The organism is uncultured Capnocytophaga sp., from assembly GCF_937936315.1.
Taxonomy (GTDB): Bacteria; Bacteroidota; Bacteroidia; order Flavobacteriales; family Flavobacteriaceae; genus Capnocytophaga.
In genome coordinates, this window is the sequence record NZ_CALGWU010000057.1 from 57672 (window position 1) to 115342 (window position 57671).

Here is a 57671-nt window from a genome sequence, read left to right on the forward strand (position 1 = left end):
GTGCATCACCATTTGCGGGATCTACTCCTGCATAACGTTTCATATAATACACAAAAGGTAGTTCACCCACTTTTAGCATACTTGAATTACCCACAGTTAAGTCATTTCTACCTTCACCTAAACTTTCTATATTATAGTTCATAAAGGTAATGTTAGCTCCTAAATTCCATTTAAAATTAGGAGTTTTTATCACATCTCCACTCACTGAAAGCTCAATACCTGAATTTTTCATATTACCTGTATTCACATATTGAGTATAGCCTCCTCCTTCCCAAGAGTGAGGTATTTCAAACAAGAAGTCTTCACGAGTGTTAGTAAAATAACTACCTGTTACTGTCAATCTATTGCTAAAAGCTGCCAATTCTGCTCCTACATTGAAAGATTTTTGTGTTTCCCAAGTAAGGTTAGGGTTAGCGATACTACTTTTCAATATAGCAGCTGGCAAATCTCCATAAGAAGTTGATTTATAATAACCTTTAGCTGCATAGTTAGGAATATCCCAGTTACCTGTAGTACCATAAGAAGCAGTTAATTTAGCGCGATTGAGCCATTTTACATTTTCCATAAAATCTTCTTTGGCAATATCCCAACCAGCTCCTACACTCCAGAAGGTTCCATAACGATTGTTTTTCCCAAAGCGTGAAGCTCCATCTCTACGCACTGATCCTGAAAAGCTATATTTTTCATTGTAATCATAGTTTAGGGCAGCTGCAACTGAGAACATTGCACTTTCGGATTTCTTAGTTTCTACATCTTCTGGTTTAGCACCATTATCTTGAGTAGTTAAGAACTTAGACATATATCCTTTACTATTTAGATAATAGTAGTGATAGTAATTATCAGTATATTCACTAAATAAGGTAGCATTAACATTGTGCTTGCCAAATGACTTTAAGTAAGTCAATTGGTTGAGCCAAGTATAATTATATGTATCTCTTCCTGAATCGGCTTTAGAACCAGGGGCTGACTTGCTTCCTACTATTTGGTCTAATATAGAACCTGGCTGAACGTAGTATTCTTTTTTGTAACGTTTATAGTTAGCCGAATAACGTGTAGTGAAAGTAAGTGCAGGAGTTATCTCATAACTTGCAAAAGCACTCGCTAAAAGCTGAGTTGTTCTTATTTCTTCTGGTAGCGTTTTGAGGGCTTCTATAATAGAAAGTACTTGTGAACCTGTTTCATATTCATATTCTCCCGTTTGCTGATTTTTTACAAAATGACCATTGTCATCGCGTTTGTAAACATTTTCGTATGGATTATACCAATACATTGCTGCAAAAGGGTTCTGTTGGTTATATCTATCACGAGGTTCATCGGTTTTAGTTTGTGCTAAGCTTGAAGTAAAACCAAATTTCACTTTATCTGCTAGCTTTGTATTGAGATTCAAACGAGCAGTATAGCGATTAAAACCATCTAAGTATTTCAATATACCTGTATTTTTATCCCAACCCCCTGATATAAAATAGTTAGTTTCTCCTGATGCTCCTGAAGCTGAAAGCATGTGTGAGGTAATAAAGGTTGTTTTCAAAACATTCTTTTTCCAATCATTATCATAACTGATGAGTTTTGCTTTCTTACCAGCTGTTCTTCTATAAGTATTTGAATCTACAGCTTCTTCATAACGTATTTTTTCTTCAGCATTCATCATTTCAAAAGGATCAGGAGCTTTGTCTCCAAAACCTGTGCGAGCTGTATAAGTGAACTTTGTACGTCCTTTTTTACCTTGTTTGGTAGTAATCACCACTACCCCATTAGCTCCACGTGAACCATAAATAGCAGTTGCTGAAGCATCTTTTAGTACCGACATTGATTCTATATCATTCGGGTTTAGAATATTCATATCATCTTTGTCTACAAACACTCCATCTACTACGTATAATGGTTGTGATTTATCTCCTCCTTTCACATTCAATGAAACAGCACCACGTACTTTCATATAAGCCGTTTGTCCTGGTTTACCATTCAAAGCTGTAACGTCTACCCCCACAGCCTTACCTTGTAGCATATTATCTACAGAGGTAGATGGGTTTAACTTACTTAAATTTTCAGAACCAATAGTAGTAACACCAGCCGATACAGCATCCTTTTTAGTTTGCATATACCCTGTGAGTACCACTTCATCAATTACTACAGCTTCTTCTTGTAGTACCACATCAATACGATTTGAAGTACCAACTTTGTGACTTTGGGTCTTCATTCCTAAAAATGAGAACTCTAAAGTCTTACCTGGTGCCGCCTTGATACTATAACGACCTTCCATATCAGTTTGTGTACCGTGGTTTTCTCCTTTTACTACTACGGCTACACCCAACATTTCTAAGCCGTTGGCATCACGCACCGTTCCTGTAATCGTCCTTTCTTGTGCAGTAGCGACTGCGGAAAAGAAAAGAACGAATAAAAACACGTAAAATAGTTTTTTCTTCATCGCTATTAATTTTATAGTTTAACACCGCAAAGTTATAGAATAATTTTACACGAAAACAAGTTTTTACAGATTTTTTTTTGCATACATAAAAATATCTTAGAAAAAAGATGCTTTTTGACTTATTTTCAATTTAAACTAATATTTCACCTAAAATATTGAAATATTCTCATCAAAATAGATTTTTTATTGAAAATATCTCATTTTTTTAGCTAATTATTTGCCATATCATTATATTTATATAAAGATAAGCTAAATCATTCATTTTCAATAATATAAATAATATATATACTGTTATAAATGTTTTTTATAACAAGCTAAAATCGCTACCATTCTCTAAAACTTTAACATTGTTTAACATTTATGTAAAATGTAAAATCTCTCGTTGTAAGTGATATTTTACAACGAGAGACTTATGTTTTATTGAAAATAATTCGTTAAAAAACGAAATCTATTACGAAAAACCTAACCACAATCCCCAAGGAATTCTAGAAAGTAATAGCACTAAAGCTATACCATAGAACAAGGCTATTTTGCCAAACATCTGGCGAGCTTCGGTCTGTTTTTTGAGTTTTACCCAACCAACAGTGATGAGCACAATGGCAATGATATTCATCAAAGGGTGTTCTAACAACAGAAGGCGCAATAAGGAGTCTTTCATTACTACCTTAGCCCCTTCACCCCACATCTGCAAACGAGGCGTTGTAACATATACTAACAAACCTAACAGCATTTGTATATGTGAAAATACTAAGGCAAACAAACTTAAACGGAGGTCTTTTACCTCAAAGTATTTTTTATGTTTAAAATAACCGATAAGTGCATTAACCACCGCTGCAATAAGCACAGCTAATACTATATAAGCAGTGAATGAGTGTAATTGTTTAATTAGTTGATACATAAAGCTTTCTTTTAAAATTAGGGTGCAAAAATACAAATCTTTTTCAAACATAGTGGTATATTAGTCTATTTTTTGTACTTTTGCGCTGAAATACAGTGATTAGTAACTTTCACTTTTCACTCTTAACTTTTTCATTATAATGACAGACCAAGTATTTGCCCTACACGTGGCAACCCGCAACAATCTTTTAACTTATTTGGAGAATGTAACTCCTGAACAATTGGCACAAATCCCCTCAGGATTTCACAATAGCATCTGGTGGAATATCGCCCATTGTGTAGCTACACAACAAATTCTATGTTACAGACTATCAGGGGTTAAACCTGTAGTTTCAGATGATTTTATAGATACTTACAAAAAAGGTACTCACCCCGATGGACATATCCCTACCGCTGATGAAATTCAAGAATTGCGCAGCCTGCTCATCAGCACTCAAAAACAACTACAAGCTGACTATGAGTGTGGGGTATTCTCTAACTTCACCCCTTATACTACCAGCTATGGCTATACACTCACTTGTATAGAAGACGCTATACACTTCAACAACACTCACGAGGGTATGCACCTTGGAGTGGTAATCGCTTTAAACTACTTTGCTAAATGATAGAAGATAAAACGCCACACCGCACCTCATTAGCCGATTTGGGTGAGTTTGGACTCATCGACCGCCTAACAGAAGGGTTTGAAAACCACAATCCGTCTACTCTCAAAGGCGTAGGCGATGATGCGGCGGTAATGGATTTTAAAGATAAAAAAACAGTTGTCTCTACCGACCTACTCATTGAAGGCGTTCATTTTGACCTCAGCTATGTACCACTAAAACACTTGGGGTACAAAGCGGTATCGGTGAATGTATCGGATATTTATGCAATGAATGCTACCGCTACCCAAATAACGGTATCAATAGCGGTATCTAATCGCTTTCCGTTGGAAGCCTTAGAAGAACTCTACGCAGGTATCCGCTTAGCGTGTGATCGTTACAAAGTAGACTTGGTAGGGGGCGACACGACCTCCTCCACACGCGGGCTTATCATCTCGGTAACAGCTATAGGTGAAGCTAATGAAGAGGACTTGGTATACCGCAATGGGGCGCTACCTAATGACCTTGTAGTACTCACAGGTGATATAGGAGGTGCTTATATGGGCTTACAGATATTGGAGCGCGAAAAAGCTGTCTTTCAGGTAAATCCAAACTCTCAACCCGATATAGAGATGTATTCCTACATTCTGGAACGCCAGCTCAAACCCGAAGCCCGCAAGGATATTCCGCCACTGCTCAAAGAATTAGCTATAAAACCTACTGCGATGATGGATGTGAGTGATGGCTTATCGTCAGAGCTCTTGCACATTTGCAAGCAATCGGGAGTAGGTTGTAGGTTATATGAAGACAAAATACCTCTTGACCCACAAGTGATTAGTACTTGTGAGGAGTTCAATTTGGATAGCACCACCATAGCCCTAAGTGGCGGTGAAGACTACGAATTGCTCTTTACTATTGCCCAAGCCGATTACGACAAAATTAAAGGCAATCCTAATTTTAGTGTAATAGGTTACATCACTGATAAGGAGGAGGGTGTAAACCTCGTTACTCGTGCAGGACAGTTCATCCCTATCATAGCGAGAGGGTGGAATGCATTGAGCAATGAATAATTGACAATTAATAATTTAACAATATATGAAAAGAAGATCATTTTTTAAAAATGGGGCTTTAGCGGCTTTAGGAGGATTGGTATTACCTTCCTTTGATTTACAAGCCCAAACCCTTGGAGAAGCCCATAAAAACAAACGCACTAAAAACATCATCTTTATGGTGAGTGATGGTATGAGTTTCGGCACTTTGGTAATGGCTGATCTCTATCTCAAACGCAAATTCGGTCGCCCTTCTAACTGGATGGGACTATACGAACAGAACCTCGCTCAACGCGCCGTAATGGATATGGCATCGGCGAGTTCGGTAGTAACCGATTCATCAGCAGCAAGTTCATCTTGGGGCGGTGGCGTACGTGTAAAGAACGGTAGCCTTAATATCAGTCCAGATGGCAAAGAGAATATGCCTATCTTGCAAAAGTTCAAAAAAGCAGGCAAGAAAGTAGGTTGCGTTACTACTGTAATGGTAAACCACGCTACTCCAGCAGGATTCTGTACGTGGAGCAAAAGTCGTAATGCTATGGATGAGATTGCCCTCAACTACACCGAATTAGGTTTTGATGTGATGTTAGGTGGCGGTAGTAAATACTTCGACCCTGCCCATCGCAAGGACAAAAAAGACCTCTTTGCTGTTCTCAAAAAGAAAGGTTATACAGTAGCTCGCACACGCAGTGAAATGCAGAAAGCCCCTACTAATAAACCCCTCTATGGACTTTTTGCTGAGGAGGCTCTCCCCTACTCTATCGATCGCGCGCAAAACAGTGAAGAACAAGCTAAATCGCCTACCCTTGCCGAGATGACCGCCAAGGCTATCGATCAGCTAAAAAATCACCCTAACGGCTTTGTAATGCAAGTGGAAGGAGGTAAAGTAGACTGGGCAGCACACGCCAACGATATAGGAGCTTTGCTCTACGACCAAGTAGCTTTTGACGAGGCTGTGGGGGTAGCGCTTGATTTTGCAAAAGCCGATGGCAATACCCTTGTGGTAATTACTTCCGACCACGGTAATGCTAACCCTGGACTCATCTATGGCAAAGAGTGTAATGACAATTTTGACAGATTGCAAAACTTCACCCATTCTAACGATTGGATATTGCAACAAATTAATCCTAATGACTCTATAGCTAAAGTACGTGAACACGTAGCTCAATACTGCGGTGGAATGAACATCAACGAAGAGCAAGCTAAAGAATTATTAGCTTATTACGCTAAAACCGAAAGAAAAGAAGATGGTTTGTACAACTACAAACACCTCCCTTACCGATTGTTTGCTGAAATACAAAAAGCTCATACCTCAGTAGGTTGGATTAGTATGGATCACTCATCCGATTATACTGAATTGGGAATGTATGGACCTGGTAGCGAGCGTCTAAAACCTTTTATGCGCAATACCGATATGCACAATTTCTTATTGGATGTAGCAGAGGTTAGAGTTTAGGAGTTAGTAAGTAGAAATTAGAGAGTGAAAAGTTTTCAGTTTCAGAAACTCGTTACTTTTATAGGCATATTGCTCTTCATCGTAAAGTTGATAGCGTGGTACATTACCAATTCTAATGCTATCTTTTCCGATACGATGGAGAGCATTGTGAATATCATTGCCGCTTTTATGGGGCTCTATTCACTATACCTTTGCAACAAACCTCGTGATACCGACCACCCTTACGGACACGGCAAAGTAGAATTTGTCACCGCTGGTATTGAGGGAATACTCATCGCTATCGCTGGGATACTTATCCTCATCGAAGCCTTTTCATCACTTATAAAAGGAATACAACTTGATAAATTAGGTTGGGGAATAGCCCTTTTTGGGTCTACCGCCATAGTGAATTACGCTATGGGGTATATCTCTTACCAAAAAGGGAAAAGAGAGAACTCTTTAGTGCTAATGAGTGCAGGCAAACACTTGCAATCGGATACTTTTGCTACTTCGGCTATTGTGTTGAGTTTGGTGTTGGTTCACTTTACCGGTTGGCTATGGCTCGACCCTCTAATTGCTATTGGCTTTGGTACTTATATCATAGTGATAGGTTGGAAGATTGTGCGCAAAGCCCTCAGTGGTATTATGGACGAGCGAGATGAAGCCCTTTTTACTGAGATTGTAAATATATTGCAGGCTAATCGCAAAAACGAGTGGATAGACATTCACAATATGCGTATTCAGCAGTTTGGGGCTCACTTGCACATCGATGCCCATATCACACTGCCTTACTACTATTCGCTAAAAGAAGCTCACCAAGAGATGGAAAATGTGATTCATCTGTTAGTAAAAAAAGTAAATAGAACTATAGAATTCAACTTTCACTTAGACTATTGCAAACCTTTTTCGTGTGAAATTTGCGCTATTGATTGCCCTTTTAGGCAAAATCCTTTTGTGCAAACTATACAATGGGATGTGAAAAACATAGCGAGCATAGCAAAACACAGACACAAGTAAAAGTGAAAAATATATTATATAAGATGAAGAAAATACTATTTTTAACAGGATTAGCATTGAGTACGCTACTCAGCGCTCAAGAGTCTCCTAAGGAAGTTAAAACAACTGTAGATGCTGTAACAGTATTTACTAATGGAGCACAAATCACCCGCAAGAAAACAATTATGCTACCCAAAGGAGTTACTGAACTAAAATTCACTGACCTTTCTCCTTTCATTGCTCCAGAAAGTGTGAATGTAAAAGCAGTGCAAGGGGTTACTATCCTATCGGTAAGTCACAAAATCAATTTTTTAGACAAACTAAAACCTACTCCAGAAGTAGAAACTCTTACCAAGGAAATAGAACGCATAGAAAAACTGATTGAATCCGAACAAACTTATTTAGAAATTGTAAAAGACAATCTTGATCTCTTACAAAAGAACAAAGAACTCAGCGGTAAAAATGCTCCTATCCAACTCACTAACCTACAACAAGTAGCCGATTATTACAACAAGCGCCTCACCGAATTGAAATTTGAGGAGAACACACGAATAGCAAAATTAGAACAACTCACTGAACAACTCCGAAAACTACAAAATCAAAAGCAAATTGTATTAGGAAAAACCAACACTGAAAAGGGAGAAATCTACGTGAAAGTAAGTGCCGAAAGCGCTAAAAACTACCCTTTTGAAGTGCAATACATCGTAGATAATGCCCACTGGACTCCCTCCTACGACCTCCGTGCAACCGATATTACTCAGCCTATCAATCTCATCTACAAAGCCAATGTACAACAAGACACCAAAGAGGATTGGGACAATGTAAAACTCACCTTTTCATCTGCCGATCCTAACCTTTCAGGCGAAGCTCCCACCCTGCAAACCTATTTTTTAAGCTATGGCAGTAGCGACCCCAACCTTGTGAGAAAACCTAAAGCATTTGGCAGTAATTTGAGAGCTATCAACGGATTGATACAAGGCGTAGTAGTAGATGAAAAAGGAGAGCCTATCCCAGGTGTTGTAGTGATTGTAAAAGGAACGACTATGGGCACCAGCACCGATTTTGACGGTAAGTTTACCCTCAATAGCCCAAACGATTTACAAGGTAAAAACTTAGAAATATCTTTTATCGGCTATAAAACTGTAACTATACCTGCACAAAAAGTGATGACTGTAAGACTGCAAGAAGAAACTCAACAATTAGAAGAGGTTGTTGTAGTAGGATATGGTAGACACAGAAAAGCCTATACAGGAAGTAATCGAAAAGATAAATTAGAAGGCAAATTAGCTGGAGCACAAGAAAAAAAGAACGAAATACCACAGGCTGACCTTATTCCTGTAAACTCTTCTGATATTCAAACCAACGTACAATTTGAGATTGCAACTCCTTACACAGTAAAATCTGACAACCAAACATATACAGTAGATATGCAATCTTTTAAAGTTGCTGCTGACTATAAGTACTACATCGTTCCTAAAGTAGAGCAAACCGCTTACTTGATAGGTTATGTAACCAATTGGCAACAGTATAACCTATTGGAAGGAGAAGCTAATATCTTTTTTGAAGATACTTTTGTAGGTAAAACCAATATACAACCCCTGCAAACTGCCGATACTCTTAAACTCTCCTTAGGACAAGACAAGAAAGTATCAGTTACCCGTGAAAAAATAAAACAATTTGCCTCTCGACAGTTTATGGGTAGTAAGAAAGAAGATACTCGCTTGTACAAAACTATTATCCGCAACAACAAACAGCAATCTATCTATCTGATGGTATTAGACCAGTTACCTATTCCTACCCTTAAAGAAATTGAAGTAAATGCACTAAAAACCTCAGATGGCAAATACAATAAAGAAACAGGAGAACTCAAATGGGAGTTTGCTCTCAAACCCTCTGAAAAGAAAGAAATAGAGGTAGAATTTTCCGTAAAATATCCTAAAAACAGAACAATTTGGTTAGAATGATATACCTCTAACCAAAGAAATAACCATAGTATTTTTGGCTATTTGTGATATATTTAATACTTTTGCCGTGAAATACTGCTTACAATAAACGATATGATAGTTACTTTCTTTTCAGAAAACCTATGGTTTACGGCTTTTTGTGTGTGCTTCCTTTCATTAGGTGCTGCCTACTTATCTTTGCCAAGTGTCATTTATGTCGTGAAGCAAAAAAACTTGATGGACAACCCTAATGCGCGTAGCTCTCACAAAGAAAAAACTCCAACTTTAGGAGGACTTTCCTTTTTTGTAAGTTTGATTTTTACCTTGTTTTTACTTCGTCCGTTTGATAGTGACAGCGTAGGAATTAATATTCTATCAGGGGTTGGGGTATTGTTTTTCGTAGGTTTAAAAGATGACCTAACAGGCGTAAACCCCAGTACTAAAATCATTGGTCAAATTATTGCTACTCTTATTCTGTTCTTTGGTTCAGGACTTAAAATCACCACATTAAACAATTTCTTAGGTATTACCGATATTCCTTATTGGTTTTCTATACTCATCAGCTGTGCTATAGTGATGGCTATTGTCAATTCTTACAATCTTATTGATGGTATCAATGGTTCGGCAGCAATGGTAGGTATTGTGATTTTTTCGGCTTTTGCCTATGTGTTCTATGATGCCGAAATGAACTTCTATTTCTTGCTATCATTGTTGAGTATCAGTTTTCTATTGGCTTTTTTGCGCTATAATCTATCGGCTAAAAAGCGGGTATTTATGGGCGATACAGGCTCTATGATTGTAGGTTTCCTTATTGCTGTGTTGGCTATCAAATTCTTTTCACTCAATACAGAACTATTAGAAAGCGCTGTTATCACGCCTTCTAACAAGGTATGGGTATTGCTTTCTATCATCTTTATTCCATTTTTTGATACTACTCGTGTGTTCACTACCCGCTTGTTACGCCACGGACAACCTTTTAAAGCCGACCGCAGTCATATTCACCACGTGATGATAGACTATATGAAACTATCGCACTCACAAGCAAGCTTGCTATTAGCCGCTATCAACCTAAGTGTATTTATCACTATTTTATCACTAAACACCTCTCTTTCTCCTCTCTATTTAGGAATTGTTTTAGGAGTTATTTTTATAGGATTGGCAGGACTTCTCTTTTATGTAAACAGAAGCTATCACATCCGTAAGAAGAAACAAAAAATAAGACATATTGTGAATGAAATTATAAAAAAGAAATAATTTTTTTCGTATCTTTGCGCCCTATCTCATAAGAAATGCTCAAACAGAATTTACAACTTAAACTCTCACAGAAACTTTCACCTCAGCAAATACAGCTGATGAAACTCGTGCAACTCCCCACTCTTGCCTTTGAACAGCGCGTAAAACAAGAGTTGGAAGAAAACCCCGCCTTAGAATCGGGGCGCGAAGAAGATGCCCTCGATGAGTTTCACGATGAGTTCGACAACTCTGCCGATGAATATAACGACAACGATGTAATTGATATGGACGATATCAACATCGATGAATACCTCAGTGATGACGAAATTCCCGACTATCGTTTGCACGCTAATAACTACAGTGACGACGATGAGGATCGCGATATTCCTTTCAGTGCAGAGGTATCGTTCCACCAATCCCTTATCAACCAATTAAACACCTTTACCCTCTCGGATGAAGATTACCTCATTGCTGAGTTCCTCGTGGGTAGCATAGACGATACAGGCTATATACGCCGCTCTATTCAAGACCTTACCGACGACCTCGCTTTCACCCAAAATATCTATACCGAAGAGGAGCACGTAGAGCAAATACGCCAACAGATTATCTTCCAATTAGACCCTGCAGGAGTAGGCGCTGCCGACCTGCAAGAGTGCTTGCTCATACAACTACGCCGCAAAAAACAAACTCCTGCTATAGAATTGGCAATCAAAATGCTTACCGAAGCCTTTGAGGCATTCACTAAAAAGCATTATACCAAACTGCAACAGCGCTTTTTGGTAACTGAAGAACAGCTAAAAGAAGCGGTACAAGAGGTGGAACGCCTAAATCCTAAACCTGGAAGTTCCTATGTAGGCAATAATGTACATATAGAGCAAATCATCCCCGATTTTACCGTAAAAGTGGTAGATAACGAGTTGGAACTCTCCCTCAACGGGCGCAATGCTCCCGAACTACACGTTTCTAAGGAATACAGCACTATGCTCGATACTTATAAGAAGAGCAAGGAAAAGAGCAATTCACAAAAAGAAGCAGTATTCTTTATCAAACAGAAGTTGGATTCGGCTAAGTGGTTTATAGATGCTATTCGTCAGCGACAACAAACGCTCCTCATCACTATGGATGCTATTATGGAACACCAACGCGAATACTTCCTTACAGGTGATGAACTGAAAATTAAACCGCTTATTCTCAAAGATATTGCCGACAAGGTAGGTATGGACATTTCTACTGTATCGCGGGTAGCAAGCAGTAAATACGTAACTACCCCTTACGGTACCAAGCTCATTAAAGATTTCTTTTCGGAATCTATGAAGAACGACCAAGGAGAAGATGTTTCTACTCGTGAAATTAAGCAGATATTACAACATATCATCGCTAAGGAAGACAAGAGTAAACCCCTCCCCGATGATGAATTGGCACAGCTCCTCAAAGAGAAAGGTTACCCCATTGCACGCCGCACTATCGCCAAATACCGCGAACAAATGGATATACCTGTAGCACGCCTCAGAAAAGAACTATAGTCTAATGACGAGTGACAGTGCGAGCCGCACAGGCAAAAGTGCGAGCCGCACGGGAAAGTATTAAAAGCTCGAAGCCTCACGGCTTCGAGCTTTTTAGGTATATGAAAAGTAAAAAATCTACTCTAAGGTGAAATCTACTGTGCTTTTAATGTCGCCTGAAGAGGTGCCTACTAAGGCTTTAAATGTACCTTTTTCGGCTATCCAAGCGTGTTGCTCAGGGTTGAAGAAGGATAGGTCTTGCTTGGTGATGTGGAAGGTTACGGTTTTGGTTTCTCCTGCCTTCAAGAATACTTTCTCAAAACCTTTGAGCTCTTTGTACGGACGTAATACTGAGGCTTCTTCGTCGTGCAAATAGAGTTGTACTACTTCAGCACCGTCGCGCTTGCCGGTGTTCTGTACTGTTACTGAGAAGCTGATATCGCCGTTGGTGGTTTTCTTGTCGGCAGTGAGTTTTCCGTATTTGAAAGTGGTGTAAGAAAGTCCGTGACCGAAAGGGAATAGCGGTTTTACCCCTTTCGTATCGGCGTAGCGGTAGCCTACCAAAATGCCTTCATTGTAGGCAACATCTTTATCCCCTGGGTATTCACCTAAGGCTACGGCACCATTGTCCTCCAAACGCACTGGGAAAGTGAAAGGCAATTTCCCTGAAGGGTTTACATCACCGAAGAGTACATCGGCGAGGGAGTTACCTGCTTCAGAGCCTAAATACCAATCTTGTACGATAGCGGGTACACTTTTCACCCAAGGCATCGCCATTGCATTGCCCGAAATAAGCACTACTGCTAAGTTTTTATTGACTTTTGCCAAAGCCTCAATCACGGCATCTTGTCCGTAAGGTAAGCCGTATTGTTTGCGGTCGTTACCCTCACAATCCTGACCATCGTGTTTGTTAAGTCCGCCTATAAAAATAACTACATCGGCTTGTTGAGCAGTTTTTACAGCTTCGGCAAGGAGTTCTTGCGCCGGACGTTTATCGGTGATGTCGTTAGCAGCAAGCCCGTCTTGGTCTTTGTAATCGTCGCTGGCATAGCCACGTGCATAGAGCACTTTAGCTGTATTGCCTACACGGTTTTTAATTCCGTCTAAGGGGAGTATCTCGTGAACGGCTTTCAGTGAGGAACTTCCTCCTCCTACGGTCATCATTTTGATAGCATTCTCGCCTATTACGGCTATGGTTTTTACCTTTTTAACGTCGATAGGCAATACATTTTTGTCGTTTTTGAGCAGCACGATACCTTCTTGCCCTATCTTGCGGGCTACGGCAAAGTGTTCTGGTGAGGCGAATGACCCAAAGGGGCGATTGGCTGCCATATTGGTGCGGAATACAAGTCGGAGGATATTGCGCACCTTTTCATTTACTACTTCTTCTTTTATTTCTCCTGATTTCAGTTTTTCGAGAAAAGGTTGGGCAAGGAAATAATGGTCGTAAGCATTTGAGCGGTTTTCGGTCATTCCGTCAGTCCACGTACCAAATTCCATATCCAATCCGTGAAGGGCAGCACCATCGGTGTTGTTCACACCACCCCAATCGGATACTACGGCACCGTCAAAGCCCCATTCTTTGCGCAAGATGTCTTGCAATAGGTATTGGTTTTGACAAGCCCATTGGTCTTTGTATTTGTTATAAGCCCCCATTATGCTCCACGCTTTTCCCTCTTGCACAGCAGCTTTGAAGGCAGGGAGGTAAATCTCATACAAAGCGCGGTCGTCTACCTTTACATTCACGGTATGGCGGTTGATTTCTTGATTGTTAAGGGCATAGTGTTTCACACAAGCAGCTACGCCATTAGCTTGTACGCCTTGCACATAAGGCACAACCATTTTGGATGCCAAATAAGGGTCTTCACCCATATACTCGAAATTGCGCCCATTGAGAGGGGTACGATAGATGTTCACCCCAGGACCTAAGAGTACGTTTTTGTTGCGATAGCGGGCTTCTTCGCCTATGGCTTTTCCGTAGGCTTTGCTGAGAGCGGGATTCCACGTAGCAGCAAGGCAAGTGAGGGCAGGAAAAGCGGTACATTTATCGTTTGTCCATCCCGCTTGATTCCACTCGTCCCAAAGTACTTCGGGGCGTATGCCGTGAGGACCATCGGTCATCCAGTTTTCGGGGATACCCAAGCGGGGCACACCAGGTGAACTGAACTTAGATTGAGCGTGGCACATAGCTACTTTTTCCTCTAAAGTCATTCGCGATAGGGCATCGTCGATACGCTTCTCAATGGGTTGCGAAGCGTCTAAATAAACAGGCGTTTGCTGGGCTGAAAGCGTACCTACGGCACAGCAAAGCAGTAAAGTTTTTATATTTTTCATATTGTATTCGTTTAATCCGTTCCCCTCCCGAAAGGAGGGGACAAGCCGCAAAAGCGACGCGGTACTTGTGGATAATCAGAGCAATCAACTTTGACAAAGGTGCGAGCCGCACAGGCAGAGCTTTGGCAAAGTGTAGAGATGCTTGTTAATTATTAATTATCAATTGTTAATTGTTATTTCTTAACTGCTGTAAGATAGGGTTTGATAATAGCTGTCCATAGTTTGTAGCCTTCGGCATTCATATGGAGGTTGTCTTCTTTAAAGATATCGGTGCGGAGGTTGCCCGCTTCATCGTACATTACTTTGGTGATATCAATGTAAGTATAACCTTGTGCGGTGGCATTTTCCTCTAAAAGAGCGTTTACCAATAGCTGGTCTTTCAGCTGATCGGCTTTGTGCTGTGAGGGTTTTAGCGACACTACAAACAAGGGAGTTGTTGGGTAATCTTTTTTGAGTTTAGCGATGAATATACGGAAAAGGTCGAAGCACTTTACGGCATTCACGCCTTCTTTGTGGCTTCCGAGGTCGTTTTCTACATAAAGAACGATGCTTTTAGGTTTGTATCCTTGTGCGATGGTGTTGTAGTTATAAATCATATCGCGCAAGGTTGCCCCTCCATAAGAACGGCGGATGAGTTTTAGCGGTGCAAAATCTTCATAGATAGTATCCCATAGGTTGATAGACGAACTACCGAGGAATAGCGCATCGCAGGAGAGGTCTTTGAGGCGTTTGTTTTCCTTTTGGTAGTAGTTGATATCGCCTTGATAGCGGGTAATCCAAGGAGTTTCATCGGTTTGTTCAAAGGGGATTACCGTTTTGATTACGGTAGTAGGGGTTGCGGTTTGCGCTTTGGCGAATGCTATAGAAGCCATTGCTAATAGTGACAATAATATTCTTTTCATTTGCGTAATTTATTATTTTTAAGCCCCCGTCCCCCCGAAGGGGGACAATCCGTAGAAGAGGAGCTATTCTACTCTATTTGATTTGACTTTGAGAAAGTTTGTAATTTCTACTTATATTTTGGGTATCAAAAAGGATACCACGCTATTGGCAGGTACTTCATAAGAGAAATACTGTTTGCCGGTACTTAGGGTTAGGTGTGTGGCTTCTTTCTTTTTATTCAGTAGCACACAAGCCAAAGAGCCGTCGGGGTTCTGGAAAGCGGTACATTGCAGATTGTCATCAGTGGTTTTCTCAACACCTATGCGGGTTGCGCCTTGCTTGATAACAGATGAAAGGTGACTTATGACATAATAGTGTGAATTGCGTTGCATCGTTTTATAATCGGATGTTTGGATATCAACTGCACCAAAACAAGTCTTGCAACCGCCTTCACGATTGGGCGCTCCGTGCTCGTCGAGCATTAAATTCCAGACCATTACCGCCTTGCAATGATTATTTAGGGTTTTGATACCGAGCTCTTGCATATCTTCAGTAAGACGGCGTTCAAGATTGCGACCATCGTTCCAAGTACCTATGGAGCTTTCTGTAAAGATGAGTTCTTTATTAGGGTATTGATTATGAATATTGTTCAACTCATCGGGATTTCCACCATAGTTATGGTAGGCAGCCCCTGTAATGTATTGAGAAGCTTCAGTATCTTTATAGATATGCAGAGGGTACTGCTGTTGTGAAGGCATATTGTCGTAGTTGTAGTTATGGTCGAAAAGGTAGATTTTAACCTCAGCAAAGCCTTTATCGCGCAGGGTTTTTCCTAAGACATTTTTGATAAAGGCAAGTTGCTCGTCCCATCCCATATACATAGAAGCCGAGTTGCCTCTATTGAGAGGTTCGTTCTGTATAGTGATAGCATTGACGTTCAATCCATTGTCTTTCATCGCTTGCAACCATTTGGCGAAGTACAACGCGTAATCTTGATAGAGTGCAGGGTTTAGCTGACCACTTGTCCAATGGTTGTAAGGTTGGAGGTCGGTGAGGTTATTGACCTTCATCCAGCGCGGAGGAGTCCAAGGAGAGCCAATGATTTGCACTTTGGGGTTGATAGCGAGAATCTCTTTAAGTATAGGAATCACGTATTTTGTTTCCTCTTGGGTGAGGGCAAAGTTATCAATTCCTTTGGTATCGCAAAGCGTGTATTCACTTAGAGAGAAGTCGGAACAGCCAATAGAGACTCTCACATAGTTTTGCCCAAACCCTTCAGTTTCAGAGAAGGTTTGAATGAGGAAATTCTTTCTATCGGCGGGAGACATCTGCATTAAGTTATAGCAAGTAGAGCCTGTAATAGCAGAGCCAAATCCGTAGACACTTTGGAATTTTTCAGTAGGTTTTAAGGTAATACTATAAGATGCCTTGGGGTTTTTGATGAGCTTTAGGTCGGTTTGCTCTTTGTAGAATTCTTTTTGGCGATTGGCTGTAGTTAGCAATATGCTCACTTTACCTACTGATGGCTCAACAACAGGGGGAGGAGTAGGTTCCTCCCCTGTGTTGGATTTTTTCTGGCAGCTACAAGAAGCGATGCTCCAGAGTATTACAAGTAAAAAAGACGGGAATAATTTCATTAGTAACCAGGGTTTTGAGTGAGTTTTTTATTGTTTTCTAATTCAGTTTGTGGAACAGGGTAAATGGAACTATTCTCTGTTAGCGGGTATACTCGTGGTAAACGACCTTCATCACGTGCATTAAGTGTATTCATTGTTTCAATGGCTTTATCGTTACGCACCAAATCGAACCAACGGAAGCCTTCAAAAGCCAATTCAAGGCGACGTTCTTTGAGTACGGCTGCTTTCATTTGTTCTTGTGAAAGAGAAGAGGAAATAGCAGCGAGTCCTACCCTTGCACGGACTTGGTTTACTAAGGCAGCCGCCTGAGCGGTTTGACCTAAAGCGGCATAAGCTTCAGCTTTTAGCAAGAGGATATCGGCTAAACGCAACTTGATGATACTACTGCCTCCTGAACGTATTTTGTACATAAAAGGATAGTGGTTAGAGGGGTAATAAATATTCCAAGAGGGTTGCCCGTAAACGATAGCTTGGTTTTTGCGCACAGTATCGCCCTCAGCATCAAAAGCAGCGATGAGGTCGCGTGAAGGGGTTACCCATTTCGCCCAATTGTAAGTGCTATTGGGGTTGGTGTAGTTTAAGCCGAAGAGCCCTGGTAACCACGTTTGTCCGCCTTGAGAGTAGGTAATCTCAAAAATAGACTCAGCAGAGTTACGCACTTTTACATCGGTTTTAGCATCGTTGATTTGAAATAAATCGGCGTAATTAGGCAAGAGGGAAAATCCATCGGCTTCTACGGCTGCGCAATACTGAATGGTTTTGTTGTAGTCGCGTATAGGTTTTTCGGCATATACGTGAGCTAAAAGCGCATTGGCAACTGCGCGACTAAAGAAGAACTTATCGTTAGCCTTCACTGCAGGAGCATCGACGAGAGCCTCCTCAAGGTTGGTGCGAATGATGTTGTACACCTCGGCAACAGATGTGCGCTCAGGAAAGAGCAATTTATAGGTTTGTTCTACGTTTTCAGATGATATTTCAGGGATTTCCATCGCAGGAATAGGTATAGCACCCCAAAGTCGTGTCATATCAAAAAGCATCCACGCTTTAAATATTTTAGCCTCAGCTTTCCACTGTTTGCGTTCAGTAGATGTAAGGGAAGCATCGGGCACTTTGTCTACATTGGCAATTACTACATTGGCTAAGTTGATAGCTTCAAGATATTTTTGCCAATCACGTTTGATATAGGCATTAGCAGCATCTTGGCTATTTTGTTCAATAGAAGCTATATTTACAGAAGTTTTAACGCCTGCATAGGAATTATCAGCACGGGTTTCGGCGTGTTGTAGAAAATCCAATGTCCAGAACTCTTGTGCTGATCCACGCACAAAGGCATAGAGAGCTTCATAGCGTGTTTTCATTTGTGCTTTGTTCTCTATAGCTGAGGAACTTTTGCCCTCGGTAGTTGTATTTTTTTCGTTAAACTCCGAAATAGGGTCTTTATCTAAACTGCAAGCCGTTAGCGTTGCTAACGAAAATGCAAGGTATATGTATCTTTTCATTTTTGTATAGGTATTAAAAATCAATGTTTAAGCCAAAGATAAAGGTTTTGGTTTGAGGATAAGTACCCCAATCAATACCCATCGTAGGACCTGAAAGTCCTTGGTTTACTTCGGGGTCAAAGCCTTTGTAGTTGGTAAGAGTCCAAAGGTTTTGAGCGGTGAAATAAGGTTGTATCTTGCGGATACCATATCTCAACAATTCCTCATTGGAGAGGTTGTAGGCCAAAGTAAGTGTTTTAAGGCGCAAGTACGAACCATCTTCTACCCAACGAGACGATGCTTTGATATTATCGGTACCTTGTTTTGCACGAGGTATATCGGTAATATCACCTGGTTTTCTCCAGCGGTTTAGCACGGCAGTCGATTGGTTTTGGTCTTTGTACATCCCCTCAGTTTCTATACGAGAGGCGTTGTAGATATCATTGCCATAAGAGCCTTGGAAGAAGACACTTAAAGTGAAGTTTTTATAAGAGAAGTCATTGGTAAGCCCAAAAGTAAAATCGGGGTTAGGGTCGCCTATATAAGTTTTATCGGATACACTAATTCTACCATCACCATTGAGGTCTTTGTATTTGATATCACCTGTTTGAGGGTCTACGCCTTCACTTATCAATCCCCAGAACTTGCCTAAAGGTTGTCCTTCGGTAATGCGCACCACTTGTTCATTAGTAGCTTCGGAAGTGTTGGCGTAGTAATACACTTTCTGAAGGGTGAGTTTAGTTAGCTCATTGCGGTTGAACGAGATATTGAAATTGGTATTCCAAGTAAAATCACCTGTGAGGTTGCGTGTATCGAGCGCAAATTCAATTCCTTTGTTGGTCATTTCACCTTCGTTGCGATAAATAGAAGGTATGGGTGAAGTAGAAGGAAGAGGTACATCCATTAGCAAATCGGTAGTTTTTTTGAGGTAAGCATCAACTGCTAACGAAATACGATTTTTAAACAATGAAAGGTCGAGCCCTATATTGCTTTGAGTGGTAGTTTCCCAAGTGAGGTTAGGATTAGAGAATGAATTAGGACGCAAGGTTACCATTGCATCACCTTTGCCTGCCTCCCACCAATTTTGACGGGTGATAGAATAGCGTTGCAAGTAGCCGTAATCGGAAATACCTGCTTGGTTACCTGTTTGTCCCCAGCCACCGCGCAATTTGAGTTCGCTAAGCCAATCGACGTTCTTCAAGAAGTTTTCTTGTGAAAGTCTCCACCCTACAGATACTGAAGGGAAGTACCCCCAGCGTTTGCCAGGTGCTAACTTGGAAGAACCATCGGCGCGGAAGTTAGCCGTGAGAAGATATTTGCTATCGTAGTTATACGAAATACGACCTAAATACGACATAATTGCCCATTCGGCAGCTCTCGAACCACTACCTTGTTCTATTTTATTAGCAGCGTTGAGGGTTTTGATGTCGGGAGTAAGGAAGTGAGAGGCATACAAATAGCTTTCATTCCATTTAGATACCGTTCCTGAAGTACCCGCCAAAGCAGAAAAGTTATGCTTTCCGAAACTCTTGTCGAAAGTAAGCAAGTTGTCGTAAGTCATCACGGTGTTGTTAGTGCGAATATCGTCGGCAGTACCGAAGATGCTACGCCCGTAAGAAGTGAGTTTAGGGTCTGTCCAATGGGTTTGAGTACGTCCTAAACGGTCGATACCTACTGTAGATTTGAACTTTAAGCTCGGGAAAAAAGTTACGATAGCCGATACGCTTCCTACCAAGCGATTGCTCTTAGAGGTATTATCGGCATTACGAGAGATATTCTCTACAGGGTGAGTGAGGTTTGCTCCATAGAAATTGTAGTAATACCAACCTTCTTCACCGGGTTTATCACTCCATATAGGGGCGTATTTAGGGGTATTGATTACCGAAAGCACTACCCCAGCGCGGTTAGAGCCTGTACCAGTGATAATTCCATTAGACGAGTAATCGGAATAGGATAGATTGGTTTCAAAAGTGAGCCATTTGCGCATTTTGGTTTCTAAGTTCAAACGCACATTATAGCGTTCAAAGAAAGAAGAGCGAATAACCCCTTCATCTTTAGAGTTACCTGCTGAAATATAATATTTAGTATTTTCAGTTGCATTTGAGAAAGAAAGCTGTGTATTGCGGATAATACTCTTGCGGAAGGTTTCATCAAACCAATCAGTTTTATCGGTAAGCCCTGAAGGAAGAGTAACAGCACCTGTTTCGTCCATCAGCTCCTTATACTGAGCTGTGTTGAGCGACTCAATGCGTTTGGCTACCTGAGAAATACCTACATAGGTATTGACAGCGATTTTAGGCTCATTGCGTTTACCTTGTTTGGTAGTGATAAGTACTACCCCATTGGCAGCACGTGAACCATAGATAGCTGCTGAAGAAGCATCTTTGAGCACTTGCATATTCTCGATATCGGTAGGGGCAATCCCGCTGATGTCTTGCACTGGGATACCATCAACCACATATAGAGGGTCGTTGGAAGCGCTGATAGAGGTATTCCCACGGATGCGCACAGCTAAGCCAGCACCTGGAGCACCACTAGGTTGTACTACTTGAATACCTGCTGCACGCCCTTGAATAGCTTGTGCTGCTGAAGTTACAGGACGTTGGTCTAAATCTTTAGTTTTTACTGAAGTGATAGCTGTGGTTACATCACCTTTCTTTTGAGTACCATAGCCCACTACTACTACCTCATCGAGGTCTTGAGTAGCTTCGGGAAGTTTTACTTTTAGAGAGGCACCTGTCGCTTTTATATCAAGGGTTTTATACCCCACTGACGAAAACTCTAACACAGTACCTTTGGGCACGTTGTTAAGCGAAAAGTTACCATCAAAATCGGTAGCTACCCCCTTGGTAGTACCTTTTATTACTACAGAAACACCAGGAAGAGGCATTCCTTTGTCATCGGTTACAGTACCTGTTAGCTGACTAATGTTTTGCGCTTGCGCAAAAGCAGTAAAGCCTAATAACAGTACTATCATTAGCATTAAATGTTTTTTGAGTACTTTCATAAAATAAAAACGTTACATTTGTTAGTTTCTTTTTTGTTGCTTTTCGGAAAGTTATTTTTGTATTTCCAACGCCCCAAAATTATGGCAAAAAAACATTGAAATGTCATCAGGTATTATAAAAGTACTATTTGAAAAAGTTATTTAACTGAATATTAACAATTTGAAATCTAAAGAAGCCTTAAAAAAGTACCGAATTTTCACTTGTAAATCACAAAATAGTACCCGAACCTGCAAAAGAGAAGCCTCTGAAAAAGCAAGATTTTACATAGGAAAAATCAGTTTTTACACTTTTTTTGATTAATCGCGTATTCGTTTAACTTTTTCCTCAAAAGCATCACGTTCTCCTTTCGCTTTATTCCGTACTTTAGTACGATAGTTATACACTGTACGAAGAGAATAACGCAAGAATTCGGCTATCTTATTGCTATCGGTAATACCTAAACGGATGAGGGCAAAGATACGCAATTCGGTATTGAGTAGTTCACCTTTTTTAGGTAGGATTTGCTCTCCTTCTTCTAAAAGAGCATTGAAGTGAGTTACAAAATGTGGGTATATATTTAGGAAGATAGTATCGAAATTCTTATAAAGTTCCTCTAATTCTTGTTCTACCACAGTGGTAGATTTTAGCACCTTGGTAAGGTCGTCAAACTGATGTTTAGAAGCCTTTTTGTAGAGCAATTTTCGGTAGTTTTCAATCTTATCAATATACGCTGAACAGAGGTTGAAGAAATGTGCAATATACTCTTCTTTGATAAGGTTTGCCTCCTCAAGGTTGAGATTTGCCTCCTCAAGGTTTTGGTTCATTTGTTGCAAATCAGCATTGAGTTTTTCGAGTTGCTGATTGCTATGGCAGAGCTCTTTACGCGTTTTTACCAACCGTTTTACTTGTTTGTACACATATATCAAAGCAATAATAAGGGCTACCGACAATACGCTGATGAGCACTAAATAAAGCTGTAATTCTTTCTTTTGTTTAGCTTCTTTCTCTTGATAGGCGGTGTTAATAATAGAATAGAAAGAGGCACCTTCTTCGGCGCGGTGTCGCACATTGCAGAAGGCAGCATCGTCTATTGCCATTTTGATAAACTGATAGGCTTTACTTATATTTCCGCGTTTGTAGTAAGTAAGCGCCAAACTCTGCAAGGAAGCGTTATCTTTGATAGTATTTTTGATATCGGCAATAGCTGAGAGGGCAAAATAATACTCTTGCAGTTCGTCATTGCCTTGTTGTTGATAAATAAGTCCTAAGTAATAAGCTATCACCGCACGTTGGGGATCATCGGCTGGAGTTTGAGAGAGCAAACTGAGAAAAAGCTGGGTTGCGTTATTTTTATCAGCAGAATAGAATTGCTTGATAGCATCATTGAGTTTAAAGAGTGTTGATTGAGGGGCTAAGCACGACAGCAATGAATCGCGGTAGTTATCGGACATTCTAAAATAGTGGAGGTTATTGGTACTTTGCCCGTAATGACTGTAATAGGTGTGAAATGTTTCGTAGTAATCACACAACAACGTTTTATTTAAACGCTGTTTATCAATAGAAGAAAGCAATTGTAACGACTCTACATACATTCCTTTTACTGAGTAGAGTTTAGAGAGCAGAATACGTGTTTCGTCCTGCTTTTCGGTATCGTTTAAAGCGATTGCTATTTGTTCGTTTTTCAGCAAATAGGCTACTGCCGAATCGACCTTAAACTTTCGGTATTCGTCATACAATTGCTTGTGTAAATCGTATTTTTCTGCTGGTTGAGAGGCTTTTTTAAGAGCCTTTTCCAAAGAAGCGATACGTTGTTCTTTGGCTTGTATATAAGTAGCACTCTGCTCAATAGTTTGATTGAGTTGGTGGAGTACAGCTTCTTTGTTCTCTTGTGCCACCGCTGCATTCCTTCCCAACAACAATATGATAAAGAGTGTGATATAGTTTTTCATAAGGTTTGTTTTTAAATTTTGCTCAATCAACTTTGCCAAAGGTCGTAGCACGGCGAGCTATTAAAAACTTTAGCAAAGTGCAGCGACGCAAAAGCGACTTGATTATTTTCTTACCTCTTATCTCTTACCTCTTATCTCTTACCTAATTAAAATTCTAATTCTGTTTGGGTGCCGTTGTTATCGTTTTCAGGAGTAGGGACAATTTCTTCATCGCCTAAATCTTCTTCTACGAGTTCCTCTTCTTGAGGTTCTTCGTAGGGAAGAGACTCAAGAGTGTTGATAGTTTTCACCTTGTCGGTGGTGAGCTGGTTGCCCAAGGCTTTGATACCTTTTACACTGATGAACTCTTCTAAATTCACCGTGAGGTTCTCTTTCTCCTTGCCTTTTTCTTTGGTGAAGACCACCTCAGCCATAGGTCGCCAATCGGCAGAGACGAAGAGTAATTGCGATTTAGGGTGTTCGGTAATGACTAACTCTTCACGGTTTTCGTTCTCTACCACAAAGCGTTTTACAAACACGCGTTCTTTCTCGCCATCGTAGTAAATCACCGAAATAGGTTTCTCGGGCAGCCATTTTTCCATTACGGCAATATTGTTCTCGAAATGCAGACTCAATTCGGGGATAATGGTCTTCACGACGCCCTCTTTGGTGATGAGAAGCATACGGTCATCGCCTTTGAAAGCCCCGAGTAGCGTACCGCGCTCTTCGGTGTTGAGGCGTTTTACAATGTCGTCAAACCATATTTTGCGCGGTTTGAGGGTTGATACACCTTTTTCTTTTAGCTCGATGCGCTTGATAGCGTATTTGCTCACGAGGTTTCCTTTCACGCCACGCCCTTTGATGAGGGTATCGGCAAAATCGATATCCCATCGTAGTTTGCGCAAAGTGCCTAACTGACGCAAGTTCACGGTTACCACTTCGGCTTCACCATTAGGGTTGGCTGTAAAATAGAGCACACGCGACTCTTTGTGTTGCGGAATGAGCTCGTATTTCTTATCGCGGGTAATACCCGTAACATTGAAGCGTTTGATATAGGAGAAACCCGTTTGTCCGTCCTTATAAATCATATTATACACGGTGCGTTTATCGTCTTTCTTAAAGACCGCTACGTGTATGATGTTTTTCTCTATATATTGTTTATCAGCTACTTTGGTAACGTACATCGCACCGCTTTCGGTAAATACAATCACATCATCAATATCACTGCAATCGCCTACATACTCATCTTTGCGCAAGCCTGTACCCACAAAGCCTTCAGCTCTGTTCACATAGAGTTTGGTATTGCGCACTACTACTTTGGTCGCCTCAATGGTGTCGAATACACGAATTTCGGTTTTTCGTTCGCGCCCTTTACCATAAGTCTTTTTAAGGCGTTCGAAATGGGCAATCGCATAGTCGATGAGGTTTGCGAGGTGGTTTTTCACTTCCTCGATATCAGCTTCAATTTTGAGGATATTTTCATCAGCTTTATAAGAATCGAAGCGGGTGATGCGAATCATTGGTATTTGGGTGAGTTTCGCCAAATCGTCATCGGTAATCTCACGCAATAAATCTTTTTTGAAAGGCTCGAAACGCTTGTATAGATACTCGTACAAACTCTCTCTATCGGTGTAGTTCTTGAAGTCGATATACATCTCTTCTCTGATGAAAATCTTTTCAAGCGAGGCGTTGTGCCATTGCATTTCGAGTTCAGAAAGTTCAATTTCGAGTTCTTGTTTGAGTAGATTGACTGTGCGGTCGGTACTGCGGCGCAACACTTCTGAAACTGTAAGGAAATGCGGTTTGTTGTCCTCAATCACACAGGTAATGGGCGAAATAGCTGTTTCGCAGGCAGTGAAAGCGTAGAGCGCATCGATAGTTTTATCGGGCGATGTGCCGTTAGGCAAGTGTACCAATATTTCTACATTAGCAGCTGTGTTATCGTCTACCTTTTTGATTTTTATCTTGCCTTTTTCGTTGGCTTTCAGTATAGAATCTATAAGTGAAGTAGTGTTGGTAGTAAACGGAATTTCGGTGATGCAAAGCGTACTCTTGTCGAGTTGCGAAATCTTGGCACGCACTCGCACACGTCCGCCTCTTGCGCCATCGTTATAGCCACTTACGTCCATAATACCCGCAGTAGGGAAATCAGGGTATAACTCAAACGATTTGCCTTTGAGGTAAGCAATGGAAGCCTCAATGAGTTCAATAAAGTTGTGAGGTAATATTTTAGTGGAAAGCCCCACGGCTATCCCCTCGGTGCCTTGTGCCAAGAGGAGCGGGAACTTCACCGGCAAGCTGATAGGCTCTTTCTTACGACCGTCATAGCTGGATTGCCATTCGGTTACCTTAGGGCTAAAGACCACATCGAGGGCAAACTTAGAAAGGCGTGCCTCGATATAACGAGGCGCTGCCGCATCGTCGCCAGTGAGGATATTCCCCCAGTTACCTTGCGTATCGATGAGCAAGTCCTTCTGACCGATTTGCACAATAGCATCGCCTATACTCGCATCGCCGTGAGGGTGATACTGCATTGTATTCCCCACCACGTTAGCCACCTTGTTGTAGCGACCATCGTCTAATTCTTTAAGCGAGTGCATAATACGGCGTTGTACGGGCTTGAAACCATCTTCGATTGCTGGTACAGCGCGTTCGAGGATTACGTACGAAGCGTAATCCAAGAACCAATCTTGGTACATACCCGTGATTTTAATGATGCTATCTCCTTGTGAAGCAGTGTTTTGAGGCGTATTGTCTTCCATCGGTACAGATTCTTTTTGAAAGGGCAAAGGTAAAAATAATTTGTCAATTAGGCAATTGGCATATTAGCTAATTAGAAAATTAGCCAATTTCTTATGGTTTTTAGGCAATTCATCTTCTTTTACTATGCTGAGATACTGCTTTACCACTGCTATACCAAAATCTTTGACAGCAGGTGGATTGGGACGATCGAGAAACTCTATAAAGCGAGTGATAGGCAAAAAGTTCCAAGCGAGCGCCTGAGCGAGATAAGTTTTGAGGTAAGTGAGGTCTTCCCCGCGAGTAATTGCCTGACAGATATATTCATACGCCAAATCCCGCGATGGACGTTTTTCAAAGAGCAAAGCCGTACCTATATAGAGCCAACCGCTATGGCGTACCCTAATGTCGTAGCGCAAAAGCACTTCCAAAGGCACTGACATATTGCGAATTTCACGCACTTCGTTGCCCGTAACCCAAGTGCTGATATAGTCACACAACATCGCATCGGGGTAGTGAGGGTTGAGGCTTAGCTTATATTCAAAAATAGTACTGATGGGTGAGCATCCACCATTGGCATTGTAATAGCGATACGGGAAAGCATTCTTTAGGTCGGTATAACTTACCCCTACCCACTCGGTGTGGTATCCAAAAGTAAATTCTTTGTAGCCGTCATTTTCCTTCCAACCATAGTCAATTAGGAAAGGTTTTACTACCCCCAGAATATCCTTAGCTGAAGTGGCAGCAAACTCTGGAAACTCTCTATCGGGTTGTTTTAAGCGGGTGATTTGCGCCCAAAGCGGCAGAAGTTCTTCAGTTAGTTGTATTTCATCTGTAAGACCTAAATAATACTGAATAGCTTTAGCATAATCTCCTTTGAGTTGTCTCGCTTTTTCTTTGGCTGCTACCGAAACTTCTGTGAAAAGCAAACGATTGCAAGCAACAATGAGATCGTCGAGGTCGGGGGATTTGCCTTGCGCTTCGTATTGCAGGAGCTTATCCACCAATACCTCTGCTTCTATATAGAAAGGCAGGTGCGTAGGGGTAGAGAGCAATGGCAGGTAGCAGTGCTGGAGGATGAAGTCAATGACCATTTGCCCCTTGCGGAAAAGGAATGGCAGGACTTCGCGAGCATTGCCTAAATAATAATCCTGCGTGTAGGCTTCAAACTCTTTTTCGGAGAGTTTTTTGCGCTTTTTACAGAGTTCTTCCCACGTATAGCTACACTTAGGGTCAAGAGCCAAAGGGCGCTTGTCTATCAGCGCACGCAAAACTCCTAAGAGAATCATATCCGTAGGGATTTCCTTGCCTATTCGCTTGGTGAGCTGTTTGATATAAGGTGAAAGGGACTTTGCCCAATCGGCAGGGAAGTCGTCTTGCAAGGTGATAAGCCCCTCCAAGAAGACATCTATTGTATGAGCTGCAGGTTCGCGAAGGCAGTCGCCGAGGAGGAAGAGGAGATTTTCAGGTGTCAGGGGAAAGGGAACAGGTGTCAGGGTGTGAGAGCTGTGGGAACTATGGGAGGTGCGAGCCGCACAGGCAGTTTGGGAGTTTTCGGAGTTCTCTGATGAGTTGGGCGAGGGTAAGGATTGGAGGAGGTCTTGGGCTTTGCCTTTTAGGTAATCACGGTAAGGAGCAATGACCTCGGGGAGACCTTCGTGGTTAAAATAGGTAGTAAGGAGGGTGGCTACTTTCTCTTGGAGTTGGGTATCGGGGACGGTGAAGAGTACCGCTAATTGTTCGCGGTAGTCGGGATTGGTAGGGGATTGTTTTTGGTAGTATTTTTCTAAGATTTCTATCCCTATGAGTTGGGATTTAGCGATTTTGGACACGGTAAAGCAAAATGCAAAATTATCGGCAAAGGCTTGGAAATCAAAATCGGGATGGGTGCTTATTTGAGCAATGCACTTCATCGCAAAGTTGATAAGTGATGATTTGTCCAAGGTTAGCAAGGCAAAGAGCGTGTGTTGGCTTGGGAGCAACTCCTCTTCGTTAGGTACTAATCCCTCAATCCAACGGCAGTACATATCTAATACATTCTTTTTCCAAGGGTTGAGCAACACTTCTATAAAGCTGGTTACGAAGCTCTTATCAGGGAAATAATTTTTCTTACAAAGCAGGGTAAAGACTTTTTGCCATTCCAAACCACTACTAATAACATAATCTATATACTTAGCTGTATGAGGAATCACGCGCGTTGCCAACTCAGGATACTGGAGGAGTACCTCAGCTGCTTTGGCTTCTTGCATACGGCTGTACTCGATATCATATAAGTTTTTGACAAAAATCTCCTCATTGAAAGGGATTATCCCCTCTGTGTAGAGGGCTAAGAGTATTTCGATAGAAAAACTACGTGGGGATTGCTCAAAAACCTGTTGGGCACCCTTTATCATATATGCCCCTTCGGGGGTATGGATAAGCTCCATAAAGGCTTGGGAGTGCTGAGAATTTAAAAAGAAAAGAGGATACTTAATACGTGTATGAAAACTCTTTACAGAAGTGAAATTCAACTGCTTTTCTACACTTAGCAGTTCTTCTACACTATGGCATACACACATCATCAGATAGGTGATGATATACTCGATTTCGTAGCTAAGATGCTTTTTCTCGAATATATTCTCCCAATCTTTGTGCTGGGTTTGTTTTTTGATTTGTGTTTTTTCCTGTTCGGAAAGGGCAAAGGCAATACAGCGGATTTCTACCCAATTTTCATTTTTAAGGGCTGAGATAAGTTCTTTGTTCATAAGGTACTTTTTACTATTATAATTATTAGTTAATCAAAAAACTAGCTAACTTCTTATGGTTGGTAGGTTTCTTTTCTTGTTTTTCAGCCAAAGGTAAATAGGCTTCTACTACCGCTTTTTGGAAAGCCTTTACTTTGGGGTCGCGGGTAGGGAGGTCGAGGAACTCCACAAAGCGGGCGATAGGGGCGTACTTATGAGCTAAGAGCGTCCCGATGGCTTCGGTAAGGTAGGTGAGTGTTTCTCCTCTTTGGAGTACTAAAAGGATATACTCAGTAGCCAGATCGCGCAGGGGTTTTCTTTCGGCTAAAAGACAAGTGGCGACCATCAGCCAACCACCGTGATAAATAGGCAAGTTGTGTTGCAAAAGCAGACTCATCACACGGGTAGCTTCAGTGAGGGATTCCCCGTCCACTCCTTGGGCATAAGTGAGTAGGTATTTGCACAGCCAACCATCTATATAGCGTGGGTTCACACTGAGTTGATAGTCAATATCCTCATCTTTCCCCTTGCTCATCGGCGATACATTGTAATAATTGGCTTCAAACTCGTTGTAATACACATAAGTGGCGTAAGTTTTATCCCAATTGTCCTCCAAAATAATTTTATTCCGTTCTACACCGTTAATTTTGGTAGGCTTCACTTCGTATTTCAGATAAAACGGACGTACCAAGCCTTGTAAGTTAGTTTTTTGTGGGATTTCTAAATCCGAAAATACCCCATCAACGTCTTTTAGGCGTAACACTTGCCCCCAGAGTACTCGCGTAGCATCAGTTACAGCTATTTGCTTGTTTACCTCAAAGTAATATTGCAAGGCAGTGGCATACTCACCTGTGAGTGAAAGGGCTAATTGCTTTTGCTCCTCAGTAACTTCCGTAGGCAGCAAGCGGTTAAGCCCCACGATAACATCTTCTAACATAGGCGTTTTGCCAGCTTTTTCATATTGGATAATGCGCTCCAAGTATGTCTGTGCATCTATATAAAAAGGAGTATGGGTGGGGGTACTCACAAAGGGAAGCGAGTTGCCTTGCTTGAGTTTTAGTAGCAGTCGCTTAGTTTTATCACGGAGGAAAGGCACAGGGTTATAGAGTTTTCTGCCAAAAACATCATCAGAGAGTGTGGCTTTGCCCTCCCAAACATCGATCACCCAGCGCATACATTTTCGGTAAGTGGTGAACTCAAAAGGCTGGTCGCCCAACTGCTTTTGGTAGGGACTTATCTGCTGAGAGAAATTTTTGGGAATTTGCGCCTGCAATTGGTTCAAGCCCTCAAAGAAAAGATCTAAAGCAAGAGGCGAACGCTCACGAATGCAATCGCCAATAAGGAAGAGCAGATCGTCCCAAGTATGAGGAGTGCGAGCCGCACAGGCAGTTTGGGAGGTGTGAGCCACACAGGCAGTTTGAGAATTTTCGGAGTTCTCTGAATTTTCTGATGGACTTAGAGTTGCAAGAAGGTCTTGGGCTTTTCCTTTTAGGTAATCCTGATAGGGTGCTACTACCTCTGCTAATCCCTCTCCTCCAAAATAAGTGGTTAGCAAGCTAGCGACTTTCTCTTGGAGTTTTACATCAGGCACAGTGAAGAGTACCGCTAATTGCTCACGATATTCTATATTTATAGGAGGTTGTTTTTTGTAATGCTTTGCTAAAATATCCAAACCTATGAGTTGTGATTTGGCTATTTTTTGGGTAGCAAAACACAGGGCAAAATTGTCGGCAAAGGCTTGGAAGTCAAAGTCTTTTTCGCTGGATATCTCTTTGATGAGTTTCATCACAAAGTTCACCACCGATGTCTTGTCACTACTAAGGAGGGCAAAAAAGGTGCTTTGATGAGATAAAAGCTCTTGCGGAGTAGGCTCTAATGTTTCAATAATACGGCAATAAAAGTCAAGCACATTCTTTTTGTAAGGATTTAGTAATGCCTCTATATGACTACCTACTATACTACGGTCTGCGAAATATCCTTTAGCTTGCAAAATATGGTACAACTCTTTCCAAGCATCAGAAGGATAGGGTACCTCTTGGGTGATATGTTGGGGTACTACGGCAAAAATCTTCTTACTGATTTCCTTGTTTTCTAATAAGAAATTTACAAAAGGTTCATCGGTAATATGCTTATTGTTCCAAAAGAAGAATTTTTCTATAAAAAGATTTTCATTATAGGCAATAATACCCTTTTGATAAAGAGTCCAAAGAATCTTAAAAGTAAATTCATTTAGCAAATCTTCTTCAGAAAAAGATTTGAACAAAGTAATGAGGTATTTTCCTTCTTGGGTTACTATCAAATTCAATATCTCTGAAAAGTGAATTCTACTCATATAGAGTATCATCTGATCATTAGAAGAAAATGTTTCTCCTGACAACTTTATTTCTTTCAATTCTTCACTTGTCCTACAAAGACATAAAAGTGAATACGAAAAATAATTTCTTTCTTCTAAAGCCAAGCGAGGAGCTTTATTTTGAGTATTGTGATATAGTTGTTCCCAACGGGCTGTTTGCAAGGTATGTATAAGGTCATTGCGCTCTTCCTCAGAAAGACCAAAGCAAATATTGCGTATAGCGGTAAAATCGTGTGCCTTAATGGCAGAAAGTAAGTTTTCTTCCATAGTAAAAAATAAATGTGAATAGTGATTATTGCACGAGGTCAAGTTATTGAAATAATTACTTAATTCGTTAGCTTCTTCTCTAAAGATTTTAGGGTTTTTAGATAATCTTGTTCTACAGCTGATAAGGTTTTGACTTGATATTTCTTAAATTCAGTAGTTGCTTTTTCAATAGCTTCTTGATGAGTTACTTTTCCTGCATTTTGCAATACTTGTTCTCCTGTTGCCGAAAGAATATTGTCTAATTGTTTGATATAATCTGCCATATACATCGGTTTTCGCTTCATTGCTTGTATTTCGGCAAAATCAAAATACCCAGAAACTAAATTATTGAGTACTTTGAGTTCCTCTTCCGTTAGGTAATTTTTAGCAATTACTACTTCTTTTAGCGAAGGGTGATCACCTGCAAAAACGGTAAGTCCCATAAAAGGTTTATCACTATCGGCACGTTCGTAGATTACCTCAGCAGCTGTATGTCCGTGAGCAGCATAATGCAGTTTGTTCTGTACAATTTTAAAAAATCTAATAGATTCAGGAGTACGAGGGTCATAGTCTACACTGGTAGCATACAAATCAAGCACTTGCCTATACAACACTTTTTCGGAGGAACGAATGTCGCGAATACGATTTAGAAGTTCATACCAATAGTTGCCCCCTGCATTCTGTTTCAAACGATTATCATCTATAACAAAGCCTTTGATGATATACTCTTTGAGTCGTTGAGTAGCCCATATCCTAAATTTTGTAGCAATATGGCTCTTAATACGATAACCTAAAGAGATAATCAAATCAAGATTATAGAAAGCTGTATTATAATTTTTGCCATCAGTAGCAGTTGTTCGGAATTTCCGAACAACTGCTATTTCTTCTAATTCACCTTCTTCAAAGATGTGTTTGATATGCTCACTTACATTGGCTTTACTTGATTGGTAGAGGGTTACCAACTGTGCTTGTGTGAGCCAAACATTTTCATTTTCAAGGCGTACTTCTATTTGGGTACTGCCATTTTCATCTTGGTAGAGAAGCAATTCTCCTTGTGTTATTTCTTCCATAGTAAAAAATTAAAAGTGAAAAGTGAATAGTGATTAATCATTAAAAGCTGCTAACTTTTTGTGATTGCGCGGGAGTTTGTCCTGCTTCTTCACTTCTTCTAAATAGAGTTCCACTACTTCCTTGCCAAAGGCTTTTACCGCTGGCGGATTAGGGCGGTCGAGGAATTCTATAAAGCGCGGTATAGGCAGATAATCCCAAGCGAGTACATTGGCAAGGTAAGTTTTCAAGTGAGTTAGGTCTTCACCACGAGCAATCGCCTGACAAATATATTCATACGCTAAATCACGTGAGGGGCGTTTTTCAAAAAGCAAACACGCGCCTATATACAGCCAACCGCTGTGGCGTACACGCAGGTCATAGCGCAAAACAGCTTCCAAAGGCAAAGTCATATCGCGCACTTGGTCTGCCTCATTCATCGTTGCCCAGAGCGCTATGTAAGCACACAATATCGCATCGGGATAATGTGGGTTGAGGCTTAGTTTATACTCTGCCTCTTGAGCCGAAGTGTGTTCCCCTTCATTGGCATTGTAATAGTTGTAAAGGGCAGGACGGCTTTTCTTATTCTTGTATTTGTAATAATGATTGCAGTGATAGGTGAACTCTTCGCTTACTTCGCCATTGGCATAAGTTCTTTTCTCCCAACCATAACGGATATAGAAAGGCTTCACCACGCTAAGGATATTCTTTGCCTGAGTATTTTCAAATACTTTGAACTCCTCATCGGGGTGTTTTAGGCGGGTGATTTGCGTCCATAGCGGTAGAAGTGCTTCGTTTAATTGTATCTTATCAGTAAGACCTAAGTAATACTGAATAGCAGGAGCATAGTCGCCTTTGAGCTGTTGGGCTTTTTCTTTGGCTGCTGCCGAAACCTCCCAAAAGAGCAGGCGGTTGCAGGCGACAATCAGGTCATCGAAATCGGGGGCTTTGCCTTGACCTTCGTATTGCAAGAGTTTATCCACCAACACTTCCGCCTCTATATAGAAAGGTTCGTGTGTAGGGGTAGAAAGGAAAGGCAAGGTGTCTTTCTCTTTGAGCTTTTGGAGTGTACGTGCTATTTTATTAAACAGATAAGGGAAAGTCTGCTGTGCTTGATTAGCACCTTTGTGTATCGCTCTTATTCTACCAAGTTTGTCGGCTTGTGTATATTTATCTTCTTTGTAGAGTTTTTGAATTTCTTTCCATTCCTTGTCGGTATCATATACAAGGGGTGTGGGGCTTTGGTTACTCCAAGAGTCTAAAAAGTGGTACAATAGTGGCATCGTTCCCACAAACCACTCCCGAGCGAGAAGCTGCTTGAGGTAGGGCTTTATCTGCTCAGCATAATCCGCGGGGATTTGGTCTTGCAAGCGTACCAGCGCATCAAAGAAAACATCAATAGTAGCGGCTGATTTCTCGCGGATACAATCACCAAGGAGGAAGAGGAGATTTTCAGGTGTCAGGGGACAGGGAATAGGTGTCAGGGTGCGAGCCGCACAGGCAGTGCGAGCCGCACAGGCAGTTTGGGAGTTCTCTGACGAGGCTGAGCTGTCGGACAAGTCGGACGGGGCGGATGATTCCGATGGACTTAGAGTTGCAAGGAGGTCTTGAGCTTTGCCTTTTAGGTAATCGCGGTAAGGTGCAATGACTTCGGGGAGACCTTCTTGGTTGAAATAGGTGCTGAGTAGTTCAGCTACAGCTTCTTGTAGTTTTACATCGGGCTGGGTGAAGAGGACTGCTAATTGTTCACGGTAGCTGGTATCGGTAGGAGGGTGTTTTTTGAACTCCTTTGCCAAGATTTCCACTCCTTGAAGGAGTGCTTTAGGTTGTTTTTCTACGGTAAAGGCGAGCGGGAATTGTTGCATAAAGCTCTCAAAATCAAACTGTGGCGCATTGGCAATAGAGACGATGTATTCCATAACGGTCTTTACCACACTACCTACTCCAGTGCCTAAAACGGCAAAGAACGTTTGTTGATGAGCCAAAAGTTCCTCTTGGGTAGGGGCAAGCCATTTGAGCAAACGACAATGCCAATCAAGGTGGGGTTTCTTCCATTGGTTGAGTAGTGACTCCAAGAGCTGCCCTACAAAACTACGAGGAATTTGGTAGCCATAATGCACCAATAATTCAAATACTTCGTCCCAGTAGGTAGTTACCTTAGCCGACCCGCAGCTATTGGTCTTGCGCAAAGTATCATCGCTTTCCCATTTGGAAAGGTCAAGCACTTTGGTTTCAATACGATAAAGCTGCAAAAGTATTTTTTCAATGGCTTCGGGGTTTTGCAAGAGGAAGTTTACATCGGCGGTTACATAGCGGTTGAACATAGAGACCTCAAGAAGGTTTTTTACAAAACGCTCTTCTTCAAAGGGAATCCATCCTTTTTTATAGAAATACCATTGGAATCCAAAAGAAAGTCCGTTAATTTCTTTGTTGTAGCGTTCTTTGAGCACTTCTTTGATATAGTAATCTGGCGGAAACTGTGTAAAGTACTTGATTACAGGTTCAAAATAGTAAGAACCCAAGATAACATAAGGAGTTACTTGATAAATTTCACCATAATAATTTTCTTTATTAATCATCACTTTGGCAATATCGCTTTCTTCACGTACCATAGTGATAAGGGCGTAATTAAGAGCTTCGGATACTAGGGGTTTATGGCGGTAAATATCTTTCTTATCAATATTTTTTCTTGGGAAATCTTTTTCCGAATAGGGATCTAATGCTTTGATAGCAGTGATGGTGCTATAACGCTCACTATCGGTGAGCTGGCTTGTAATGTTTAGGATTGCTGAGAAATTACCTTCAGCAATGGCGGTGATGAGTGCTTGATTCATTTTTGTTTTTGATTTTTTATTATTGAATTTGATTATTTATTTGATATGGCAAACATAGTAAGCAGGGGCACTGCATCTTATCCTCGGAAACGTTTATAGAGAATACTTTCCTTTTCGCTACTACCTCTCTCGAGGATTTCTTTGCGGAAACGCGTAGCTACTGCTTTGTTGAAAAAGCCTGCTTCTTTAAATATTTCCAAAGCATCTTCCTCTAAGGCTTCCGACCATTTGTAGCTGTAATAGCCTGCGGCATAACCTCCACTGAAAATATGTGAGAAAGCAGGAGAAATACACATCACATCAATAGGTGGATAGAGTTGCGTTGCTTTGGTAACTGTCTGTTCAAAAGTGCGAACATCTTCAAGGCGTTCCAAATGAGGATAGGTATGCCACTCCATATCTAAAAATCCAAAATTTAACTGACGTACATTCAAAATGCCTTTCATAAAATCTTCAACAGCTTTTACTTTCTTCACCCATTCTATAGGCAGAGGCTCACCCGTTTGGTAATGAGTGGCAAAAAGGCGCAAAGTTTCTTCTTCATAACACCAATTTTCCATCAGCTGACTGGGGAGTTCCACAAAATCGCGGGCTACATTGGTACCACTGAGCGAGGGATAGGTTACCTTAGAAAGCATTCCGTGAAGGGCGTGCCCAAACTCGTGAAAGAGAGTTGTTAGCTCATTGAATGTGAGCAAAGAAGGAGCGGTATCTGTTGGGCGGGTGAAGTTGCACACTATAGAGATGTGCGGACGAGAATCGTTACCCTGTTCGTCTCTATACTGCTCCTTGTACGAGGTCATCCACGCCCCATTGCGTTTACCTGCACGAGGGAAAAAATCAGTGTAGAAAAGGGCAAGATAGTTACCGTTTTCATCGGTTACCTTGTAGGTTTGTACTTCGGGGTGGTATTTTTCTACCTCATCGGTAAGAGTGAAGTGCAAGCCGTAAAGTTTGTGTGCCACCGCAAACATTCCTTGCACTGCCTTGTCTAATGCCAAATAAGGTTTGAGGAGCGAATCGTCTATTTGGTAGCGTTCTTGTTTGAGTTTTTCGGCATAATAAGCAAAATCCCACTGCTGAAAATCGGTGAGACCAGAGAAGGTTTTGAGTTCTTCTAATTCCTTAAGTGCTTGAGGTTTATCTTTTGCTAACTGTTCGTTGAGGAAAGCTATCACCTTTTCGGGGGTTTCTGCCATACGTTCTTCTAAAGCAAAAGTAGCATAATTAGGGTAACCTAACAAAGAGGCGCGTGCTTGTCGTAATTCGGCAATATGCAACACATTGTCTTCATTGTTATAGGCACTCTCTCCTGCACAACGACTGTGATAATCAGTAAAGAGTTTCTGACGCAAGTCGCGGTTATCAGCATATTTCATTACCGCAGTATATACAGGTAAATCGAGGGTAATGACCCAGCCTTGGGTATGGCGTTTTTTGGCTTCTTGCGCGAGCATTTCAAGGACAAAATCAGGTAGCCCACTGAGCGTATCTTTATCGGTAATCACCCATTGGTAATGTTGGGTTTCAGAAAGTACATTCTCGGAGAATTTTAGTTTGAGTGTGGCTAAGTCTTTGTCTATTTTTCTCAAACGCTCTTTGTCATCAAGTGACAAATTCGCGCCATTACGAGTAAAACTTTTGTAAGTTTTCTCTAAGAGCGTTTGTTGTTCAGCTGTTAGTGAAAGCTGCTCACGCTGGTTATAGATTGCTTTTACACGCTTGAAGAGGGCTTCATTCAGGCGTATATCATTGCCGTAGTCAGTAAGCAGGGGCGAGATGCGTTGGGCTTCGGCTTGCAGGGCATCATTAGTCTCGGCACTGTTGAGGTTGAAGAACATAGCCGTAAGTCGGTCGAGTTCTAAGCCTGTGTAAGCCAAGGCTTCTACTGTATTTTTAAAAGTAGCAGGTTCAGGATTTTGTGTAATACTATTGATTTGAGCAAGGCTTTCGGCGATAGCTTTCTTAATAGCTGGTAGATAATCGGTAGGAGTAAATTGAGAAAAGGGAGCTGATTCATAGGGGGTATTGAACATAAGGTTATTTTTTTAGTATGAAAGTGCAAATATAGTTTTTTATAAAGATAAAACAAAAAAGCTGTTTGAGGAATCAAACAGCTTTTGTATTTTCTGGATGCCAGATAGCAAACATTTACTTATCTTGCATCGCAAATACTGATTTCAACAAAGGAGTAGTGCGTGCTGCTACATTGGTGCGTATTTCTTTTTCTTTATCGGCAACTTTCACGAACAGTCCATTGATAGCTTGTTGTGTAACGTATTTAGTAAGATTTGCCTCAATAGGTTTCACCAATGGGATTTGGTTATATTTATTGATAATATTTTCCCAAACTTTATCTGCTCCTACTTGGCTAAGAGAAGATTGGATTTTAGGAGAAAAAGCGTTTTCCAATGAGTTATAAGTAGTATTTTTTAAATAGGTAGTGGCGGCAGTATTATCACCTTTGAGGATGTTCATCGCATCAGTAAAGGTCATATTTTGTATAGCCGAAAGAAAAATAGGCTTTGCCTGACTCACCGCATTTTCGGCAGCTTCGTTCAGCACTTTAAGTCCTTGGTCTGCCAAAGACCCCAAGCCGATAGAACGCAAGGTTTTATCTACTTTTTGGAGTTCTTCGGGCAAAAGGATACGCACCGCTTGGTCTTTAAAATAACCACCGTCCTTGCTCAATAGGTCTACCCCATTGCTCACGCCCAATTCAAGCGCTTGCTTGAGACCGCTGGCCACGTTAAAACCACTTCCACCTTGTGAAGTGTTATTCAAAACTTGTTGCAATTCGTTGCAACTGTTCAACGATAGAGAGCCCATAGCTAAGAGCCCTAAAAACATTACTTTTTTCATAGATTCTTATTAATTTACTTATTTATTACTTGTCGCTTGATAGATACTAAAAATGCCTGCTAACAAATAAGAATAAGTGACTGTTACTCCTATTCCAAAGGAAAAAAGCCCTATCAATAAGCATACCATTCCAAAGGCGGTAACGATAAGGGCTGTAAAAGGTGCTGTCATTATCCGTTGGTAACTATGTCCCATTGCTCTGAAAAGCGATTTTCCCTCCAATACGATAATGGGAACAGTGAGTACAAACACTAAGGATATGATAGTGGTAAGCGCTAAGCCTAAAGCGGCTGTTCCTATAGCGATAGCACCTACTGACACTAAGGTTTTTAAGCACATTTGCAAAATCACGTGTCCTAAAATATCATTGGTTTCACGCATGTGATAGTAAGCAAAAAGGTTGCGGAAGGAAGGACGGCTGCCTCCTATCACCTCGGCGTAATTTTTGTAAACCCCTGCTGTAAAAGGAGTAATAATAGCATCAACCAGCAGACTGAAAAACCAAAATTTTATCAGGAAATGAGGCTGATTTACATAGGTTGTCAATCTTTCGGGGTCTTTGCTAAGTTCTACAATTCCCTCTATGGGCATTCCCCAAAGTGTTGTGAGTAACAAAGCGTATACTGTAAAAACCACTACAAATAAAATGAGGGCTCCCAAAAAGTGCGTGGCAAAAGTAGCTTGTACTAATTTTAATGCATTGATAAATACGTTCGATAATTTCATAGGATTAGGTTAAAAAGAATGAGCGATCACAAAATTTCTACGGATGAGTTGTTCATCCATTCCGACGGCAAAGTGTTGCTTGTGATATTTTATAAGATATATATATCGCACGTAGTATTTTATTTTGCTATAGAAAAGAGCGGTAGGATCTACTTCACCAGTAATGTAAATGGGAACTTGCTCGGTATTGATATCTAGTTGTTCGATAGAAAATAGGATGTAGTATAAAAAATCTTCTATAGTTTCATAGGTAAATCGATTGAAGTAGTATAATTTTTTATTTTTGAAGACTACAAAATAGAAAGACCCTACTTCGGCATAGATATACATCACCTCTAAAGGGTGAGAAGAGTAGTGTTTGAGGAACATTTTCAACAGAGAGGTAGCGAAGTGTTGATAGGAGAATCGTCCATAATAAGCTAACAAAGCGTTGTTTACAAATGTGTTAGGGACATAAGCATTTAGAGTTTCTACGGAAAGTATTTTGTCAATTTCTACTGTATTGGGAGCTACATTATGTATATCGACACTGTATTTAAGATAGTCTAGCACTTCGTCCTTACCGCCATACAAGGATTGAGGTATAAGGGTAAAAATAGGGGTATTGTGTAGAACCCTGATAGTATTGAAATCTTGGCGAAGGTCTTCTTCACTTTTGATCACACGCTCTACTTGATCGTTTATTTCGTCCTGTGTTTTATAGTTAAAATTCACGGGGAAGTTATAAATAGACTCTACGCAGGCGAGCACAGGGTTAAACACACAAAAAGAAAGTCCATCCAAGTTGATTTGAATGGACAATTCCTTGAAATACGTTTCTAATTGTTTATTCTTTTGCGATTTTTGCGTCATAAGAAGTTGGCCAGTTACCATTTACGGTAATTTCTTTTAGTGAACCTACTTGAATGTTAGGTCCTCTTACATCTTCTACAGAGGTTTTTTGAATTTCTTTAGCAACTAAATCTTTATCTAAACCTTTTAGTATATCTTCTTTAGCTACATACACTTGGAATACTGATGATTTAACATCATTTTTATCAGTAATCACACCAGTTTCCATTATAAATTTACCAGCGGGTACGCCTTTAAAAGTAGGCAAATCGCCCATAGTTTTGTAACGAGGGTCGTCTTTAAACAAGGAATCTTTTACTGATACATATCCTAAGGTATCAATACGCACTCCTTGACGCATCACGTCAATGTTAAAACCTTTGTCGAACTCTACCCAGCTAGTATCGCGTTGAGAAGTGATGGTAAAGCGTGCATTTTCTACAAACTTAGTAAGTTCGTCGAAATTTTTAGCGTAAACACCATTAATTTTTAAATAAGCATCTTGAACATTGCGAATGTCCTTCAACTTTTTGATCACCTCAGTGTAGCGATTTTCCTTAATTTTGTTAAATTCAATAGGACCTGTGATAGATCTGTAAATTAGGAAGCAGAACACGAATCCTAATAGATAAAATGCAATTTGTAAGATTTTTTTCATCGTTTTAATATTATATTAAATAAATTTTTTTTTGACTGGCATAGCGCAAAACTACAATCTTTTTTTGAAACTAAAAAATTATTTTAACTTTTTTTTTATATTTTTGTGCGCTCAATACTTTTTACGATGGATGAAAAAGCCTTTCTCAACGCTCTCTTTCAGGCGTTTAAACATACCCCTACCCCCTCACAAGAAGTTGCCTTGCAAATGCTCACCAACTATCTTTTTGATGCTAATGCTGCAGAAAAGCTATTTTTGTTAAAAGGGTTTGCAGGTACAGGAAAAACATCTATCACTCGCTGCCTTATAGCAGCACTTCCTTTGATACACCACCAAGCGGTACTTTTGGCACCTACTGGTCGTGCTGCGAAAGTGATGTCGCATTTTGCTAAGAATCAAGCTTTCACTATCCATAAATACATCTACTACAGCACTGCTACGGGCACTGAAATATCTTTCAAACTGCGTGCCAATAAACACTACAATACCTTATTTATAGTAGATGAGGCATCGATGCTCGCCGATATAGACGACCTGATGAGCTTTGTCTACTCGGGCAAAAATTGCAAGCTACTACTGATAGGTGATACAGCTCAGCTTCCTCCGATAGGTACTGAGGTGAGTCCGGCGTTGAGTGTGAGTCATTTAGAATATCAATACAACAAAGAAGTGCTCTCCACTACCCTCACTGAGGTGCTACGCCAAAAAAACAAATCGGGGATTTTGCGCAATGCTACCCGCCTGCGCAAAACGCTTTTCGGACAAGCTAAATCACCAGATTTTCTGTTCAACCTCAAAAATCCCGATGTAACCCGACTCACGGGTAGTGAAGAAATTGCCGATGCTATCAATGAGAGTTACGAGCTTTACGGAAGTGAGGAAACTGCTATTATTGTGCGCTCTAACAAGCGTGCTGTGGGATGGAATGCCTATATACGCCGCACGATCCTTGATATAGAAGATGAAATAGCTGCTGGTGACCTACTAATGGTCGTGAAAAACAATTATTTTTGGTGTAAAAACAACCCCGAAGTGAGTTTTATTGCCAATGGTGACATTATAGAGGTGCTCCATATTTATAGTTTTTACGAAGAATACGGTTTTAGATTTGCTGAAGTTTCTGCACAACTCATTGATTACCCTAACCAACCGCCTTTTGATACTGTAATTCTCCTTAACACCCTTTACAGCGAATCGCCTGCCCTTACTCCCGCTGAAAACCAACGACTTTACGAAGAGGTGCTCGCTGATTATTACGATGAACCTTCATCGTACAAAAAGCACCAACAACTGAAAGAAAATCCGTACTTCAACGCTTTACAAGTGAAGTTCTCCTACGCTATCACCTGCCATAAAAGTCAAGGGGGACAATGGGATGTTATTTTTATTGAAAAACCTTACCTCCCTGAAGACTACGTAATTGACGAAAGTTACTACCGCTGGCTGTACACAGCCCTTACCCGCGCCAAACAACAAGTATATTTATTGGGATTCCCTGATACAGACTTTAATTAGGTAAGAGATAAGAGGTAAGAGGTAAGAAATTTTAAAAAATCTCTAATTTAATCACTACGCTTTAGAACCTTATAAAAACATATATTCAATTACTTACTTAATTACCTCCCCCTACTCTATTGAGAATTATCAAAAAAAAATTAGTACTATGTATTGCATATTACTATTTTTTACCATAACTTTGCCCTCGATTTGATAAATCTACAGAATTATGGAAGAAATCAATACTGAAAAAATTAAAACCCAAATGCGCAAGGGTATCTTAGAGATGTGCATACTCTCGGCTATCAACAAAAGTAAAGAAGCCTATGTATCCGACCTTATAGATGCTCTCAAATCTGCTGATATGATTGTGGTAGAAGGTACACTCTACCCACTTCTCACCCGATTGAAGAATGCCGGACTACTCGCCTACCAATGGAAAGAATCGACCTCGGGACCTCCACGCAAATACTATGTGCTTACCGAAGGAGGTAAACGCTTTCTTGAAGAAACTGTAAAAGCGTGGCGTGAATTACAAACTATGATAAACAAACTCATTTAGATTATGGATAAAGTAAAAAACATCAGTTTGGGTGGTTTTTCTTTTACAATTGAAGAAACTGCCTACAACGCTCTCAACACCTATCTTGTTGAGGTGCATAAACATCTAAGTACCAATGCCGATAGAGACGAAATTCTATACGACATTGAACAGCGTATGGCTGAACTGCTCAAAGAGCAAATGAAAGGACGTGAAGTGGTTATCAGCCAAGATATTCAATACCTAATAAGCGTTTTAGGTCGTCCTGAACAATACGTTGATGATGAGGAAAATAGTGCCTCTACACCTCAGTTTTCTAACTCTTTTAAAGGTAGAAAACTCTACAGAGATATAGATGACAAAAAATTAGGTGGTGTACTTTCAGGCATCAGTCATTATTTTAAATGGGACGTTACGTTACTGCGTATTGTTTTTGCTTTACTCATTTTTGCTAATATTTCTTTTTTTGCTTTCAGTGTTAATGGCAAAGGCATTTCGTTTACTTCTACCCTTATTGTATTGTATTTCATCTTTTGGGGTGTAGTTCCAGCAGCTGTTACAACTTCTGAAAAACTTGAAATGAAAGGTGAGGAAGTAAATTTAGATACCTTGTCTAACTTCAAAACAAGCTTTCCTCCACAGAGAAGAGAGTGGACGAAAAGCCTTACTGACAAGAAAATAGCGGGAGTTTTAGGGGGACTTGCTCTTTATCTATCTATCAATAGCACTTGGTTACGCATTGCCTATGTAGCAGTAGTTTTATTTTCTTTGCCTATTTTTCATCAAATGGGTGTATTGGCAATTATCGGCTATTTTATCTTAGCGGCAGTACTTAAAAATCCTACTTTGGCTACTGAAGAGGTTCATTCTTTAAAAAGTTCGGATACAGCAATAACATCTCCTCAACGAAGTAACTTTTTCTTTATGTTACTCAAAGGTGTTTTCTATTTCATAGCTATAGTGATATGTATTCCTCTGTTTATAGCACTTATAGGTACGATTATCAGTATCTTTGGCGCAACTATTGCTGGCGGTGTTACCCTGCTTACCCTGAATGATTACTTACCTTATCTATTGGCACATCAATGGCAAGTTGTTGTATTGTACCTCGCTTCAGGTTTACTGTTGTTAGTGCCTATCTCATTAATATTGTTATTAGCTCTTAAACTTTTTACCAAAGGATTTCGTACGCCTAAAGCGTGGGTAGTAGCTAATGTGCTCTGTTTAGTGGTAGGGATAATGCTTTTACTCACCGTATTAGGAAGTGTAGGTAAAGAATTTGTAACAGCAGGTAAAGTAGAAACAAAAATACCCATCACCTCTACCACCGATACTTTGTTTATCAGTGAAAAAACCTCTACACCTTACGATGGATTTGTATCACTACACGAAAGGGGAATTGATTTGAGAAATAACGTATACTTTACTGATATACAAACCACTAACGATTCAGTACCCTACCTTTTAATCACTAAAAAATCTAAAGGAAGAACTGTGAGTGAGGCTACCGAGAACGCTTCTCGGTTAGAGTTTCCTATAGAGTTTAACAAGAATGTAATAGAGCTTCCTAACCATTATACACTGAAAAAAGGCAATGTGTTTAGAAATCAAGAAGTGAAAGTAAGTTTGTGTGTGCCTGCGGGCAAATACGTAAAAACTATTGCTAATAGACAGTTCTATATGTTTCGAAAATGGCATCCTATTCTCGAAAAGAATGCCCTATACAAAGTTACTAAAGACTCCATTATTCAGGTAACGAGTAAGAAGTAACAATTAAGAATTAACGATCACAGCGGCTTGGGTGGGGCATACGCCATTGATTTTATCGCCTATACCTACATAGCGCACTTCGTACTGAGGATAAGGTGCGAGCACCTCGCTGATAAAAGCGCGAAACTCCTCGTCATTCCACTCAAAATGGTGGTCGTCGTGGCGGATAGCGTTCTGAGGGTCATCAAAATAATACTTGTTGAACCTGCTATCGGGGGTGGTGATAATTATCTTGTGGAAAGGGATTTGCAAACATCTTTCTACCAAAGCCTTAGCATCGGCAGGAGTGTTGTGTTCAATCACTTCGGTAAGGAGGATATTCACCGGTTTTTGGTATGCAAAATCATCTAAACTACGCAGGAACACAAGGTTGTCAGTCTCCATTTTGTAAGAAAGACTTTTGGCATACTCGGCTACAGCAGGGTCTATATCAGTTGCAAAATAAGGGTGGTTATAGTTGTAGTTCTTGCGCATAAAACGACGATAATATTTCAGTTCACCACAACCAATATCCAAAATAGGAAAGTCGAAACCAAACTCCTTCACCGCAAACTCCATACGGCTACCGTGAGTATCGGTAAATTGGAACTCAATATCAAGTCCTTTAGCTTTGAAATACGCCTCGAAAGCAGGTTTAATTTCATTGAGTTGGCGTTCGCTTTTCACAGCACGTTTGATAAAGAGATAGAACACAAAATAAGGCACATCGTCTATATTGGTGAGGATACGCGCGTATTTCTGTGCAAAAAAGTCGTCTATGTAAGTATATTCGCCATATTCATTGGTAATATGCGTAATCACAGCTATAAAGCTGAGCAAGTTGAGCGCCTCAAAAATGGTTTTTCCTTCTATTTTAAGGGCTACATTATTACCGATAAGAGGTGTGATTTGGCAATTTTTGAAATAACGTTCCATTAAAAAACGTCCGCCACTGTACCAAGAAGAATTGATATAGAGGTTTTTAACCTCAATAGTACACGGCTGGTTATCCACCTCACTGCGCTTTTTGCCCAACCATTTGATTTCCTGCTCGAAATAAGATTCTTTTTCCTGCAATTGGTCTTTGAAAAATTCGTTGCAACAATGCAAGATTACCAAAGGCGAACAATAGCTTTGGAAATCAATTTGGTTGCTCTCTTCAGGTAGATAACTGTAACGAGTATCTTGGAAAACTACATCATACTGATGCGCATTTACCGCATTACCTATGAGTTGCCCATTGCGAAGGGATTTGGCGTAGATACCAAAATCAGTATTGGGGTTTTTATTGAGAACATCCAATAAGTGAGGATTGTTGGAACGTATTTGAATAACCATAATCTACCTATTTACTAATGAATGGACAAAAGTAATATTTTTTAATGAGTACACAAAATTGATATACCAACAAATTTGCTAATTGATAAATTATACTTATTTTTGCGCCTGAATATTAAAAGATAAATAAAATGGCAGACACTCAACAACTCACTCCCGAACAATACGAACTTTTCAAAAACGCCGAAAAGCGCCTTAAACAAAAGAGACTTTTGTATATTCACTTTTTTGTAATGGTTTTAGGCTGTATATTTTTTGCTGTTGCCAATAAAGTGCTCAACTATGGTGTAAACTATAATTGGTATATTTGGGCGAGCCTTATTTGGCTTTTCTTTTGGCTATGGCACGCAATGAACGTGTTCATTTTCAATCGCTTTTTAGGTAAACAATGGCAAGAAAAACAACGCGAACAACTCATTGCTGCCCAACAGAAAAAACTCATCAGAATGGAAGCCGCTGTGGAAAAAGAATTTGCCTCACAAAAAGAGCAAGCGCAACGTGAATTATCAGCTGAAGAAACTGCACAAAGTTCTACTTCCAACACAAATCCTACAGTGTAAATTCTATGATTACTCTTATAGCTGCCGCCGATGAGCACAATGCTTTGGGCAAAGGAAGCGATTTGCTTTGGCATTTGCCAGAAGATTTCAAACATTTCAAACGCCTCACTACAGGGCATTGCATTATTATGGGGCGGAAAACGTTTGAGACTTTTCCTAAACCCTTGCCTAATCGCACCCATATAGTGATTACACGTCAAAAAGACTATATAAAAGAAGGCATCATAGTAGTAAATTCGTTAGAGGAAGCTATTGAAAAAGCACTTGCCATAGACCCCAACCCTTATGTGATAGGAGGTGGTGAAATCTACGCTCAAGCATTGCCTCTTGCCGATGTGATAGAGTTCACACGTGTGCACCACACTTTCCCAGAAGCTGATGTGTTTTTCCCTAAATTTAACACTGAAGAATGGGAGTTAGTAAGCTCTGAACCCTTTGAAAAAGACGAAAGACACGCTTATAATTTTACTTTTGAAAAATACTTGAAGAGGTAAGAGATAAGAGGTAAGAAAAATAAAAAAGGCTGTCTAAATAGACAGCTTTTTTAATATTATAAAGGTTTTGTTTTGTAGGGGCATTTGCAAAACGCCCCTACAATGTAACTAAAAACTGAGTGTTACTCCTGCTAAGTAATTCGCTTCGGCAGCGGGAATATATACCATTCCCCAACCATTATCGCCATAAGGAGTGTATTTGGTGTTGAAAATGTTATTCCCCATTACCGAAAACAACACTGATTTGAAAGTGCTTTTAGGCTTCCACTCGTATTGCAAACTGAGATTATTCACAAAATAAGCATCAAGTTTTGCTTCATCACGTTCGGTGTTATCTACATATTGTGCACCCACATATTTAGAAATCAGCCCTATTTGAAAGCCATCAATAGGCATAAAAGTAATGGTATTACCGAGCACTACATCGGGAGAATAGGAAATACGAGTGTCGCCCCAGCTGATCGTACGAGTCGCTACATCAGCATCTTGACTCTTATAATCTCTGTTTAGATTTTTACTAAAAGCTAAATTGGGTGACCAGAACCAACGCTCTGAGAGTTGTACCATTGCATCGGCTTCAACTCCTGCACGATAGCTCTTACCCACATTCTCACGGATAGGATAACCAGTGCTGTTGAGTTTCCCTGAAAGCACTAATTGGTCTTGATAAGCCATATAATAACCATTGAGATTCAAACGCACTTTGGGGGTGGTGAGTCGCCAACCGAGTTCGATATCGTTGAGTTTCTCGGCGATAGGTTTTTTAGCATTAGGATCGTCCTGCAAAGCTTCGTAATAACTCTTGTAATCGGAGCGGTTAGGCTCTTTAGTTGCTCGTGCATAAGAAACATAAAGGTCGTTGTGTTCATTCAAAAAGAAGGTAAGACCCGCCTTAGGATTGAAGCTGTTAAGACTTTCATCTACCTTGTATTTATTAGCCTTATACCCTACGTGACGGAATTGCACATCGGCAAACAGGCTCCATTTAGGGGCAAATTGCCAAGTGAGTTTGCCATAACCTGCCACTTCTTCTTTAGTATTTAGACCTTCGTAACTATAGCGATTGCCATACACAAAAGGCGCTTTTTCTGCCCATAGCAAATCTTTGTAATGTGACCCTTCATAGCGATTGAGCAATCCTCCAAAGAGCAGTTGCACACCATCTTTCTGATAGTTCGCCGAAAAGGTAGTTCCCCAGAAATCGTTGTTCAATCCTTGTTGATGAATGATGTATGCTTTTTGCTCCTTGCCTGCCCCGTCGAGTACTTTAGGCAAGCCTATCTTAGAATATTTTTTCTTCTCATAGTTCTCCCAATAGCCTTTACCTTTGGTGTAGTGAAATGAGAGTTGCGTATGCCACGCAGTACTCCACTGTTGTGTCCAGTGCAGTTGGGCGTGGTCTTGCTGATAGTTATCAGTTTCGTTGTCGTAGAAACGTTTGTTACCAGCGGCATCTTTGTAGGCTCCAGCAGGATTGTAGCGACGATTGCTATTCAAAGTTTCTTTGTCCACTCCTAAATAAGTGAGATATACACTTTGTTTGCCACCAAACACCAATCCTTTGATGAGCGTACCACCGTGACTATAAGCACCTTGTAAGAAGTACGATTTTAGGTCGGAGGAAGCGCGGTCGCGATACCCATCACTTTTGATTACAGAAAAGCGTCCGCTAAGCTCAAAACGGTCATTGAGTTTTCCAGTGGAAAGTTTAAGGCTGTGTTTGTGAGTGTTATAACTGCCATAGAAGTTGGCGAGTTCCCCTGATGCGTGCTCTTGTACGGCATCGGTGAGGACGTTGAGGCTGGCGCCAAAAGCTCCTGCTCCATTAGAAGAGGTTCCTACTCCGCGTTGCAACTGTATGCTCTCGGCAGAAGAAGCAAAGTCGGAGAGATTGTACCAAAAAACCCCTTGAGATTCGGAGTCGTTGAGGGGTACACCGTTGATAGTTACATTGGTGCGGTACAGGTCGCTCCCACGTACAAACATATTGCTACTGCCAAAGCCCGAACCATCTTCGGAATAGCTCACCACGTTAGGCAACTGACCTAACAACAAAGGCAATTGCTGACCGAAATTTTTGGTCTTAATTTCCTCCTTAGAGAGATTAGAAAAGGTTACGGGAAGTTTTTTGGTAGCCCTCACCGACGATACTAATACTTCGTCAAGCTGAATAGGCTTAGCTGGAGAGATAACAGAATCTAATGGAGATTCCGCTTGTTGTGCTATTGCTGAGGTAGAGATGGCAATAGCTGCGTACAAAAGTACATTTTTCATTAAAAAAATAAGGTTTTTTAACAAATAAAAGAGGTGATTATTTGGTGTGTTAATAAAATAAAAAAGCCTGTTTATGCTACCCAAAAGCAAAAACAAGCTCCATCGCTTAGTTTCATTCCTTCAACGGGATTATCCGTTCAAGTTCAATGGGTATGATCTCAGCCTGTTACAGCACCCCTTATGAGACGGCGGCAAAAGTACAAAATAATTCCGAAATACAAAATACGAATGGCGGAAAAAAATTTGCCAAAGATGTGAGCCACACGGGGTGTTTACATCTTTGGCAAAATATTATTAACTGTTAGTTGTTAGCTACTAGTTGATTAGGCTTGTCCGGTTACACCAAACAGAGGTATGGCGTGACGGTCGTCGTTATTAGAGATTGTTCCGTTAGCTTGTTCAAACTTTTGGATATTATCATCTAAAGCAAATAGCAATCGTTTGGCGTGCTCGGGGGTAAGGATAATGCGACTGCGCACTTTTCCTTTAGGCATCCCTGGCATTACACTCACGAAATCTACTACAAACTCAGTAGCTGAGTGGTTGATAATCGCCAAGTTAGAGTACACTCCCCCAGCTATCTTATCATCGAGCTCGATGCTCAATTGTCCTTCTTTTTCTTCTACTTCGTTCATTGTTTATCGTGATTTTTTCTTTTCGACTACAGGTTGTTCCATATCTGCTTTAGAGCCCACGATGATTTTCTCGTACTCTTTAAGACCTGTACCAGCAGGGATACGGTGACCAACGATTACGTTTTCTTTCAAGCCATCAAGGGTATCTATTTTACCGCTTACTGCTGCCTCGTTCAACACTTTAGTAGTTTCTTGGAAGGAAGCTGCTGAGATGAACGATTTAGTTTGCAATGAAGCACGAGTGATACCTTGTAACACTGGCATAGCGGTAGCAGGAATGATATCACGAGCAATTACCAAATTCTTATCAGAACGTTTGAGGAGTGAGTTTTCATCGCGCAATTCGCGGAGGCTCACTATTTGTCCTGCTTGTAAGTTTTCGGAATCACCAGCATCTTCTACTACTTTTTTACCGAATAGACGGTCGTTTTCTTCGATAAAGTCGTCTTTGTGAACCAACTGACCTTCGAGGTAGAGGGTATCACCTGGGTCTTGAATTTCGACTTTACGCATCATTTGACGAACGATTACCTCAAAGTGTTTGTCGTTGATTTTCACCCCTTGGAGGCGGTATACCTCTTGTACTTCGTTTACTAAGTACTGTTGTACAGCTGAAGGTCCTTTGATACGCAAGATATCATCAGGAGTTACAGAGCCATCGGATAGAGGTTTACCTGCACGTACAAAGTCGTTTTCTTGTACCAAGATTTGGCTTGAGAGTTTTACCAAGTACTTGCGTTCATCACCCAAACGAGAGGTAACGATAACTTCTTTATTACCACGTTTGATTTTACCGAAAGATACCACCCCGTCGATTTCGGATACGATAGCAGGGTTTGATGGGTTACGCGCTTCGAAGAGCTCGGTAACACGAGGAAGACCCCCAGTGATATCCCCAGCTTTTGCAGAACTACGCGGTATTTTCACGAGTACTTTACCTTCTTCAATCTTGCTGTTGTTATCCACCATAATGTGGGCACCTACAGGCAAGTTGTAAGAACGGAGCGTTTCACCATTTTTATCAACGATAAGCAAGGTAGGAATCAACTTTTTATTACGTGATTCTACAATCACTTTTTCTTGGAAACCAGTTTGCTCATCGATTTCTACTTGGTAAGTAACCCCTTGTTCGATATCTTCGTAAGCGATTTTACCAGAGTATTCAGAGATGATTACAGCGTTGTACGGATCCCATTGGAAAAGTAAAGTGCCTTTTTTCACTTCTTGTTTATCTTTTACAAAGATGTGAGCCCCATAAGGGATATCGTGTGTTTGAAGCACCATTTTAGTAGTAGGGTCGAGAACGCGGAGCTCTGATGAACGAACTACCACATCTACAGGGTTTTGTTCGTTGTCTTTACCACTTACTACGCGCAAATCTTCTACTTCGATGATACCATCGAAACGCGCTTCAGTTTTGTTTTCTTCGGATACGTTACCGGCAACCCCACCCGCGTGGAAAGTACGCAAGGTAAGCTGAGTACCAGGCTCACCGATAGATTGGGCAGCAACTACCCCTACAGCTTCCCCTTTCTGAACCATACGACCAGTAGAAAGGTTGCGACCGTAACATTTTGCACAAATACCGTGTTTAGCTTCACAGGTAAGTGCAGAGCGCACTTCTACCATATCGATAGGTGCAGCATCTATTTTATCTACTATTTTTTCAGTAATTTCTTCACCAGCTGCTACGAGAAGCTCTTCGGTAAGAGGATTGTATACATCGTGGAGTGACACACGACCCAAGATGCGTTCGCCAAGGGTTTCTACAACTTCCTCATTCTTTTTGAGCGCACGTACTTCTACCCCGCGCAAAGTACCACAATCTTCGGTGTTGATGATTACGTCCTGTGAAACGTCTACCAAACGACGAGTTAAATAACCAGCGTCGGCAGTTTTCAAAGCGGTATCGGCAAGACCTTTACGAGCCCCGTGAGTAGAGATGAAGTACTCGAGGATTGACAAACCTTCTTTAAAGTTTGACAAGATAGGGTTCTCAATAATTTCGCCCCCTCCAACGCTTGATTTTTTAGGTTTAGCCATCAAACCACGCATACCAGTAAGCTGACGTATCTGCTCTTTAGAACCACGCGCTCCAGAGTCAAGCATCATATATACTGAGTTAAACCCTTGCTGATCGGTACTGATGCGTTTCATCGCCAATTCAGTAAGTTGTGCATTGGTAGATGTCCATACATCAATCACTTGGTTATAACGTTCGTTATTGGTGATGAGACCCATATTATAGTTCATCATAATACCATCAACGAGACCATTAGCTTCAGCAATCATATCCACTTTTTCTTGTGGGATGATGATATCTCCTAAACTGAATGACAATCCACCTTTGAAGGCGAAACGGTAACCCATATTCTTGATTTTATCCAAGAAGTCACCCGTTACAGGGATGCTGGTAGCTTTAAGGATACGACCAATGATGTCGCGAAGAGATTTTTTAGTAAGAACCTCGTTTACGTAGCCTACTTCCAAAGGCACCAACTCGTTGAAGAGCACACGCCCCGTAGTAGTTTCTACTATAGGATAATACACATTGCCATTCTCGTCGAGGTCGCGTACTTTCACTTTGATGAAAGCGTTGAGGCTCAATTTACCTTCGTTGTAAGCGATATTTACCTCTTCGGCTGAATAGAATGTGAGACCTTCGCCTTTGATAGGGTACTCTGGGGTAGATTTACGACCTTTGGTGATGTAGTAAAGCCCCAAGACCATATCTTGAGAAGGTACAGTGATAGGTGAACCATTGGCAGGGTTGAGGATATTGTGAGAAGCCAACATCAATAGTTGAGCTTCGAGGATAGCCTCAGGACCAAGAGGCAAGTGCACCGCCATCTGGTCACCATCGAAGTCGGCATTGAACGCTGTACACACCAATGGGTGCAACTGGATAGCTTTTCCCTCGATGAGTTTAGGCTGGAATGCCTGAATACCCAAACGGTGCAATGTAGGGGCACGGTTGAGGAGGACAGGGTGACCTTTGATCACGTTCTCCAAGATGTCCCATACTACAGGTTCTTTTTTGTCGATGATTTTCTTAGCTGATTTTACCGTTTTTACGATACCGCGCTCGATGAGTTTACGGATTACAAACGGTTTATAGAGTTCGGCAGCCATATTCTTTGGCAAACCACATTCATACATTTTGAGTTCAGGACCTACCACAATAACGGAACGAGCAGAGTAATCCACACGTTTACCGAGGAGGTTCTGACGGAAGCGTCCTTGTTTACCTTTCAATGAATCGGAAAGAGATTTGAGCGGACGGTTAGATTCGGTTTTTACCGCTGATGATTTACGAGTGTTATCGAAGAGTGAATCTACAGACTCTTGCAACATACGTTTTTCGTTGCGCAAAATCACATCAGGTGCTTTGATTTCCATCAAGCGTTTAAGGCGGTTGTTGCGGATGATCACACGGCGGTATAAGTCGTTGAGGTCGGAAGTTGCAAAACGACCTCCATCAAGTGGTACCAATGGGCGCAATTCGGGCGGGATTACAGGAATCACCTTCATTATCATCCATTCAGGTTTGTTTTCGCGGTTCTTTTGGGATTCGCGGAACGCCTCTACCACTTGCAAACGTTTAAGCGCTTCGGTTTTGCGTTGTTTAGAACTTTCGTTGTTGGCTTTGTGGCGCAAGTCATAAGAAAGTGCGTCTAAATCCAAACGTTCGAGGAGTTCGAGGAGACACTCAGCTCCCATTTTAGCGATAAACTTATTGGGATCGGTATCTTCTAAGTATTGGTTATCAGCGGGAAGACTCTCGGTAATAGCGAGGTATTCTTCTTCTGAAAGGAAGTCTAAATATTGTAAATCTTCACCTTCTAGACCTTTGGCAATACCTGGTTGGATAACTACATAGCGTTCGTAGTATATAATCATATCCAACTTTTTGGAAGGAAGACCTAACAAATAGCCGATTTTGTTAGGCAAAGAGCGGAAATACCAAATGTGAGCGATAGGCACCACGAGGTTGATATGTCCTACCCTTTCGCGGCGTACTTTTTTCTCGGTCACTTCCACGCCACAACGGTCGCAGACGATGCCTTTATAGCGAATGCGTTTGTATTTACCACAAGCACATTCATAGTCCTTTACAGGACCAAAGATACGCTCACAGAACAACCCGTCGCGTTCAGGTTTGTGAGTACGGTAGTTGATAGTTTCGGGTTTAGTAACCTCGCCGCGTGAAACGGCTAAGATAGATTCGGGGGAGGCCAAACCAATCGAAATTTTATCAAATTTAGGAACAGCTGTTATTTTTTCTCTTGCCATATTGTTATGGTGAATATAATAAGTTTATGTGGCCTCGTTGGGGAGTCCCCACGAAGCCTATTTACAAAATATCGTGCAAAAGTACTACTATTTTTTGAAATGGCAATAGTTTTTTGAGAATATTTTTTGAAAAAGTTTTTAAGTAGTTGAGAGTTGCGGAATTAGGGAATTACTGTAAGGCAAGAGGAATTCTAGGAGTTCTCAGAATTATCGTGGTTCTTAGAGTAAAGGTAAATCTACTCATTAGCAAATTGTTTCATTGTGTACAATATCAATTCAGTAGTGTTTTTTTCGGTGACTACCCAAATAGATTTATCGTAATCTACATCTATAGCAATGGGTGAAATAGACTCTACGGGAAAATCTTTTAGCAAGTTGCCTTTTTCGTTGTATAGGTAGGCTTTTTGAGTATTCTGTTCGGTTACTGATACGTAGTTCATTCCGCGAATGCGAAACAATTTAGGACGGCTGTATTTTCCTTCAGTGAGTTCGATACGTTGATTACCAATAGTGAGTATATTCCCTGAAAGTGAGGCAAGTACATAGCGATTTCCGCCCCAATAAAAAGGTTCGGTAAGTGATAGGTTTTTGCGGGTCATTCCGCCTTTTTCGTCTATAGAGATAAGCGTACCATCACTATTAGTGAACATAAAGAGGTTACCTAACACCAAAGGCGGATTGTTAGAAAAACTATAGGCGCCTTTCACAGTAATACGGGGCTCGCCATTGCGGTGCAAGATGTTGAAAGTGCCATTGTTAGATGAGTAAATGAGATAGTCTTTCCCATTGAAACGATAGTGTTTAGGGGTAAACAAAGGTTTGCCATTCGTATGCTGGTTAAAACCTTTCACTTCTTGCCCTTTCTTATCTAAAAGGTGAAGAGTATTGCCTTCGGCAAATAGGAATCGATACTCGCGATTACTTTCATAATCAAAGACTTCTAAGGGGGTAATAGGATTTTTATACTGCAAAGGGAAAGGGGCTACCTCCTTGCCATTGCGGTCGATTACCCAAATGGATTTTTCGGTAGTGAAAGCCATTTGCAGGAAGCCATTTTTGAACAAATCTACTTGGTAGATAGGACTTTTTATTTTTCCATCTAAGCGTTTTTTCCACAGTAGGGATCCGTTGTTAGCTATGAGATAGAGGTAGTTATTTTCATCTTGGACAGCTATTTCTAATCGTTTGGTGCGGTGGTTTAAGAGAATGACGGGCTCACTTGCCATAGCATCGTCTAAGGCAAAGCGGAAACGCTCGCGCATCTCATCAGAAAGGGTGCTTTCAGTTTGTTTTTCACTTACAAAATTCAGCACGTAATAGTCGTTTTGAGGCGTTTGCTGGAAAAGAGCCCAACGGTAATTTTCGGCTATTGCAGGAAAACGACTGCTAAATGAAGGGTTGTCGTAAAGATTGACAATACGGGAGAAAGTAACATTTGAAGCACTATTTTCTTCTAATAATCCAAAAGCTTTATTCGCTGATAACACATTACCCCGCTGCATATCGTTCACTACAGAGATGAGGAGTTCTTTGGTTTTGGTGAGTACCAATTGCTTTTGATATACGCCTGCATAACGCGGAATGAAATCTTTTACAAATGAAGTGAAGAAACTTATGGGCAGGTCGGGGTTGAGTTCGTACATTGGGAAGTTGTATTTGAAATCCTCGGAGAGTACGGGTAGTTGTTGAAGGGTTTCATCTACATCAAATGAGGAAACAACTGCAAATTGACCTTCGGTTACGCGCCCAAAAGCAACCCCATTGATAGAAGTTCTAAAGGGACTTTCTTGTGCTATACTGTCGTTTTGTATCAGTTTTTCGGCATCATCAAAAGTATAAGCACTGATGCTGAGCACACGAGCAGGCATTAGACTTAGGGCATTGTTTTGGTAGGGGACAGTGTGGAGCATCACATCGGTATTTGCCTCTTTATCAATAGTGGTTACCCCGCTGAGACGCACATTGTTTTCTTCTAAAAAGAGATCAAAAGCTACCCAGTTTTTACAATTTGCAAGTGGTTTTTCACCAAAGAAAGGTTCGAAATAATCGTTGGCAGCGTTTTTTTGTAAAAATAGGTTTGCTACACATTCAGTACCGCTAATTTGTTGTAGTTTTTCTAAATCCTGTTGAGCATCGCTCTTGTTTTGTTTGTTTAAAGAGGTGTACTCAGAAAGTTTTTCGCCATCGCTGATGAGCAAGTAATCACCATAAATTGTATAGAACCACTCTTTGCCAAACAAGGCTTGTTTTTGCACTTGTGCAGAGGCGTTTTTCCAAGTAGCTGATTTCTCGTTATTTTCTTTTTTACAAATAAAAAAGCAATTGCCTTCAGTAGAAAATGCTACCCATATATCATCATTTACGGGTAAAGTTCCTAAGAGTTTTACTTCGTGCAAACGCAATATACGAGGGTTATGAGCTTTCCAAAAGCTATTGTTCGTAAGGGCACTCAGGAAGTTGTCGCAGTTGTTGATATGGTAGATGAGCTCAGTATTTTCGGGGAAAGTAAAAGGAGTGAGGGTTGCTTTTTTTTCTTTAGAAGTACAAGCAACCAAAAAGAGCAAGGTTATTATGTAGAAACAATACTTCACTACTTAAAATTATTGATGATGAAAGTGCAAAGATATGTAATAATTAGCAAATTAGCAAATTACGGATGGTGAAAATACTCATACACTTTTTTACCTCTAAAACCTATGATCTTTGTGAGTTCTTCTAATGTAGCCTCACGGATGCGTTTTACGGATTTGAAGTGTTGGAGGAGCGTTTCTTTGGTTTTATCGCCTATCCCCCCTACCCCATCGAGTTCGGATACAATAGCTGATTTGCTGCGTTTTTGGCGGTGGAACGTAATACCAAAACGGTGTGCTTCGTCACGCAATTGCTGAATTACACGCAGGGTTTCGGAACGCTTATCTAAATACAAAGGGACACTATCTTCGGGGAAATAAATTTCCTCTAACCGCTTGGCAATGCCTATAATAGCTATCTTACCGCGCAATTCTAACTGTTCTAAGGCTTTTAGAGCTGATGAGAGTTGCCCTTTACCTCCATCGATGATAATGAGTTGAGGCAGCGGTTGTTGTTCGTCTAACAAACGGCGGTAACGGCGATATACCGCTTCTTCCATAGAAGCAAAATCGTTAGGACCTTCGACAGTTTTTACATTGAAATGGCGATAGTCCTTTTTGCTTGGTTTGGCATTTTTAAAGACTACACAAGCTGATACAGGGTTTGTACCCTGAATGTTAGAGTTATCGAAACACTCTATATGCACGGGAGGTACCGAGAGGTGCAAATCGCGTTGCATCTGGGTGAGAATGCGATTGGTATGGCGTTCAGGGTCTACTATTTTTTCTTGTTTGAACCTATCTTGACGGAAGTGTTTGGCATTGCGCAAGGAGAGTTCCAAGAGTTGTTTTTTCTCACCTGCTTTAGGGATAGTAGCTTGCAATCCGTCGGAAAGGGTTACATCAAAAGGTACGATAATTTCCTTAGATACAGAGAAGAAGCGTTCACGAATATCAATAATAGCATATTCTAAAAGCTCTCTATCAGTCTCGTCTAATTTCTTTTTAATCTCCAAAGTATGAGCGCGCACAATCGCTCCATAAGCCACTTGCAAGAAGTTTACATACCCATATTCTTCATCGGAAACGATAGAGAATACATCGACATTGGTAATTTTACTACTCACAATAGTAGATTTAGCTTGGTAGTTTTCCAAACTTTGTATTTTCTGTTTAATGAGATGCGCTTCTTCAAAACGCATTTCGGCAGCTAATGCCATCATTTCTTCTTTGAAATGCTTGAGTGCTTCTTTGAAATTTCCTTTGAGGATTTCGACTATCTGCTGGATATTACTATTATAATCTTGTTCGCTTTGATATCCTTCACAAGGTCCTTTACAATTTTTTAGATGGTATTCCAAACACACTTTAAACTTGTGATTGGCTACGTTTTG

36 protein-coding genes and 1 riboswitch (2 of these 37 cut by a window edge) are annotated in these 57671 nt (G+C 40.8%); of the genes, 12 read left to right on the forward strand and 24 right to left on the reverse strand.

Features of this window, described 5'->3' with window-relative positions; translation table 11 throughout:
* Both Q0162_RS11255 and Q0162_RS11260 read right to left on the reverse strand, forming a co-directional pair.
* On the reverse strand, positions 1 to 2425 hold the 5' portion of the coding sequence (locus tag Q0162_RS11255) for a TonB-dependent receptor (protein ID WP_297891748.1). It extends 614 nt beyond the left edge of the window; the window shows 2425 of its 3039 coding nt (coding positions 1–2425); its start codon is at positions 2423 to 2425; the stop codon falls past the left edge of the window.
* A 451-nt stretch (positions 2426 to 2876) separates the two neighbouring features.
* The gene (locus Q0162_RS11260) at positions 2877 to 3323 is read right to left on the reverse strand and encodes a hypothetical protein (protein WP_040361469.1); all 447 of its coding nucleotides are present in this window, start codon (positions 3321 to 3323) and stop codon (positions 2877 to 2879) included.
* 139 nt (positions 3324 to 3462) lie between these two features.
* Here Q0162_RS11260 and Q0162_RS11265 point away from each other — a divergent pair, with 139 nt between their 5' ends.
* The 7 genes from Q0162_RS11265 to rpoN all read left to right on the forward strand — a co-directional run bounded on the left by Q0162_RS11265 (position 3463) and on the right by rpoN (position 12082).
* Positions 3463 to 3927 (forward strand): DinB family protein, encoded by a 465-nt coding sequence (locus tag Q0162_RS11265; RefSeq protein ID WP_297891752.1) that lies wholly within the window; start codon positions 3463 to 3465, stop codon positions 3925 to 3927.
* Positions 3924 to 4973 carry a thiamine-phosphate kinase gene (gene thiL / locus Q0162_RS11270; RefSeq protein ID WP_297891754.1) on the forward strand — a complete coding sequence of 350 codons (1050 nt, stop codon included), beginning with the start codon at positions 3924 to 3926 and terminating at the stop codon, positions 4971 to 4973. The genes Q0162_RS11265 and thiL overlap by 4 nt, the downstream gene beginning before the upstream one ends.
* 25 nt (positions 4974 to 4998) lie before the next feature.
* Positions 4999 to 6408, forward strand: coding sequence for an alkaline phosphatase (locus Q0162_RS11275; RefSeq protein ID WP_297891757.1), 1410 nt, complete (start codon positions 4999 to 5001; stop codon positions 6406 to 6408).
* Between the two features lie 24 nt (positions 6409 to 6432).
* Positions 6433 to 7404, forward strand: coding sequence for a cation diffusion facilitator family transporter (locus tag Q0162_RS11280; RefSeq protein ID WP_297891760.1), 972 nt, complete (start codon positions 6433 to 6435; stop codon positions 7402 to 7404).
* A gap of 23 nt (positions 7405 to 7427) precedes the next feature.
* Entirely contained in the window at positions 7428 to 9347 is a 1920-nt protein-coding gene (locus Q0162_RS11285) for a DUF4139 domain-containing protein (protein ID WP_297891762.1), read from the forward strand.
* 93 nt (positions 9348 to 9440) lie between these two features.
* Positions 9441 to 10580, forward strand: coding sequence for a glycosyltransferase family 4 protein (locus Q0162_RS11290; protein WP_297891765.1), 1140 nt, complete (start codon positions 9441 to 9443; stop codon positions 10578 to 10580).
* A gap of 35 nt (positions 10581 to 10615) precedes the next feature.
* Positions 10616 to 12082: an RNA polymerase factor sigma-54 gene (gene rpoN / locus Q0162_RS11295; RefSeq protein WP_095901047.1), complete on the forward strand. Its 1467-nt coding sequence runs from the start codon at positions 10616 to 10618 to the stop codon at positions 12080 to 12082.
* Between the two features lie 117 nt (positions 12083 to 12199).
* On the opposite strand, the gene Q0162_RS11300 is transcribed toward rpoN, so the two are convergent.
* From Q0162_RS11300 to Q0162_RS11375, 16 genes are all read right to left on the reverse strand, one after another.
* Positions 12200 to 14395, reverse strand: a complete 2196-nt coding sequence (locus tag Q0162_RS11300) for a glycoside hydrolase family 3 C-terminal domain-containing protein (RefSeq protein WP_297891767.1) — start codon at positions 14393 to 14395, stop codon at positions 12200 to 12202.
* A 173-nt stretch (positions 14396 to 14568) separates the two neighbouring features.
* A complete protein-coding gene (locus Q0162_RS11305) occupies positions 14569 to 15297 on the reverse strand; it encodes a GDSL-type esterase/lipase family protein (protein WP_002680602.1) in 729 nt (242 codons plus the stop codon).
* Between the two features lie 111 nt (positions 15298 to 15408).
* Positions 15409 to 16914: a glycoside hydrolase family 30 beta sandwich domain-containing protein gene (locus Q0162_RS11310; protein WP_297891769.1), complete on the reverse strand. Its 1506-nt coding sequence runs from the start codon at positions 16912 to 16914 to the stop codon at positions 15409 to 15411.
* Positions 16914 to 18413 (reverse strand): RagB/SusD family nutrient uptake outer membrane protein, encoded by a 1500-nt coding sequence (locus tag Q0162_RS11315; RefSeq protein WP_297891772.1) that lies wholly within the window; start codon positions 18411 to 18413, stop codon positions 16914 to 16916. The genes Q0162_RS11310 and Q0162_RS11315 overlap by 1 nt, the downstream gene beginning before the upstream one ends.
* A gap of 13 nt (positions 18414 to 18426) precedes the next feature.
* Positions 18427 to 21399, reverse strand: a complete 2973-nt coding sequence (locus Q0162_RS11320; protein ID WP_297891774.1) for a TonB-dependent receptor — start codon at positions 21397 to 21399, stop codon at positions 18427 to 18429.
* 297 nt (positions 21400 to 21696) lie between these two features.
* Entirely contained in the window at positions 21697 to 23328 is a 1632-nt protein-coding gene (locus Q0162_RS11325) for a DUF6377 domain-containing protein (protein WP_297891776.1), read from the reverse strand.
* A gap of 146 nt (positions 23329 to 23474) precedes the next feature.
* A complete protein-coding gene (locus Q0162_RS11330; protein WP_297891778.1) occupies positions 23475 to 26069 on the reverse strand; it encodes a DNA gyrase/topoisomerase IV subunit A in 2595 nt (864 codons plus the stop codon).
* A 63-nt stretch (positions 26070 to 26132) separates the two neighbouring features.
* Positions 26133 to 28790, reverse strand: coding sequence for a DUF6493 family protein (locus Q0162_RS11335; protein WP_297891780.1), 2658 nt, complete (start codon positions 28788 to 28790; stop codon positions 26133 to 26135).
* Positions 28791 to 28815: 25 nt separating this feature from the next.
* Entirely contained in the window at positions 28816 to 31389 is a 2574-nt protein-coding gene (locus tag Q0162_RS11340; protein ID WP_297891783.1) for a DUF6493 family protein, read from the reverse strand.
* Positions 31390 to 31448: 59 nt separating this feature from the next.
* The gene (locus Q0162_RS11345; protein ID WP_297891786.1) at positions 31449 to 32438 is read right to left on the reverse strand and encodes a virulence RhuM family protein; all 990 of its coding nucleotides are present in this window, start codon (positions 32436 to 32438) and stop codon (positions 31449 to 31451) included.
* Positions 32439 to 32471: 33 nt separating this feature from the next.
* A complete protein-coding gene (locus tag Q0162_RS11350; protein WP_297891788.1) occupies positions 32472 to 35249 on the reverse strand; it encodes a DUF6493 family protein in 2778 nt (925 codons plus the stop codon).
* Positions 35250 to 35326: 77 nt separating this feature from the next.
* Positions 35327 to 37285: a M3 family metallopeptidase gene (locus tag Q0162_RS11355; protein WP_297891791.1), complete on the reverse strand. Its 1959-nt coding sequence runs from the start codon at positions 37283 to 37285 to the stop codon at positions 35327 to 35329.
* A 115-nt stretch (positions 37286 to 37400) separates the two neighbouring features.
* Positions 37401 to 38111, reverse strand: coding sequence for a DUF4197 domain-containing protein (locus tag Q0162_RS11360; RefSeq protein ID WP_297891793.1), 711 nt, complete (start codon positions 38109 to 38111; stop codon positions 37401 to 37403).
* 18 nt (positions 38112 to 38129) lie between these two features.
* Complete coding sequence (locus tag Q0162_RS11365; protein WP_297891795.1) at positions 38130 to 38837, reverse strand: beta-carotene 15,15'-monooxygenase; 708 nt, start codon at positions 38835 to 38837, stop codon at positions 38130 to 38132.
* A 9-nt stretch (positions 38838 to 38846) separates the two neighbouring features.
* The gene (locus Q0162_RS11370; protein WP_297891797.1) at positions 38847 to 39689 is read right to left on the reverse strand and encodes a DUF3822 family protein; all 843 of its coding nucleotides are present in this window, start codon (positions 39687 to 39689) and stop codon (positions 38847 to 38849) included.
* The gene (locus Q0162_RS11375; protein WP_297891800.1) at positions 39664 to 40326 is read right to left on the reverse strand and encodes a hypothetical protein; all 663 of its coding nucleotides are present in this window, start codon (positions 40324 to 40326) and stop codon (positions 39664 to 39666) included. Before Q0162_RS11375 ends, Q0162_RS11370 begins: the two co-directional genes overlap by 26 nt.
* Positions 40327 to 40452: 126 nt before the next feature.
* On the opposite strand from Q0162_RS11375, the gene Q0162_RS11380 reads away from it, so the two are divergent.
* From Q0162_RS11380 to Q0162_RS11390, 3 genes are all read left to right on the forward strand, one after another.
* Positions 40453 to 41841, forward strand: coding sequence for an ATP-dependent RecD-like DNA helicase (locus Q0162_RS11380; RefSeq protein ID WP_297891803.1), 1389 nt, complete (start codon positions 40453 to 40455; stop codon positions 41839 to 41841).
* A gap of 211 nt (positions 41842 to 42052) precedes the next feature.
* The gene (locus Q0162_RS11385) at positions 42053 to 42385 is read left to right on the forward strand and encodes a PadR family transcriptional regulator (protein WP_009412445.1); all 333 of its coding nucleotides are present in this window, start codon (positions 42053 to 42055) and stop codon (positions 42383 to 42385) included.
* Positions 42386 to 42388: 3 nt separating this feature from the next.
* Positions 42389 to 44134, forward strand: a complete 1746-nt coding sequence (locus Q0162_RS11390) for a PspC domain-containing protein (RefSeq protein WP_297891807.1) — start codon at positions 42389 to 42391, stop codon at positions 44132 to 44134.
* Positions 44135 to 44137: 3 nt separating this feature from the next.
* On the opposite strand, the gene Q0162_RS11395 is transcribed toward Q0162_RS11390, so the two are convergent.
* The gene (locus Q0162_RS11395) at positions 44138 to 45451 is read right to left on the reverse strand and encodes a hypothetical protein (RefSeq protein WP_297891810.1); all 1314 of its coding nucleotides are present in this window, start codon (positions 45449 to 45451) and stop codon (positions 44138 to 44140) included.
* A gap of 131 nt (positions 45452 to 45582) precedes the next feature.
* On the opposite strand from Q0162_RS11395, the gene Q0162_RS11400 reads away from it, so the two are divergent.
* Positions 45583 to 46011: a 2TM domain-containing protein gene (locus Q0162_RS11400; RefSeq protein ID WP_297891813.1), complete on the forward strand. Its 429-nt coding sequence runs from the start codon at positions 45583 to 45585 to the stop codon at positions 46009 to 46011.
* A 5-nt stretch (positions 46012 to 46016) separates the two neighbouring features.
* Positions 46017 to 46505, forward strand: coding sequence for a dihydrofolate reductase (locus Q0162_RS11405; protein ID WP_297891815.1), 489 nt, complete (start codon positions 46017 to 46019; stop codon positions 46503 to 46505).
* A 108-nt stretch (positions 46506 to 46613) separates the two neighbouring features.
* Here Q0162_RS11405 and Q0162_RS11410 read toward each other — a convergent pair whose 3' ends face one another.
* The 5 genes from Q0162_RS11410 to uvrC form a co-directional block, all read right to left on the reverse strand.
* On the reverse strand, positions 46614 to 48779 hold the full coding sequence (locus tag Q0162_RS11410; protein WP_297891817.1) for a TonB-dependent receptor: 2166 nt from the start codon (positions 48777 to 48779) through the stop codon (positions 46614 to 46616).
* 100 nt (positions 48780 to 48879) lie between these two features.
* Positions 48880 to 48968: riboswitch (TPP riboswitch) on the reverse strand.
* A gap of 134 nt (positions 48969 to 49102) precedes the next feature.
* Positions 49103 to 49414 (reverse strand): DUF3467 domain-containing protein, encoded by a 312-nt coding sequence (locus Q0162_RS11415; RefSeq protein ID WP_297891819.1) that lies wholly within the window; start codon positions 49412 to 49414, stop codon positions 49103 to 49105.
* Positions 49415 to 49417: 3 nt separating this feature from the next.
* Entirely contained in the window at positions 49418 to 53707 is a 4290-nt protein-coding gene (gene rpoC / locus Q0162_RS11420) for a DNA-directed RNA polymerase subunit beta' (RefSeq protein WP_297891822.1), read from the reverse strand.
* Between the two features lie 236 nt (positions 53708 to 53943).
* Positions 53944 to 56298: a hypothetical protein gene (locus tag Q0162_RS11425; protein ID WP_297891824.1), complete on the reverse strand. Its 2355-nt coding sequence runs from the start codon at positions 56296 to 56298 to the stop codon at positions 53944 to 53946.
* Between the two features lie 59 nt (positions 56299 to 56357).
* Positions 56358 to 57671, reverse strand: the 3' portion of a protein-coding gene (gene uvrC, locus Q0162_RS11430) for an excinuclease ABC subunit UvrC (RefSeq protein ID WP_297891825.1). 468 nt of this gene lie beyond the right edge of the window; the window shows 1314 of its 1782 coding nt (coding positions 469–1782); the start codon falls outside the window, past its right edge; its stop codon occupies positions 56358 to 56360.

Excerpts from the sequence above, each read along its gene's own strand:
- Q0162_RS11260 (WP_040361469.1), bottom strand. The coding sequence starts at position 3,323 with ATGTATCAACTAATTAAACAATTACACTCATTCACTGCTTATATAGTA.
- Q0162_RS11265 (WP_297891752.1), top strand. The coding sequence starts at position 3,463 with ATGACAGACCAAGTATTTGCCCTACACGTGGCAACCCGCAACAATCTT.
- thiL (WP_297891754.1), top strand. The coding sequence starts at position 3,924 with ATGATAGAAGATAAAACGCCACACCGCACCTCATTAGCCGATTTGGGT.
- Q0162_RS11275 (WP_297891757.1), top strand. The coding sequence starts at position 4,999 with ATGAAAAGAAGATCATTTTTTAAAAATGGGGCTTTAGCGGCTTTAGGA.
- Q0162_RS11285 (WP_297891762.1), top strand. The coding sequence starts at position 7,428 with ATGAAGAAAATACTATTTTTAACAGGATTAGCATTGAGTACGCTACTC.
- Q0162_RS11290 (WP_297891765.1), top strand. The coding sequence starts at position 9,441 with ATGATAGTTACTTTCTTTTCAGAAAACCTATGGTTTACGGCTTTTTGT.
- rpoN (WP_095901047.1), top strand. The coding sequence starts at position 10,616 with ATGCTCAAACAGAATTTACAACTTAAACTCTCACAGAAACTTTCACCT.
- Q0162_RS11300 (WP_297891767.1), bottom strand. The coding sequence starts at position 14,395 with ATGAAAAATATAAAAACTTTACTGCTTTGCTGTGCCGTAGGTACGCTT.
- Q0162_RS11305 (WP_002680602.1), bottom strand. The coding sequence starts at position 15,297 with ATGAAAAGAATATTATTGTCACTATTAGCAATGGCTTCTATAGCATTC.
- Q0162_RS11310 (WP_297891769.1), bottom strand. The coding sequence starts at position 16,914 with ATGAAATTATTCCCGTCTTTTTTACTTGTAATACTCTGGAGCATCGCT.
- Q0162_RS11315 (WP_297891772.1), bottom strand. The coding sequence starts at position 18,413 with ATGAAAAGATACATATACCTTGCATTTTCGTTAGCAACGCTAACGGCT.
- Q0162_RS11320 (WP_297891774.1), bottom strand. The coding sequence starts at position 21,399 with ATGAAAGTACTCAAAAAACATTTAATGCTAATGATAGTACTGTTATTA.
- Q0162_RS11325 (WP_297891776.1), bottom strand. The coding sequence starts at position 23,328 with ATGAAAAACTATATCACACTCTTTATCATATTGTTGTTGGGAAGGAAT.
- Q0162_RS11330 (WP_297891778.1), bottom strand. The coding sequence starts at position 26,069 with ATGGAAGACAATACGCCTCAAAACACTGCTTCACAAGGAGATAGCATC.
- Q0162_RS11335 (WP_297891780.1), bottom strand. The coding sequence starts at position 28,790 with ATGAACAAAGAACTTATCTCAGCCCTTAAAAATGAAAATTGGGTAGAA.
- Q0162_RS11340 (WP_297891783.1), bottom strand. The coding sequence starts at position 31,389 with ATGGAAGAAAACTTACTTTCTGCCATTAAGGCACACGATTTTACCGCT.
- Q0162_RS11345 (WP_297891786.1), bottom strand. The coding sequence starts at position 32,438 with ATGGAAGAAATAACACAAGGAGAATTGCTTCTCTACCAAGATGAAAAT.
- Q0162_RS11350 (WP_297891788.1), bottom strand. The coding sequence starts at position 35,249 with ATGAATCAAGCACTCATCACCGCCATTGCTGAAGGTAATTTCTCAGCA.
- Q0162_RS11355 (WP_297891791.1), bottom strand. The coding sequence starts at position 37,285 with ATGTTCAATACCCCCTATGAATCAGCTCCCTTTTCTCAATTTACTCCT.
- Q0162_RS11360 (WP_297891793.1), bottom strand. The coding sequence starts at position 38,111 with ATGAAAAAAGTAATGTTTTTAGGGCTCTTAGCTATGGGCTCTCTATCG.
- Q0162_RS11365 (WP_297891795.1), bottom strand. The coding sequence starts at position 38,837 with ATGAAATTATCGAACGTATTTATCAATGCATTAAAATTAGTACAAGCT.
- Q0162_RS11370 (WP_297891797.1), bottom strand. The coding sequence starts at position 39,689 with ATGACGCAAAAATCGCAAAAGAATAAACAATTAGAAACGTATTTCAAG.
- Q0162_RS11375 (WP_297891800.1), bottom strand. The coding sequence starts at position 40,326 with ATGAAAAAAATCTTACAAATTGCATTTTATCTATTAGGATTCGTGTTC.
- Q0162_RS11380 (WP_297891803.1), top strand. The coding sequence starts at position 40,453 with ATGGATGAAAAAGCCTTTCTCAACGCTCTCTTTCAGGCGTTTAAACAT.
- Q0162_RS11385 (WP_009412445.1), top strand. The coding sequence starts at position 42,053 with ATGGAAGAAATCAATACTGAAAAAATTAAAACCCAAATGCGCAAGGGT.
- Q0162_RS11390 (WP_297891807.1), top strand. The coding sequence starts at position 42,389 with ATGGATAAAGTAAAAAACATCAGTTTGGGTGGTTTTTCTTTTACAATT.
- Q0162_RS11395 (WP_297891810.1), bottom strand. The coding sequence starts at position 45,451 with ATGGTTATTCAAATACGTTCCAACAATCCTCACTTATTGGATGTTCTC.
- Q0162_RS11400 (WP_297891813.1), top strand. The coding sequence starts at position 45,583 with ATGGCAGACACTCAACAACTCACTCCCGAACAATACGAACTTTTCAAA.
- Q0162_RS11405 (WP_297891815.1), top strand. The coding sequence starts at position 46,017 with ATGATTACTCTTATAGCTGCCGCCGATGAGCACAATGCTTTGGGCAAA.
- Q0162_RS11410 (WP_297891817.1), bottom strand. The coding sequence starts at position 48,779 with ATGAAAAATGTACTTTTGTACGCAGCTATTGCCATCTCTACCTCAGCA.
- Q0162_RS11415 (WP_297891819.1), bottom strand. The coding sequence starts at position 49,414 with ATGAACGAAGTAGAAGAAAAAGAAGGACAATTGAGCATCGAGCTCGAT.
- rpoC (WP_297891822.1), bottom strand. The coding sequence starts at position 53,707 with ATGGCAAGAGAAAAAATAACAGCTGTTCCTAAATTTGATAAAATTTCG.